This is a genomic window from Caulobacter sp. GW821-FHT10E02 (assembly GCF_059415225.1).
The window spans coordinates 260,745-315,942 of sequence record NZ_JBWKMV010000005.1; the positions used below are offsets into that span (position 1 = coordinate 260,745).

The 55,198-nt window shown below is 68.1% G+C and carries 52 protein-coding genes and 6 pseudogenes (2 of these 58 only partly in view); 27 read left to right on the forward strand and 31 right to left on the reverse strand.

Features of this window, described 5'->3' with window-relative positions; genetic code table 11:
* Positions 1-429, forward strand: partial view of a DUF6311 domain-containing protein gene (locus tag AC07NI_RS23835; protein ID WP_494623771.1) — the 3' end only. Its footprint begins 1,329 nt before the window's first position; 429 of the gene's 1,758 nt are visible here — the last part of the coding sequence; its start codon lies off the left edge, out of view; it ends in the stop codon at positions 427-429.
* 69 nt (positions 430-498) lie between these two features.
* Positions 499-2,424, forward strand: a complete 1,926-nt coding sequence (locus tag AC07NI_RS23840) for a hypothetical protein (protein WP_494623772.1) — start codon at positions 499-501, stop codon at positions 2,422-2,424.
* Positions 2,425-2,663: 239 nt separating this feature from the next.
* On the opposite strand, the gene AC07NI_RS23845 is transcribed toward AC07NI_RS23840, so the two are convergent.
* Genes AC07NI_RS23845 through AC07NI_RS23855 form a run of 3 tightly spaced genes read right to left on the reverse strand, consistent with a single transcriptional unit; the run spans position 2,664 to position 4,848 of the window.
* Positions 2,664-3,389, reverse strand: coding sequence for a class I SAM-dependent methyltransferase (locus AC07NI_RS23845; protein ID WP_494623774.1), 726 nt, complete (start codon positions 3,387-3,389; stop codon positions 2,664-2,666).
* A complete protein-coding gene (locus tag AC07NI_RS23850) occupies positions 3,377-3,829 on the reverse strand; it encodes a GtrA family protein (protein WP_494623775.1) in 453 nt (150 codons plus the stop codon). Before AC07NI_RS23850 ends, AC07NI_RS23845 begins: the two co-directional genes overlap by 13 nt.
* Positions 3,826-4,848 carry a glycosyltransferase family 2 protein gene (locus AC07NI_RS23855; protein WP_494623777.1) on the reverse strand — a complete coding sequence of 341 codons (1,023 nt, stop codon included), beginning with the start codon at positions 4,846-4,848 and terminating at the stop codon, positions 3,826-3,828. The genes AC07NI_RS23850 and AC07NI_RS23855 overlap by 4 nt, the downstream gene beginning before the upstream one ends.
* 57 nt (positions 4,849-4,905) lie before the next feature.
* Here AC07NI_RS23855 and AC07NI_RS23860 point away from each other — a divergent pair.
* Positions 4,906-5,014 (forward strand): annotated as a pseudogene (locus tag AC07NI_RS23860) (hypothetical protein).
* A 43-nt stretch (positions 5,015-5,057) separates the two neighbouring features.
* On the opposite strand, the gene AC07NI_RS23865 reads toward AC07NI_RS23860, so the two are convergent.
* The 3 genes from AC07NI_RS23865 to AC07NI_RS23875 form a co-directional block, all read right to left on the reverse strand.
* Positions 5,058-5,387 carry a hypothetical protein gene (locus tag AC07NI_RS23865; RefSeq protein ID WP_494623779.1) on the reverse strand — a complete coding sequence of 110 codons (330 nt, stop codon included), beginning with the start codon at positions 5,385-5,387 and terminating at the stop codon, positions 5,058-5,060.
* 111 nt (positions 5,388-5,498) lie between these two features.
* Complete coding sequence (rsgA, locus tag AC07NI_RS23870) at positions 5,499-6,575, reverse strand: ribosome small subunit-dependent GTPase A (protein ID WP_494623781.1); 1,077 nt, start codon at positions 6,573-6,575, stop codon at positions 5,499-5,501.
* A 78-nt stretch (positions 6,576-6,653) separates the two neighbouring features.
* Positions 6,654-7,112, reverse strand: coding sequence for an Lrp/AsnC family transcriptional regulator (locus tag AC07NI_RS23875; RefSeq protein ID WP_494623782.1), 459 nt, complete (start codon positions 7,110-7,112; stop codon positions 6,654-6,656).
* A 104-nt stretch (positions 7,113-7,216) separates the two neighbouring features.
* Between AC07NI_RS23875 and AC07NI_RS23880 the strand changes: the two genes are divergently transcribed.
* Together AC07NI_RS23880 and AC07NI_RS23885 are read left to right on the forward strand one after the other, a co-directional pair.
* The gene (locus tag AC07NI_RS23880; protein ID WP_494623784.1) at positions 7,217-8,008 is read left to right on the forward strand and encodes a tryptophan 2,3-dioxygenase; all 792 of its coding nucleotides are present in this window, start codon (positions 7,217-7,219) and stop codon (positions 8,006-8,008) included.
* Positions 7,984-9,165 carry an aminotransferase class V-fold PLP-dependent enzyme gene (locus tag AC07NI_RS23885; protein WP_494623786.1) on the forward strand — a complete coding sequence of 394 codons (1,182 nt, stop codon included), beginning with the start codon at positions 7,984-7,986 and terminating at the stop codon, positions 9,163-9,165. The genes AC07NI_RS23880 and AC07NI_RS23885 overlap by 25 nt, the downstream gene beginning before the upstream one ends.
* Before the next feature lie 179 nt (positions 9,166-9,344).
* Here the strand turns inward: AC07NI_RS23885 and AC07NI_RS23890 are convergent, their stop codons facing one another.
* The 3 genes from AC07NI_RS23890 to AC07NI_RS23900 form a co-directional block, all read right to left on the reverse strand.
* Entirely contained in the window at positions 9,345-9,914 is a 570-nt protein-coding gene (locus tag AC07NI_RS23890) for a sigma-70 family RNA polymerase sigma factor (protein ID WP_494623787.1), read from the reverse strand.
* Positions 9,915-9,986: 72 nt separating this feature from the next.
* Positions 9,987-11,132 carry an energy transducer TonB gene (locus AC07NI_RS23895; RefSeq protein ID WP_494623788.1) on the reverse strand — a complete coding sequence of 382 codons (1,146 nt, stop codon included), beginning with the start codon at positions 11,130-11,132 and terminating at the stop codon, positions 9,987-9,989.
* 90 nt (positions 11,133-11,222) lie between these two features.
* On the reverse strand, positions 11,223-12,104 hold the full coding sequence (locus tag AC07NI_RS23900; protein ID WP_494623790.1) for a restriction endonuclease: 882 nt from the start codon (positions 12,102-12,104) through the stop codon (positions 11,223-11,225).
* A gap of 261 nt (positions 12,105-12,365) precedes the next feature.
* Here AC07NI_RS23900 and AC07NI_RS23905 point away from each other — a divergent pair, with 261 nt between their 5' ends.
* On the forward strand, positions 12,366-15,755 hold the full coding sequence (locus AC07NI_RS23905; protein ID WP_494623792.1) for a class I SAM-dependent DNA methyltransferase: 3,390 nt from the start codon (positions 12,366-12,368) through the stop codon (positions 15,753-15,755).
* A 23-nt stretch (positions 15,756-15,778) separates the two neighbouring features.
* Here AC07NI_RS23905 and uvrC read toward each other — a convergent pair whose 3' ends face one another.
* From uvrC to AC07NI_RS23920, 3 genes are read right to left on the reverse strand one after another with little or no spacing between them, the layout of a single operon-like run.
* On the reverse strand, positions 15,779-17,695 hold the full coding sequence (uvrC, locus tag AC07NI_RS23910; RefSeq protein ID WP_494624080.1) for an excinuclease ABC subunit UvrC: 1,917 nt from the start codon (positions 17,693-17,695) through the stop codon (positions 15,779-15,781).
* Positions 17,696-17,712: 17 nt separating this feature from the next.
* Entirely contained in the window at positions 17,713-17,991 is a 279-nt protein-coding gene (locus AC07NI_RS23915) for a type II toxin-antitoxin system RelE/ParE family toxin (protein WP_494623793.1), read from the reverse strand.
* Positions 17,988-18,188: a hypothetical protein gene (locus AC07NI_RS23920; RefSeq protein ID WP_494623794.1), complete on the reverse strand. Its 201-nt coding sequence runs from the start codon at positions 18,186-18,188 to the stop codon at positions 17,988-17,990. The genes AC07NI_RS23915 and AC07NI_RS23920 overlap by 4 nt, the downstream gene beginning before the upstream one ends.
* Before the next feature lie 61 nt (positions 18,189-18,249).
* Here AC07NI_RS23920 and AC07NI_RS23925 point away from each other — a divergent pair, with 61 nt between their 5' ends.
* The gene (locus tag AC07NI_RS23925) at positions 18,250-18,870 is read left to right on the forward strand and encodes a TIGR02466 family protein (protein WP_494623796.1); all 621 of its coding nucleotides are present in this window, start codon (positions 18,250-18,252) and stop codon (positions 18,868-18,870) included.
* A gap of 6 nt (positions 18,871-18,876) precedes the next feature.
* On the opposite strand, the gene AC07NI_RS23930 is transcribed toward AC07NI_RS23925, so the two are convergent.
* From AC07NI_RS23930 to AC07NI_RS23940, 3 genes are all read right to left on the reverse strand, one after another.
* Positions 18,877-19,449 carry a hypothetical protein gene (locus AC07NI_RS23930; RefSeq protein WP_494623798.1) on the reverse strand — a complete coding sequence of 191 codons (573 nt, stop codon included), beginning with the start codon at positions 19,447-19,449 and terminating at the stop codon, positions 18,877-18,879.
* A 29-nt stretch (positions 19,450-19,478) separates the two neighbouring features.
* Positions 19,479-20,177 (reverse strand): DUF998 domain-containing protein, encoded by a 699-nt coding sequence (locus AC07NI_RS23935; protein ID WP_494623800.1) that lies wholly within the window; start codon positions 20,175-20,177, stop codon positions 19,479-19,481.
* Positions 20,178-20,321: 144 nt separating this feature from the next.
* The gene (locus AC07NI_RS23940) at positions 20,322-22,028 is read right to left on the reverse strand and encodes a M28 family peptidase (protein WP_494623802.1); all 1,707 of its coding nucleotides are present in this window, start codon (positions 22,026-22,028) and stop codon (positions 20,322-20,324) included.
* Positions 22,029-22,279: 251 nt separating this feature from the next.
* Between AC07NI_RS23940 and AC07NI_RS23945 the strand changes: the two genes are divergently transcribed.
* Positions 22,280-22,501 (forward strand): flagellar basal body rod C-terminal domain-containing protein, encoded by a 222-nt coding sequence (locus AC07NI_RS23945; RefSeq protein ID WP_494623804.1) that lies wholly within the window; start codon positions 22,280-22,282, stop codon positions 22,499-22,501.
* Positions 22,501-22,656 (forward strand): annotated as a pseudogene (locus tag AC07NI_RS23950) (hypothetical protein); the annotation flags it as partial. The gene AC07NI_RS23945 and the pseudogene AC07NI_RS23950, both read left to right, overlap by 1 nt.
* 12 nt (positions 22,657-22,668) lie before the next feature.
* Here the strand turns inward: AC07NI_RS23950 and AC07NI_RS23955 are convergent.
* On the reverse strand, positions 22,669-23,709 hold the full coding sequence (locus tag AC07NI_RS23955) for an alcohol dehydrogenase family protein (protein WP_494623805.1): 1,041 nt from the start codon (positions 23,707-23,709) through the stop codon (positions 22,669-22,671).
* A 13-nt stretch (positions 23,710-23,722) separates the two neighbouring features.
* Positions 23,723-24,457 (reverse strand): SDR family NAD(P)-dependent oxidoreductase, encoded by a 735-nt coding sequence (locus AC07NI_RS23960; protein ID WP_494623807.1) that lies wholly within the window; start codon positions 24,455-24,457, stop codon positions 23,723-23,725.
* Between the two features lie 101 nt (positions 24,458-24,558).
* Between AC07NI_RS23960 and AC07NI_RS23965 the strand changes: the two are divergent.
* A pseudogene (locus AC07NI_RS23965) lies at positions 24,559-24,654 on the forward strand (hypothetical protein); the annotation flags it as partial.
* On the opposite strand, the gene AC07NI_RS23970 reads toward AC07NI_RS23965, so the two are convergent.
* Both AC07NI_RS23970 and carA read right to left on the reverse strand, forming a co-directional pair.
* Entirely contained in the window at positions 24,654-25,031 is a 378-nt protein-coding gene (locus tag AC07NI_RS23970) for a DUF6980 family protein (protein WP_494623808.1), read from the reverse strand. The pseudogene AC07NI_RS23965 and the gene AC07NI_RS23970 sit on opposite strands and share 1 nt — an antisense overlap.
* Before the next feature lie 13 nt (positions 25,032-25,044).
* A complete protein-coding gene (gene carA / locus AC07NI_RS23975; RefSeq protein WP_494623810.1) occupies positions 25,045-26,211 on the reverse strand; it encodes a glutamine-hydrolyzing carbamoyl-phosphate synthase small subunit in 1,167 nt (388 codons plus the stop codon).
* Between the two features lie 262 nt (positions 26,212-26,473).
* Here carA and AC07NI_RS23980 point away from each other — a divergent pair, with 262 nt between their 5' ends.
* Complete coding sequence (locus AC07NI_RS23980) at positions 26,474-26,755, forward strand: DUF1272 domain-containing protein (RefSeq protein ID WP_494623812.1); 282 nt, start codon at positions 26,474-26,476, stop codon at positions 26,753-26,755.
* A 28-nt stretch (positions 26,756-26,783) separates the two neighbouring features.
* Positions 26,784-26,861: pseudogene (locus AC07NI_RS23985) on the forward strand (hypothetical protein); the annotation flags it as partial.
* Between the two features lie 22 nt (positions 26,862-26,883).
* On the opposite strand, the gene AC07NI_RS23990 reads toward AC07NI_RS23985, so the two are convergent.
* Complete coding sequence (locus tag AC07NI_RS23990) at positions 26,884-27,255, reverse strand: endonuclease domain-containing protein (protein WP_494623814.1); 372 nt, start codon at positions 27,253-27,255, stop codon at positions 26,884-26,886.
* Between the two features lie 507 nt (positions 27,256-27,762).
* Between AC07NI_RS23990 and AC07NI_RS23995 the strand changes: the two genes are divergently transcribed.
* The 4 genes from AC07NI_RS23995 (at position 27,763) to AC07NI_RS24010 (ending at position 33,407) form a co-directional block, all read left to right on the forward strand.
* The gene (locus AC07NI_RS23995) at positions 27,763-30,792 is read left to right on the forward strand and encodes a TonB-dependent receptor (protein ID WP_494623816.1); all 3,030 of its coding nucleotides are present in this window, start codon (positions 27,763-27,765) and stop codon (positions 30,790-30,792) included.
* Positions 30,793-30,866: 74 nt separating this feature from the next.
* Positions 30,867-32,129: an SGNH/GDSL hydrolase family protein gene (locus AC07NI_RS24000; RefSeq protein ID WP_494623818.1), complete on the forward strand. Its 1,263-nt coding sequence runs from the start codon at positions 30,867-30,869 to the stop codon at positions 32,127-32,129.
* Between the two features lie 41 nt (positions 32,130-32,170).
* Positions 32,171-32,302: a hypothetical protein gene (locus tag AC07NI_RS24005; protein ID WP_494623820.1), complete on the forward strand. Its 132-nt coding sequence runs from the start codon at positions 32,171-32,173 to the stop codon at positions 32,300-32,302.
* A 328-nt stretch (positions 32,303-32,630) separates the two neighbouring features.
* Positions 32,631-33,407, forward strand: a complete 777-nt coding sequence (locus tag AC07NI_RS24010) for an alpha/beta fold hydrolase (protein ID WP_494623822.1) — start codon at positions 32,631-32,633, stop codon at positions 33,405-33,407.
* A gap of 46 nt (positions 33,408-33,453) precedes the next feature.
* Here AC07NI_RS24010 and AC07NI_RS24015 read toward each other — a convergent pair whose 3' ends face one another.
* Both AC07NI_RS24015 and pip read right to left on the reverse strand, forming a co-directional pair.
* A complete protein-coding gene (locus AC07NI_RS24015) occupies positions 33,454-33,711 on the reverse strand; it encodes a hypothetical protein (protein ID WP_494623825.1) in 258 nt (85 codons plus the stop codon).
* Between the two features lie 94 nt (positions 33,712-33,805).
* Positions 33,806-34,894, reverse strand: a complete 1,089-nt coding sequence (pip, locus tag AC07NI_RS24020) for a prolyl aminopeptidase (protein ID WP_494623827.1) — start codon at positions 34,892-34,894, stop codon at positions 33,806-33,808.
* 97 nt (positions 34,895-34,991) lie between these two features.
* Between pip and AC07NI_RS24025 the strand changes: the two genes are divergently transcribed.
* The gene (locus tag AC07NI_RS24025; protein WP_494623829.1) at positions 34,992-35,699 is read left to right on the forward strand and encodes an HAD family hydrolase; all 708 of its coding nucleotides are present in this window, start codon (positions 34,992-34,994) and stop codon (positions 35,697-35,699) included.
* Here AC07NI_RS24025 and AC07NI_RS24030 read toward each other — a convergent pair.
* The 3 genes from AC07NI_RS24030 to manD form a co-directional block, all read right to left on the reverse strand.
* Positions 35,653-36,753 carry an acyltransferase family protein gene (locus AC07NI_RS24030; RefSeq protein ID WP_494623831.1) on the reverse strand — a complete coding sequence of 367 codons (1,101 nt, stop codon included), beginning with the start codon at positions 36,751-36,753 and terminating at the stop codon, positions 35,653-35,655. The genes AC07NI_RS24025 and AC07NI_RS24030 overlap by 47 nt on opposite strands.
* Positions 36,754-36,919: 166 nt before the next feature.
* Complete coding sequence (locus tag AC07NI_RS24035; protein ID WP_494623833.1) at positions 36,920-37,669, reverse strand: FadR/GntR family transcriptional regulator; 750 nt, start codon at positions 37,667-37,669, stop codon at positions 36,920-36,922.
* A gap of 154 nt (positions 37,670-37,823) precedes the next feature.
* Complete coding sequence (manD, locus tag AC07NI_RS24040) at positions 37,824-39,035, reverse strand: D-mannonate dehydratase ManD (RefSeq protein ID WP_494623835.1); 1,212 nt, start codon at positions 39,033-39,035, stop codon at positions 37,824-37,826.
* A gap of 236 nt (positions 39,036-39,271) precedes the next feature.
* Between manD and AC07NI_RS24045 the strand changes: the two genes are divergently transcribed.
* The gene (locus tag AC07NI_RS24045) at positions 39,272-41,383 is read left to right on the forward strand and encodes an alpha-glucuronidase family glycosyl hydrolase (RefSeq protein ID WP_494623837.1); all 2,112 of its coding nucleotides are present in this window, start codon (positions 39,272-39,274) and stop codon (positions 41,381-41,383) included.
* A 9-nt stretch (positions 41,384-41,392) separates the two neighbouring features.
* On the opposite strand, the pseudogene AC07NI_RS24050 reads toward AC07NI_RS24045, so the two are convergent.
* A pseudogene (locus tag AC07NI_RS24050) lies at positions 41,393-41,475 on the reverse strand (hypothetical protein); the annotation flags it as partial.
* 118 nt (positions 41,476-41,593) lie between these two features.
* Between AC07NI_RS24050 and AC07NI_RS24055 the strand changes: the two are divergent.
* From AC07NI_RS24055 to bamJ, 5 genes are all read left to right on the forward strand, one after another.
* Positions 41,594-42,907, forward strand: a complete 1,314-nt coding sequence (locus AC07NI_RS24055) for an amidohydrolase (RefSeq protein ID WP_494623839.1) — start codon at positions 41,594-41,596, stop codon at positions 42,905-42,907.
* A 113-nt stretch (positions 42,908-43,020) separates the two neighbouring features.
* Positions 43,021-45,180 carry a sensor histidine kinase gene (locus AC07NI_RS24060; RefSeq protein ID WP_494623841.1) on the forward strand — a complete coding sequence of 720 codons (2,160 nt, stop codon included), beginning with the start codon at positions 43,021-43,023 and terminating at the stop codon, positions 45,178-45,180.
* On the forward strand, positions 45,177-45,827 hold the full coding sequence (locus AC07NI_RS24065; RefSeq protein WP_494623843.1) for a response regulator: 651 nt from the start codon (positions 45,177-45,179) through the stop codon (positions 45,825-45,827). The genes AC07NI_RS24060 and AC07NI_RS24065 overlap by 4 nt, the downstream gene beginning before the upstream one ends.
* 98 nt (positions 45,828-45,925) lie before the next feature.
* Positions 45,926-46,624 (forward strand): CPBP family intramembrane glutamic endopeptidase, encoded by a 699-nt coding sequence (locus tag AC07NI_RS24070; RefSeq protein WP_494623845.1) that lies wholly within the window; start codon positions 45,926-45,928, stop codon positions 46,622-46,624.
* Between the two features lie 74 nt (positions 46,625-46,698).
* Positions 46,699-47,205 (forward strand): BamJ family beta-barrel-assembly machinery protein, encoded by a 507-nt coding sequence (bamJ, locus tag AC07NI_RS24075; protein WP_494623846.1) that lies wholly within the window; start codon positions 46,699-46,701, stop codon positions 47,203-47,205.
* A 123-nt stretch (positions 47,206-47,328) separates the two neighbouring features.
* Here bamJ and rutA read toward each other — a convergent pair whose 3' ends face one another.
* Genes rutA through rutB form a run of 4 tightly spaced genes read right to left on the reverse strand, consistent with a single transcriptional unit; the run spans position 47,329 to position 50,309 of the window.
* The gene (gene rutA, locus AC07NI_RS24080; protein ID WP_494623848.1) at positions 47,329-48,387 is read right to left on the reverse strand and encodes a pyrimidine utilization protein A; all 1,059 of its coding nucleotides are present in this window, start codon (positions 48,385-48,387) and stop codon (positions 47,329-47,331) included.
* Between the two features lie 4 nt (positions 48,388-48,391).
* Positions 48,392-49,192, reverse strand: coding sequence for a pyrimidine utilization protein D (rutD, locus tag AC07NI_RS24085; protein ID WP_494623850.1), 801 nt, complete (start codon positions 49,190-49,192; stop codon positions 48,392-48,394).
* On the reverse strand, positions 49,189-49,578 hold the full coding sequence (gene rutC / locus AC07NI_RS24090) for a pyrimidine utilization protein C (protein ID WP_494623852.1): 390 nt from the start codon (positions 49,576-49,578) through the stop codon (positions 49,189-49,191). Before rutC ends, rutD begins: the two co-directional genes overlap by 4 nt.
* An 11-nt stretch (positions 49,579-49,589) precedes the next feature.
* A complete protein-coding gene (gene rutB / locus AC07NI_RS24095; RefSeq protein WP_494623854.1) occupies positions 49,590-50,309 on the reverse strand; it encodes a pyrimidine utilization protein B in 720 nt (239 codons plus the stop codon).
* Between the two features lie 109 nt (positions 50,310-50,418).
* On the opposite strand from rutB, the gene rutR reads away from it, so the two are divergent.
* Together rutR and AC07NI_RS24105 are read left to right on the forward strand one after the other, a co-directional pair.
* On the forward strand, positions 50,419-51,165 hold the full coding sequence (gene rutR, locus AC07NI_RS24100; protein WP_494623856.1) for an HTH-type transcriptional regulator RutR: 747 nt from the start codon (positions 50,419-50,421) through the stop codon (positions 51,163-51,165).
* A gap of 117 nt (positions 51,166-51,282) precedes the next feature.
* Positions 51,283-52,908, forward strand: a complete 1,626-nt coding sequence (locus AC07NI_RS24105) for a sensor histidine kinase (protein ID WP_494623857.1) — start codon at positions 51,283-51,285, stop codon at positions 52,906-52,908.
* Positions 52,909-52,938: 30 nt separating this feature from the next.
* Here the strand turns inward: AC07NI_RS24105 and AC07NI_RS24110 are convergent.
* Positions 52,939-53,071 (reverse strand): annotated as a pseudogene (locus AC07NI_RS24110) (hypothetical protein).
* A gap of 151 nt (positions 53,072-53,222) precedes the next feature.
* Between AC07NI_RS24110 and AC07NI_RS24115 the strand changes: the two are divergent.
* The gene (locus AC07NI_RS24115; protein ID WP_494623859.1) at positions 53,223-54,818 is read left to right on the forward strand and encodes a flavin monoamine oxidase family protein; all 1,596 of its coding nucleotides are present in this window, start codon (positions 53,223-53,225) and stop codon (positions 54,816-54,818) included.
* A 4-nt stretch (positions 54,819-54,822) separates the two neighbouring features.
* Positions 54,823-55,198 carry the 5' portion of a c-type cytochrome gene (locus AC07NI_RS24120; RefSeq protein ID WP_494623861.1) on the forward strand. Its footprint extends 26 nt past the window's final position, so the window shows 376 of its 402 coding nt (coding positions 1-376); the start codon lies at positions 54,823-54,825; the stop codon falls past the right edge of the window.

Genomic DNA, 55,198 nt, shown 5'->3' on the forward strand with positions numbered 1-55,198 from the left:
GGCTGGGCCGACCCGCTGGTCTATCCGATCGACCTGACCGCCAGCCCGAAGACGGCCAACCGTCACTGGACCTTCGCGCCGACCTATTACTGCACGCCGAACTACAGCGACCTGACGGTGATGCGGCAGCTGTTCCACGCCATCGTCCGCAACGGGGGCTCGGCCAACACCTATCCGACCGCGCGCAGCAGCGATCCGCCGTGCGTGGTCACGCGTCCGGAGACCTTCGTCGACGCCGCGCCGGGCGATCGCACGATCACCCTCGTCATGGCCAACGGCCAGAAGGCGGGCGGCTTCCTGGATCCGATCGCCAAACGCACCGACTGCTACCGCTTCGGGCCCGGCGTGGCCTGCGGGCGGGACCTGGACGGGATCAAGGGCCTGACGCCGGTGAAGGCCGGCGAACTGGCGGGGACGCCCGCGAACTAGCTATACCGTGAGTGGTCACTGAGCGCGGGGGCGCTTGGCACTGAGACGTGGGAACTGGGAGTAGGGGATATGGGCGGCGTGAACACCAAGTGGCTCTGGGGCGTCGGGGCGGCGCTCTGGTGCCTGCTGCTGGCCGGCGTGCTGTCGGCCGACCGCCTGCTGTCGCTGTCGGTGGACAGCTCCTACCACCTGCAGGTCATGGAGGTCGTGCGCCACGCCTTCCTGATCCCGCAGCAGGGCCATGAGTTCATGGCCGAGATGTTCATCTATCCCAAGCTCAGCCACCGGTTCGCGGGCCTGTTCGCCACCCTGGGCTGGTCGGAGCTGAACGCCCTGCTGATGGCCGGCGTGCTGTCGGCGGCGGTGGTCTGGGTGGTGCTGTTCGACCAGGCGCGGCGGGTGTCGCCGACCTATCTGCTGGCGGCCCTGGGCTTCATGGTCGTCAACGTCTTCGCCGTGCGCGGTGCGTTCGGGGCCGAGCTGGTCGACAACTTCTTCTTCCCGCAGATCGTCGGCGAGGCCGTGGCCATGCTGTGCCTGGCCGGTGGCGCGGCGCTGCTCGGGCGCTCGCGCCCGATCTACGTGGTCTACGCCACGGCGGCGGTGCTGTTCTGCGGCTGCTTCCACCTGGTGCCGACCCTGAAGCTGGCGGGAGCCCTGATGGCCATGCTGGCCCTGGCCTGGCTGCGCGACCTGATCCACGCCCGCCGCTTCGACTGGGTTGGCCTGGTCGGCCTGTTCGCCATCGTCGGCGGGGTCGTGGGCAGCCCCTATTTCTGGCGCATGCGCTGGATGGCGGCCAACAACGGCAGCCTGCACCTGGCCACGCCGATGCCGCTGAACGGCCTGGCCGCCGCCGCCATCGTCCTGGCCCTGCTGTCGGCCTGGGTGCTGCTGGTCGAGCTGCGTCGCGATCCCGGCGCGGTCGAGGACGACGCTAAGCCCACCGCCGCCACCGTGCTGCTGGCCTCGCTGGGCGCGGCCGCGGCCCTGGCCATGCTGGCCCAGTACGCCATGCTGTTCCGGGGCGACGGCTCCGAATACGCCGTGCTGAAGCACAGCTTCGGCGTCTTCAGCATGCTCGCCTTCGTCACCCCGCTGTGGTTCCTGACCGTGCTGGGCGTGCGATCCAAGCCCGCCGAGGAGCAGCCGGCCTGGATCGCGTCGTTGGGCCTGGCCCCGGCCCTGGTCGCCCAGCTGGTGGTGATGCTGTGCCTGTTCCTGCGCCCCAGCGTCGCCGACGTCCACAAGCTTGAAGCCATCCTGCACGACGTGCGTGAGGTGCGCCTGACGCGCGGCCTGCAAGGCGAGCGGGTGATGTTCTCGGCCGCGGACGTGAAGCCGGTCACCACCTACATGGCCACCATCGCCATGCTGAAGTCGCCCCACGGCGGCAATGTGCTGAGCCTGATCGCCGACGGCCGTCCCGACCGTCCTGGTGACGTCGACTACATCGTCACCCTGCCGGGCGACGCCTATGACAAGCCGGGCTGCCGCTCGGGCAAGCCGGTGGGCCTGGTGGTGGTGATGGTCGGTTCGTGCGTCGAGCCGCCGTCGCTGCTGTTCAAGGCCGGCGGCACGGGCGTGCCGTATCTGAAGGACGGATGGTCGGGTCCGGAAGCCGCCGGCGTCTGGTCCGACGCCTATCGGGCCACGGTCGAGATCCCGATCTCGCCGGCCCAGCGCACCCTGACCAACGCCTCGCTGCAGGTCGCCGCCTTCGGCTTCCTGCCGCCGCCGTCGCCGTTCCGCACCGCCACGGTGTCGGCGGCCGGCGCGTCGGAGACCTTCAAGTTCGGCCTGACCACCGGCCTGCGCCACGACTACCTGCTGACCCTGCCGCCCGAAGCGCTGAAGGGCGACAAGCTGGTGGTGACCTTCGACGTGCCGGACGCCAAGAGCCCGCAGGAACTGGGGCTGAGCAAGGACGACACCCGCAAGCTGGGCGTGGGCCTGGAAGCGATCCGGATCATCCCGACGCCGACGTTGCGGTAGGGGGACGGAAGAAGGGCTAAGCGCGAAAGCCCTCTCTCTTAGAGAGAGGGAGGGGCCCGCCGCGCAGCGGTGGGAGGGTGAGTGGTTACACCGCCGGCCGGAAAGGCCCCCGGTGGCCACAACCATCGTTCGTCTTCGTCAGTACCTTGTCCGGAGAGGGTGTACCCACTCACCCTCCCACGCCTGCGGCGTGGGCCCCTCCCTCTCTCCATGAGAGAGGGAAACAGGGTCTGGTCCCCCTAGACCTTCCGCGCGATCACCGCGATCGACAGGCCGAACGGCAGCCCGCCGCCAACCGCCAGCGGCGCCTCCAGCGAGAACACCCCGGCCAGCGTCCGGTTCAGCCACGACGGCGGCATGGTGTCATCCGCGCTGTCGTCTTTCAGCAGCTTCTTGGCCGTGCGCTGCACGGCGGCCAGCGGGAACAGCAGGGTGTTGAAGTAGGTCGCGGTCTCGACCTTCAGGCCGGCGTCCTCGAACAGCTTGCGATAAGCCGGCAGCAGGTAGCGGCGCTTGTGGTGGTGGAGCACGTCGTGGTGGCTCCACATCCACTGATAGGCCGGCACCGTGGTCAGCATCGCGCCGCCCGGCTTGATCAGGCTGGCCAGGGCCTTCACCGAGCCGGCGTCGTCATCGACGTGCTCGACGACGTCGAAGGCGCAGACCAGGTCGAAGGTCTCGGGCTGATAGGGCAGGCCGTCCGGCAGCAGGCCGGTGTCGATGGCCAGGCCCAGGCGGTCCGAGGCGTAGGCGCGCGACTCGTCATCCGGCTCCAGGGCTTTGACGTCGCCGAACTCGCGCAGCAGCGGGACGTTGCCGCCCGCGCCGCAGCCGACCTCCAGGATGCGTGCGCCGGCCGGCGGGGCCAGGCGCTTGAGCAGGCCGCGCAGGATCTTGCGCCGGCCGACGAACCACCAGTGGTCGGACTCCAGCTCGCGGATGCGGTCGTAGATCAGGCGGTCCATGCGGGGTCCCGGTCGGTAGGCGTCGGTTGGTGGGCGAAGACCCAGAAATGGCTCAGCAGGAAGAGCGCGGCGGTGTAGCTGGCCACGGCCGCGCCCTGGGCCGCGATGTCGAACAGCGTCCCGTGCGGCAGGACCATGCGGGCCAGCGTCAGGACGCCCTGGTTCAGGGCGAAGGCGACCGCGACCGCCACGCCGTAGCGCAGCGGGGCCGAGCGCGCCGTCTGGCGGGCCTTGAACACGAAGAGCTTGCTCAGCGCGAAGCTGACGCAGACCCCGACCGCGTAGCCGACGGCGTTGGCGATATGCGGATCGACGTGCAAGCCGACGTCCAGCGCCAGGATGATGGTGAGGCCGATCAGGGTGTTGGCCACGCCCGCCACGCCGTAGCGCAGGGCCGAGACCAGGAACTCGCGCCGGGCCGGGGTCAGCAGGGCGCTCACGCCGCCGGACCTTGGTCGAACCCGTAGCGGTCCATGATCACGTACAGCGGCCGACCTTTCACTTCCTGATAGATGCGGGCGACGTACTCGCCCAGCGAGCCGATGGCCAGCATCTGGATGGCGAAGCCGATCAGGATCACCACCATCAGCGATGGATAGCCGGGGACGTTGTTGCCCTCCAGCAGGGTCCGAGCGACCAGGAACGCCGCCGCCAGGGTCGCCAGCACGCCGGCGATCAGGCCGACATAGCTCCACACCCGGATCGGCGCGGTGCTGAACGAGGTGATGCCGTCCAGGGCGAAGTTCCACAGTTTCCAGTAGCGGAACGAACTGGTCCCGGCCGCGCGCTCGGGGCGCGCATAGGGGATGGGCGTCTGGCGGAAACCGACCCAGGCGAACAGGCCCTTCATGAAGCGGTTGCGCTCGGGCAGCTGGCGCAGGACGTCGACGACGCGCTTGTCCATCAGCCGGTAGTCGCCGGCGTTATAGGGCAGGTCGACGTCCGACATCCGGTTGAAGGCCTTGTAGAAGCCCTGGGCCGTCAGGCGCTTGACGAAGGTGTCGCTGCTGCGGTCGACGCGGACGCCGTAGGCCACGTCGGCCCCGGCCTCCCAGGCCTCGATGAACTGGCCGATCAGCTCGGGCGGGTCCTGCAGGTCGCAATCGATCGGCACCACCATGTCGCCGGTCACCGCGTCCAGGCCGGCCGACAGGGCGACCTCCTTGCCGAAGTTGCGGGCCAGGTTGATGACCTTGATGCGCGGGTCGCGCTGATGGTGCTTGAGCAGCACCGCCAGGGTGTGGTCGCGGCTGCCGTCGTTGACGCAGACGATCTCGTAGTCGACCCCGATCCGGGCCAGCTCGGCGTCGATGCGCTCGAAGAACAGGTCCAGCACCTCCTGCTCGTTGAAGCAGGGGGCGACGATCGACAGGCGCTTGCCGACACGCGAACGCGTGGCGGGAGCGGGCTGGGCTGCGACTTGATGCGCCAATGGGGCGGACGCGGACGACTGAACCATGAGGGAGGGTTTAGCCAAGTTGCGCGCGGAGGGGGAGGGGAAAGCGGCGGCGGAGGTGTGCGCCCCCTCCGTCACGATGCTGCGCATCGCGCCACCTCCCCCGTTTCACGAGGGAGGAGTTTCCTTTCCTGCCCCGCTTGCGGGGGAGGTGGCGCGGCGCCGATAGGCGACGTGACGGAGGGGGCGCTCGTTTCGCGCGGATGGGAGCGTTAGTCGGCGGCTTCTTCTTCCGTCGCCCCGTCCCGGAACTCGTCGGCCGCCAGGAAGGCGATGCCTTCCTCGTCCAGCACCCAGGCGCCCAGGAAGGCGGCGTGGCTGGGATCGACGTCCTCGTCGATCAGGTCGCCCTCGTAGAGGCCGACGTGGCTGTAGTCGAAGTCCAGCGCCAGCTGGCTGGCCATGCTGAGCATCTCGTCGGCCATGCGGCGCGAATAGCCCAGAGCTTCGCTGGCGTCGTTGAACTCGTCGGCCAGCGAGCTGACCTCCGCCGCATCGCTGCCTTGGGTCGCACTGGTCGTGACGATGGTGAAAGCGGGCATGGGGAGGGCCTCTCTTAGATAGGAATATCCACACCTAACCCGTTCGACCGGGCGAAGGGGCCAAATTCTGAGAGAACCGCGTGTTTCGAGCTGGGCGACGAGTCCGGCCCCTCAGCGATCGGCGCCGCCGCGAACGTCCTTCTTGGTGGCGCGATAGACCTTCTGCAGCCCGCCCTGGCGACGGCGCTCGGCGTCGCGGGCCAGGCGCTCGGTCTTCTCTTCCATGGCCGCCAGCTCCTGGCCCAGCTTCTGGAAGTGGGCCCAGCGGTCGGGGTCCAGGGTCCCGTCCTCGATCGCCCCGCGCACGGCGCAGCCGGGCTCGTTGGCGTGGGTGCAGTCGCCGAACTTGCAGGTCTGGGCCAGCTGCTCGATGTCGTCGAACACCACGCTGACGCCCTCGTCGGCGTCGACCAGGCCGATCTCGCGCACCCCGGGGGTGTCGACGATCAGCCCGCCGCCGGGCAGCAGGACGAGCTCGCGGTGGCTGGTGGTGTGGCGGCCCTTGTCGTCGCCTTCGCGGACCTCGGCCGTGGCCATGCGCTGCTCGCCCAGCAGGACGTTGACCAGGGTGGACTTGCCCACGCCGGACGAGCCGATCAGCACGCAGGTCTCGCCCGGCGCCAGATGGGCCAGCAGGGCGTCCAGGCCCACGCCTTGCCGCGCCGAGATGCTGACCACCGGGCAGCCGGCCGCCAGGGCCTCGATCTCGGCGGTCTGGGTTTCCGTCTCGGCGACGAGATCGGCCTTGGTCAGCACGATCACCGGCCGCGCCCCGCTCTGCCAGGCGGCGGCCAGGTAGCGCTCGATCCGGCGCGCATTGAGGTCGCCGTTCATCGAGGTGACGATGAAGGCCAGGTCGACATTGGCCGCGATCACCTGCGGCGTCTGCAGGCTGTCGGCGGCCCGGCGGATGAAGGCGGTGCGGCGCGGCAGCAGGGCGTGGATGGTGGCGGTGCGCTGGGCGCTGTTGACCGACATCGCCACCCAGTCGCCGACGGCGGGGTGGCCGATTTCGCGCGCCTCGTGGCGCAGGCGGCCCGACGGCTTGGCGCGCAGCTCGCCCTGGTCGGTCATCACCAGATAGCCGTTGCGCTGCTGGACGATGACGCGTCCGGGAACATAGCCGGCGCGGGCGTGCGGCTTGAACGCCTGCGCCAGCGCTTCGGACCATCCATATTGCGAGATCAAGTCGAGGCTTTCAAACGCCAGGGCTCCAGGGAGTGCGGTTGGTAGGGTGGGGGTATTCTAAAGGCGCCCGGTCGATCCTCACACCCCCTCCATCACCCCGCCGCCTTCCTTGATCGCCTTCATGCACACCGTGGTGGTGTAGCGCTGCACGCCCGGCAGCCGGCTGAGGTCCTTGCGCAGCAGCTGGTCCAGGTCCTCGACATCGGCGGCGACGATGCGCAGCAGGTAGTCGCCGGCCCCGGCCGTGGAGTGGCAGTCGGTGATGCTGGGGTGGCGCAGGACGGCGGCCTCGAACGCCTCGGCCTTGGCGAACTCGACCGTGGCCCAGGCGAAGACGGTCAGGCCCTTGCCGATGGCCTTGGCGTCGATGCGGGCGCGGTAGCCGGTGATGACGCCCTGCTTCTCCAGCGCCTGGACCCGCGACCAGCACGGCGACTTGGACAGGCCGACCCGCTCGGCCAGGGCCGCGAACGAGATGCGGGCGTCGGCCTCCAGGATGCGGAGAAGCGACAGGTCGATGCGGCTGAGAGCGGCCATTCGTTCTGCTCTGGTCGGAATTACGAGGACGTTGTTCTATCGCGGGTGACGTCCGCCGCGCAAACGAGGACAATGTGCCGGAAAAGCCCGCATAAGGTTCTCCCATGGCGAAAGACATGACCTACGCGCGCTATCTGGCGCTGGACGAGCTGCTCACGGCGCAGAAGCCGCAGAGCGACCGGCACGACGAACTGCTGTTCATCGTCATCCACCAGACCAAGGAGCTGTGGCTCAAGGAGATCATTCACGAGGTCGAGCTGGCCGTCCGGCTGATCGCCTCGGGCGATGTCGAGCCGGCCTACAAGGCCCTGGCGCGGGTGTCGCGGATCCAGACGGTGATGACCCTGTCGTGGGACGTGCTGGCGACCATGACGCCGGCCGACTACCTGAGCTTCCGGGGCGACCTGGGCTCGTCCTCGGGCTTCCAGTCGCACCAGTTCCGCACCCTGGAATATCTACTGGGCCTGAAGGACCAGAGCTTCCTGAAGTTCCACGAGGAGGGCTCGTCGGCGCTGGGCCAGCTGCAGGCGGCGCTGGACGCGCCCAGCCTGTACGACGTCGCCATCGCCCAGCTGCCGCGTCATGGCCTGAGCGTGCCCGACAGCGCCCTGCATCGCGACTTCAGCCAGACCTACGCCCCGTCCGAGGCCGTGGAAGCCGCCTGGCTGGAGGTCTATCGCGACCCGAAGCGCTATTGGGAGCTGTACCAGCTGGCCGAGAAGCTGGTGGACCTGGACGACGCCCTGGTCACCTGGCGCCACAAGCACGTGCTGACGGTCGAGCGGATCATCGGCGGCCGGCCGGGCACGGGCGGCACCGATGGGGTGGGGTATCTGGCCTCGACCCTGCGTCGGCGGGCCTTCCCGGAGCTGTGGTCGCTGAGGACCAAGCTCTGATGACCGCCCGCAAGGATCTCTTTTCTCGGGCGCTGTCCGTCCCCGGACGGCTGCACATGGCCGCCCACAGCCACCACCTCTGGCCCGACGCCACCTTGGCCGGCCAGGTCGAGGCCTGGGAGGACGCCGTCGTCCTGGCCGACCACAAGTGGGACAAGGCGCTGGGCGTGGTCTACCCGGCCGCGCAAGGCCTGGTCGCCCGCGAGCTGAACCTGCCGTCGGCCGACAGCGTGGTCTTCGCGCCCAACACCCACACCCTGCTGGCGGTGCTGAAGTCGGCCATCGAGCGCCGCCCGGTGCGCATCCTGTCCACCGACGGCGAGTTCCACTCGTTCCGCCGCCAGGCCCAGCGCTGGGTCGAGGGCGGCGAGGTCGAGCTGACCCTGGTCGAGACCGATCGCCCCGACTTCGCCGAGCGGTTCCTGTCGGCGGCCCGGACGGGCGTCTACGACCTGATCTTCGTCAGCCACGTGTTCTTCAAGACCGGCGTCGTCTTCGACCGCGTCTGGGAGCTGGCCGAGCTGGCGCGCCCCGAGGGGCCCTGGGTGGTGGTCGACGGCTATCACGGCTTCCGCGCCGTCCCGGCCGACCTGTCGGCGGTGGCGGACCGGGTCTTCTACCTGGCCGGCGGCTACAAATACGCCATGGCCGGAGAGGGCGCGGCCTTCCTGCATGCGCCGGTGGGCTTCGGCCCACGCCCGGTGCTGACCGGCTGGTACGCCGAGTTCGGCGACCTGGAAGGCCCGCCCGGCGGCGTCGGCTATGTCCGCGACGCCAGCCGCTTCATGGGCGCGACGTTCGATCCGTCAGGGATCTATCGGTTCGTCGCGGCGGGGAAGATGCTGGAGGCCGAGGGCCTGAGCACGGCCGCGATCGCCGCGCATGTCGGCGGTTTGCAGCGGACGTTGCTGGAGAAGATCGCGGCCGGTGAAGCCGGGCCGCTGAAGGACGCGATGGTGATGAACCCGCCGGGCGATGGCCCGCAAGCGCGGTTCGTGGCGCTGAAGCACGAGAGCGCCGCCGCTTGGAAACAGGCGCTAGCCGACAAGGGCGTGGTGGTGGACGTCCGTGACGACGTGCTGCGCGTGGGGCTGTCGATCTATCACGACGAGACCGACATCGCGGCGTTCTGCGGGGTCTGTAGCGAACTCACCTAACGCCCCTTCTCCCCTTGCGGGAGAAGGTGTCGACGCAGTCGACGGATGAGGGGTCGCACAAACGCAAACCGCCGCGACAGCGGTGAAGCCGTCGCGGCAGTTCTGGTCTTCAACCCCTCACCCGACCCGCTTCGCGGGCCACCCTCTCCCGCAAGGGGAGAGGGGAAGGGGCTTGGTTCTTAAGCCGCCAGACGCTCCAGCGCCCGCAGCATCGAGCCCATGGCCTCGTGCACCGGCTTGCCGTCACGCTCGTAGCTGCCGGTCTCGAAGATCTGGACCAGGTCGGCGCGGGCGCGGCTGACGCGGCTCTTCACCGTGCCGACGGCGACGCCGATGATCTCGGCCGCTTCTTCGTACGAGAAGCCGCCGGCGCCGATCAGGATCAGCGCTTCACGCTGGTTCTCGGGCAGCATCAGCATCGCCTGGCGCAGGTCGTCCAGGGCGATGGCGCCGTCGAAATTGGTGTTGGCCACCAGGGTGCGTTCGGCGGTTTCCTGATCCAGGCCGACCGAGCGCCAGCTGCGGCGCTTTTCCGAATAGAACTGGTTGCGCAGGATCATGAAGGTCCAGGCCTTCATGTTGGTGCCCATGGCGAAGCTGTTGCGGCTGGCCCAGGCCTTGGCGACCGCTTCCTGCGCCAGATCGTCGGCCGACGAGGCGTTGCCGCACAGCGAGCGGGCGAAAGCGCGCAGGTGCGGGATCAGGGCGACGAGGTCGCGCTCGAAGGTCTTCTGGTCTTGGTGGTCCATGACGGCCCTCGCTTGAAAATACTCAAGCTATCAAACGGGGCCGGAGCGGTTTTGTTCCAGACCGCCGGTCAATCAGTATCCATCGTCGGGAAGGGCCGGGATCGCGTAGGCGATCGGCACGATGCAGCCACGATAGCCGCTGGGCGGCGGGGTGGGCCGTGCGCTCATCACCATCATGCGGGCGGCGTCGCCGAAGGCGGCGGTGGGCTGCGAGGCCAGGACCTCGACCGCGCCCACCTGGCCCCATGGCGCCACGTCGAAGCGCAGGATCGCCCAGCCGCCCACGCGGCGCTGGCCGTAGGCGGGCGGATAGAGCTTGTTCTCCGGCAGGTTCAGCGCCGACTGCGCCACCTCGCAGACGTCGCCCGGACGCTTGAACGTGGCTTCGTCGGGGTGCTTGGCGGCCAGGGTCGCCTTCGGCGTGGCCTTGAAGGTCACGAAGCAGCCCGTGCGCGCCGGACCCGGGAAGAACTTGGCCTCGCCCGTCGCCGCGGCGGCCGCGTCGGCGAAGGCCGGTTCGCCGTGCTGGGCGGCGATGCGCACGTTGCGCACCGCGCCGGTGGTGTCGATGTCGTAGCGCACGGCCGTCCAGGACGGGTCGACGGTCTTGTCGTCGAACGGGCGCAGGTCCGGATAGACGATGACGTTCGGCCGCCGCTGGGCGCCGCCCTCGCAGCCGCTGTCGGCCAGGGCCTTGCGCACGCTGGGCGGCGTGTTGCGTTGCTCGGTGGCCAGTATCTCGAACAGCTTGGCCGGCGAGGCCTGGGCGACCGCCATGTAGCTGAGCGCCACGTCCAGCTTGCAGCCCGTGGCCGCCGCGCCCGGCGCGAACCGCCAGCTGGCGATCGTGGCGATCTGTTCCTCGATCGGCCAGTTGATGGAAACGGGCGTCGCGCTGTCGGTGCGCTTCAGGTCGGTCACCCGGCCCTCGGCGTCGACCGAGAAGGCGTAGCCCTGGCTGGTCGGAGAGGGCGGCTGTTTGTAGGCGGGCGTGCTGATCGGCATCACCGGCGGCGTCCAGGGCTGCCAGACCTTGGACGCCAGCGGCGCGCCCTGGACCAGCCGGACGTCGCGCCCGTCGCATGGGACGCTGGCCGGCGGCGCGGCGAAGCTGACCATCTGGGCGGGCTGCACGGGATTGGCGATCGGCAGGGCGATGCTGGCCTGGGCGGTGAACGGCACGAGAGCGGCCAAGGCCGTAAGCAACAAACGCCGCACTGCGCCGCCTCCATCTGAGATTGTAAGGCGGAGCTTCTCAGGCGGCTACTGAGCGGTCAAGCGACGGGTATGTGACGGTCGGGGGGCGGCCTAGATGGCGGCGAGCGCGGCGGCGTCGACCGTGACGCGCTCGACCATCTCGACTCGTACGCCGAGGCGATGTTGGCGCAGGAGGTCACACAGCATCTCACCGTCCACCAGATCGATCGCCGGCGCGCCATCGCGCACAGCCTCCCGCCGCGCCTCGGCGGTGAAGGTCCCTGTCGTCAGGATCAAGCCCTTATCGGCCCGCCCGACCATCGCACCCCGGAAATCCCGCACCGTCGGCGCCCCGACCGAGCCCTGCCAGCGCTTGCACTGGAAGATCACCTGGAACGACAGCAGATTCATCCGCAGCACGCCCGTCCCGTCAATGCCGCCATCCCCGGTCTTGCCGGTGACCTCGACCTTGGAGAAGCCGGCTTCGCGGAGGAGGCGCTGGCAAAGACGCTCGAACGCGCTGGGGTCGAGGGCGAGGAGGCCGGCCATGAGGGCCGAGCGCCAGGCGTCTTCAGCAGCCTCCTGGGAGGCGTCCTCGATCGCGGACTCGGCCATAGCGCCCACGGGCGTAGGCGCGGGTTTTGGCAAGGCGGCACGCTGGGCGGCGTAGTCTTGCTGCACCTGGCGAGGACCGGCGCGCACATCGGCCTCGGACAGCGCCGCGCCTTTCGGCGTAAGGGTCCAAACGCCCCGGCCGCTATTCTCCAGCGCGCCCATCTTCCTCAAATAGGTCCGCGCCCAAGCCATCCGGTATTCGACCTCGGTCTGGCCTGTAGCGCCGTGTGGAGCGGCGCGAATCTCCTCGGTGAGGCCCATGTGAGCGCTGACGTCATCGAGCATTTCCTCGATCGTCATGGAGCGACCGTGAGCGCGAAGACGCTCGACGATAGGCCACATGTAGGCGTCGTAGGAGGGGACGGCGGGGGTGGTCATGCAATCTCTTTGCCGCGCGATCGATAAGCAAGACGATCCAACTTCTTGTATTAGAAAGGAGCGGCCGTGTACGCCATATGCGAACTTGCGGTGGTTTCAAAGACTCAGCTCTAGCGCGAGCCTGGTCTTGGCGCGGAACGACCCAGTTTCCTTGAAACCCACAGGCTTTGACGAAGTGGGGGCTCCTGAAGCTCGCCATTTTGGCTTCTGGGTTGCAACTTTGCCGGTTTGCAGGCCATGTCGGGCGAGGGGAGATTCAGCTTGAACGTCGAGGCCTTTATCGCTCGCTGGAGCACCGCTCGTGGCGGAGCGGAGCGCGCCAACTACCAGATGTTTTTGTCGGAACTCTGCGAGGCGCTCGCCTTGCCGCGTCCCGACCCGGCGAGCGATGATACTCGCACCAACGACTATGTCTTCGAGCGCGGCGTAAAGCGGCGGGAGTCGGAGGGCATCTCCTCGACCCTTCGTATCGATCTGTACAAGCGCGGTAACTTCATTCTCGAAGCCAAGCAGTCGCGCGCCGCCCAACGCGACGATACGCAGCCTTCCTTGTTCAAGGCCGACGAGACCGCCTCGCTTGCCGCCGCCGAAGGTAAGTGGGACGTGCTGATGCGCAACGCCCGCAAACAGGCCGAGGACTACGTCTTCCGGCTACCCGCGGACCATCCGGCCCCGCCGTTCATCATCGTCTGCGACGTCGGATATGTGTTCGAGGTCTATGCCGACTTCTCGGGTAGCGGCCGGGCCTACTCCCATTTCCCAGACCGCAGGGGCTTCCGCATTCGGCTGGAAGATCTGCGCGATCCCGAGGTCGTCAAGCGGCTGAAGGCGATCTGGACCGATCCGCAGTCGCTCGATCCGACCCGCGAGTCTGCTCGCGTCACCGGTCAGATCGCTGAGCGGCTGGCCGAGGTCTCGAAGCGTCTGGAGAAGAACCACCCGACTGGAGAGGTCGCTCATTTCCTGATGCGCTGCATCTTCACGATGTTCGCCGAGGACACCGACCTGCTGCCCAAGGGCAGGTTCACCGCCCTCCTGCGCGAGCAGCTGGATCACCCCGACAGCTTCGCCCCCATGCTTCAAGCCTTGTGGCGCAGCATGGACGCGCCGGACTACGAGAACCGTTTCTATGCGGGCTTTGGTCTACACCTGAAACACTTCAACGGTAGCCTGTTCAAGGACGCCAAAGCCTTTCCGATGGGCCGCGAGGAGATCGGCGAACTGTTGGCCGCCGCCCAGCACGATTGGCGCTATGTCGAGCCAGCCATCTTCGGCACCTTGGTCGAGCAGGCGCTGCCACCGGGCGAGCGGCGCAAGCTCGGCGCCCACTATACGCCGCGCTCCTATGTCGAACGCCTCGTCGAGGTGACGGTGATGGAGCCGTTGCGCGCCGACTGGAACGCCGCCCTGGTCAAGGCCGGTGATGCGCGCGAGCGCGGGGAGCCGAAGGAAGCCGTCGCCGCCGTCAAGGCCTTCCACCACCAGCTCTGCACCACCCGAGTTCTTGATCCCGCCTGCGGCACCGGCAACTTCCTCTATGTGTCGCTGGAGCTGATGAAACGGCTGGAGGGCGAGGTGCTGGAGGCCCTGGCCGAACTCGGCGAGACCGAAGGCATCGGTTTCGAGACCGTCGACCCGCACCAGTTCCTGGGCATCGAGCTGCACGTGCGCGCTGCCGCCATCGCCGAACTGGTGCTATGGATCGGCTATCTGCAGCAGCACTACCGCAATCGCTCCGAACACCCGGCGGAACCAATCCTCAAAGCCTTCGGCAACATCCAGCAGATGGACGCCGTGCTGATCTGGGACGGCTATCCCGAGCTGCAGTTCGAGATGAAGGACGGGGTGGCGGTGCAGGTCTATCCGAACGCGCGACGGCCGGACTGGCCGGCAGCGGAGTTCATTGTGGGGAACCCGCCGTTTATCGGCAAAGGCGCGATCATGCGTGCTGCGTTGGGTGACGAATACCTAAGGGCGCTGAAAGGGGCCAATGCGCGGGTCGCAGGTTCCGCCGACTTTGTTATGCAGTGGTGGGATCGAGCCGCTGAACTTCTGACTCGCAAGAAGTCGCCGTTGCGCCGCTTCGGACTCGTCACGACCAATTCGATTACCCAGAGCTTCAGCCGGCGCGTGATCGAAAAGCTGTTAGGCGGCAAGAGCCCAATCTCGATTATCTATGCAATCCCCGACCATCCGTGGACAAAAGCAAGTAGGGACGCTGCAGCGGTTCGAATCGCGATGACCGTGGCGGAGGGAGGCAGCAAGTCTGGACGCCTCCTGCGCACGGAGAGTGAGAGCGACATCGACACCGATAGCCCCACGATCGAGCTGATCGAACAGATTGGCAAGGTCAACGCGGATTTGTCGGTAGGGGCGGATGCTACCTCTGTAACCTCATTGGACGCTAACGATGGCCTGTCCTGCAACGGCGTGATGCTCGCGGGTGAAGGTTTTGTAGTTCGGCGCTCTTTCGCGGAACACCTCACGGCACGCGATGAACCACGCGGATTTGGCGTCGCAGTTGTTCCTCACATCGGCGGCAGCGAGTTGACGCAACACCGGCGCGGCGACTTCGTGATCGACTTCTTCGACCTTTCGGAAGCTCAGGCTCGGCAACGCTTCCCTGCAGCCTTTCAGCATGTGCTGGAGGTCGTGAAGCCCGAGCGCGACAAGAACGCAGACAAGGGTTTCAGAGAGAAGTGGTGGCTATTTGGCCGGACCCGCCCCGAGATTCGCAGAGCGAATGCGGGCCTCAATCGCTATATCGCAACGACGAGAACTTCTAAGCACCGGGTGTTCCAATTCCTTGAAGGAGACGTCACTGCGAACCACGAAATCGTTGTGATAAGCAGCGCCGAAGCAGCGCATCTGAGCATGTTGTCATCGCGTATCCACGTTGTTTGGGCGACGCGAGCCGGGGGCTGGATGGGTGTCGGTAACGATCCTCGCTACAACAAGACCAAGACTTTCGACCCCTTCCCCTTCCCCGACCCGTCCGACGCCATCCGCGCCACCCTCCGCGACCTCGGCGAGGAGCTCGACGCCACGCGCAAGACCGTCCAGGCCGAGCATCCCGACCTGACCCTGACCGGCCTCTACAATGTGCTGGAGAAGGTCCGCACCGGCACGCCGCTCGACGCCAAGGACGAGGACGTCAAGGATCGCGGCCGGGTGCTGATCCTGAAAGACCTGCACGACCAGATCGACCGGGCGACCGCCGACGCCTATGGCTGGCCTCACGACCTGACCGACGAACAGATCTTGGAAAAGCTCGTCGCCCTGAACGCGGAGCGGGCGGCCGAAGAGGCCGCCGGCCACGTCCGCTGGCTGCGGCCCGACTATCAGATCCCGCGCTTCGCCAAGGGCGCCGCCGCGCCGAAGTCCGGCGAACTGGACCTTCAGGATACGGTCGCCGCTCTCGACAAGGGTCTGCCCGCCTTCCCGAAGGACAAGGGCGAACAGGTTATGGCCATCCGCGCCGTGATCCAGGCTTCAAGCGCCCCGATGGACGCCGCATCGGTCTCCCGAGCCTTCAAGGGTGGCGGCAAGAAGATCGAACAGCGTGTCACCCAGGCGCTCGGCACCTTGGTGCGATATGCTGAGATCACAGCGCTTCCTAACGGGCGTTTCGCCGCTCGGCGGGCAGCCTGATTGATTGCCGGAAGGGACGAGCCTCACCCCTTCCGGAAGAACCCGTGGATGCGCTCGGCCAGGGCCTGGCTGACGCCTTCCACCTTGATCAGGTCGTCGACGCTGGCCCGGCCGACGCCCTTGGCCGAGCCGAAGGCGTGCAGCAGCGCCTTCTTACGCCCCGGACCCACGCCCTCGATCTCGTCGAGCGGGTTCTTCTTCAGGTCCATGCTGCGGCGGGTGCGGTGGGCGCCGATCGCGAACCGGTGGGCCTCGTCGCGCAGGCGTTGCAGATAGTAGAGCACCGGCGACTTGGGCTCGAGCATGAACGGGGTCTGGCCGGGGATGAAGAAGCGCTCCAGGCCGGCGTCGCGGTCGGGGCCCTTGGCGACGCCGACGACGGCGATGTCGTCGACGCCCAGGTCGGCCATGATCTCCAGGGCCGCGTCCAGCTGGCCCTTGCCGCCGTCGACCAGCACGAGGTCGGGGCGGTTGGCGTCGTCGCCTTCCTCCTCTTCCTTCACCAGGCGGGCGAAGCGGCGCTTCAGCACCTCCTTCATCATGCCGTAGTCGTCGCCGGGGGTGAGCTCGGTGCTCTTGATGTTGAACTTGCGGTACTGGCCCTTCATGAAGCCTTCCGGCCCGGCCACGATCATGCCGCCCACGGCGTTGGTGCCCTGGATGTGGCTGTTGTCGTAGACCTCGATCCGCTCGGGCGGGGCCTCCAGCTTGAAGGCCTCGCAGACGCCGGCCAGGAGCTTGGTCTGGGCGCTGCCCTCGGCCATCTTGCGGCCCAGCGCCTCCTTGGCGTTGGTCAGGGCGTGCTGGACCAGGTCGGCCTTCTCGCCACGCTTGGGCACGGTGATCTCGACCTTGCGGCCGCTCTTCAGGGCGAAGGCCTCGGACAGCAGGCCGGCCTCGGCGGGCTCCAAATTGGCCAGGATCAGGCGCGGGATCGGCTTGTCGTCGTAGAACTGGCCCAGGAACGCGGTGAGGATGCGTTGTTCCTCGGTGGTGGTCTCGTCCTCGGACTCGTCGGCCGACCCGGCCACGCGGGGGAAGTAGGCGCGGTTGCCCCAGTTCTGGCCGGCGCGGAAGAAGAACACCTGCACGCAGGCCTGACCGCCCTCGACGTGCAGGGCGACGACGTCGGCCTCGTCCACGGTCTCGGGGTTGATCTGGGTCTCCTGGGCGACGGACGAGAGGGCGCGGATGCGGTCGCGCAGGCGGGCGGCGCGCTCGAACTCCAGCTCCTCGGCGGCCTCTTCCATCTCCTTGGCCATGGTCGCCATGACCGCGCGGGACTTGCCGCGCAGGAAGGCTTCGGCCTGGTCGACGAGGCCCTGATAGTCCTCCTTGCCGATCAGGCCGGTGCAGGGGGCGGCGCAGCGCTTGATCTGGTGCAGCATGCAGGGCCGGTCGCGGGCGTCGTAGACGCTGTCGCTGCACGAGCGGAGCAGGAAGGCCTTCTGCAGGGTGTTCAGCGTGCGATTCACCGCCCAGGCGCTGGCGAACGGGCCGAAATAGTCGCCCTTGATCGTGTGGGCGCCGCGGTGCTTGCGCAGCTGGGGCGCGTCGTGGTCGCGGCGGATGACGATCTCGGGGAAGCTCTTGTCGTCGCGCAGCAGCACGTTGAAGCGCGGCTTCAGCTGCTTGATCAGGTTGATCTCGAGCAGCAGGGCGTCGGCTTCGGTGCGGGTGGTGATGAACTCCATCGACCGCGTGGCGTCGACCATGTTGGCGATGCGGTTGGTGTGGAAGCGGCCCTGCGCGTACTGGATGACGCGCTTCTTCAGGCTCTTGGCCTTGCCGACGTACAGCACCTCGTCGGCGTCGCCGATCATCCGGTAGACGCCCGGCGCGTCAGGCAGTCGCGTGACCTCGTCCTTGATCAGGGCGGCGCCGATGAGGCGAGGAGATGCGGCGATGTCGTAAGGGGTGTCGGTCACAGGGGGAGATATAGGCGAGTCCGGAGCGTTCAGCGATCTTCCAGGGCGTGGAAGATACGCAGGATGATCACGTGTTGAGGCTGCACGTCGTATTGGATGACATAGCTCGTCGAGCCAAAGGGAACGATGAGTTCGCGAAGGTCCTCCGGGACCGAACGGCCGCGTTCCGGAAATTCGCCTAGGGATCTATAGGCGGTGATGATGGTTTCGACCGCTCGGTGCGTGACATGAGGCGCGCGCTCTTCCAGCCACTGTCTGAGGCGGTTCAGGTCGCGTCTCGCCGTCGGCGAGAATTCCACAGTCCTCATTTGCGGATGCGAGGACGGGGCTCCGGCGGAGGAAGTTCGGCGTCGGTTCCCCAGGACCGCATCCACCGCTCGATGTCCTCAAGGGGAATGCCGCCATTGCGGAGTGTTTCATCCGCCGCGCGCCGAAGCTCCGCCCAATAGGCGTCGTCTTCCTTGCGGGAGTCTAGACGGGTCTGGGGGCGATCACCATCGGCCATGTTCTAACTATGTTCCAATCCCCGTTTGTCGTCAACGCAGTCCAGCGCTATGACGCCCCTCATGACCACGCGCCCGCTCTTCGTCACGCCGCTCTATGAAGCCAGCCTCGCCAGCGAGAAGGACGCCGAGGCGTTCATCGACGAGCTGCACGACGCCTGCATCGCCATCGCCGAGGACGACGAGGCCGGCCAGGCCTGGGCGTATAACAAGGGCTATCTGGGCTACACCTCCTACGCCTCGCTGAACGACCTGCCGCAGCGCGACAGCCTGTTCGAGGCGCTGAAGAAGAAGCTCGACAAGCACGCCGCCGCCTTCGCCAAGGACCTGGCCTTCGACCTGGCCGGCGGCAAGCTGCTCATGGACAGCCTGTGGATCAACATCCTGGAGCCGGGCGGCTCGCACAGCGGCCACATCCACCCGCACAGCGTCATCTCCGGCACGGTCTATGTGACCATCCCGCCGGGCGCCTCGGCCCTGAAGTTCGAGGACCCGCGCCTGCCGATGATGATGGCCGCGCCCACGCGCGCCGACGACGCGCCCGAGACCCTGCGGCCGTTCATCTACGTCAAGCCGTCGGCCGGTACGGTGCTGATGTGGGAAAGCTGGCTGCGCCACGAGGTCACGACCAACCAGGCCGACGAGCAGCGCATCAGCATCAGCTTCAACTACGCCTGGCGTTAGCGAGCGCTACGGACCACAGGTCCAGGCGCCGGCGAACACCCGCTTGGCGCCGTCGGCGCGGTCGTAGGTGAGCGTGGCCGGATAGGCCGGCGACTCGCCGCCGCCCGTGGCCTTGCCGGTGAGGGCGATGGTGACGGTCTTGCCCTGGCCGCTGAAGGCCGTGCCGTTGACCATGGCGTCGTAGCCGCCCGGCGCGACGACCTGCTCGACCGAGGTCAGCACCTTGACCAGGCCGTAGCCGGGTTCCTTGACGCCTGAGAAGCCCGAGGCGACCAGCAGCAGGGCATTGGCCTTGTCGCGGAAGTGGCAGCTGAGCTCGCCCTTCAGCGGATGGGCCTGCTGGTCGGCGAGCGTGATGTCCGCCAGCTGGATCTGCGAGCCGTCGCCGCCGACCGTACCGCCCTCGGCGGGCGTCGCGGCCACGGGCGCGGGGACAGCCGGCGTCACGGCTGGCGTGCGGGTCTCGTCGCCAACGGCCGGAGGCGGCGTGGCGGCGGGCTGGTCCTCGGTCTTCTGCTGGGAACAGGCGGTCAGGGCCAGCGCGGCGAGCCCGAGAACCGCAAAGCGGTGTCCGATCATGGTGATGTCTCCCCCGTTATGGGGAGAGCCTAGACCACCGCCGGCTGCGCCGCCACCGCACTCGCCTTCCAGCCCTTCTCCAGGCTCCAGGCGGCGATGGCCAGCCACAGCAGGCCCAGGAACGCGTGGCCGCGCTGCCAATAGCCGACGTCATAGCCGGTGCGGACATTCCACACCCCGGTCAGCAGGGCGAAGACCAGCAGCAAGCCGAGGAACCAGCCCAGCGAGAAGTGGGCCAGCCGCCGATAGCCCGGCTTGCCCCACAGGGCCCAGGCGGTGAACAGCGGCGCGAACTGCATGGCCAGGCCCACCCCGCAGGCGCGGTGCATGGGGTCTGGCCAATGGAACACTCCGGCGAAGAAGGCCCCCAGGCCCGTCAGCGCCACGAACAGGCCGGCGAAGGCCGAGACGCGGCGACGGCCGCCGGCCTCCTCCAGCGCGTGGGCGAAGCCGGCCCCGGCCAAGAGGCCCGCGATGCCGGCGATCATCATGCCGTAGTTGAAGACCTCGGGCAGGGGGGCCTTGGGGCCGCCCAGCTCGCTGATGAACTGCGCCCCGGCGTCGAAGCCCGGGAACAGGCGCTGAGCCAGCCACACGTCGGCCACCATGATGGCCGGCGCGATCACGCCGATCTTCAGGAAGGCGCCGGTGCGGGCGGTCACGCTTACGATTATCCGTCGGTCAAAGAGAGAGGGCGGCAGAATCCCTTCCGCCGCCCTCCGGGTCAATTCCAAATCCCGTTTTCCCGGCGAATGCCGGGACCCAGATCTCAGGGCGCTGGGAATGATTGGAAGGGCTCTATGTCCTTAGAGTCCACCCCAGCGCCATTCCATCTGGGCCCCGGCGTTCGCCGGGGAGACGGGGTTAGGTGATCACTTCGCCGCCGAAGGATGCCCCTTCGGCGCGAACGTCCCGCCGAAGAAGTCGCCCTTCTTCCACACCGGACGGGCCGGGGTGTTGGCCAGTTCGCGAGCGATCTCGTAGTTGACCAGGGCGAACTTGGCGGCCGCCTGGTAGTCGATCGGCTGGTTCAGGTCGTCGCCCGGGTGGTGGTAATTGCCCTTCAGGAAGGTGGTGAAGGCCTTCTCGCCGCCGTTCTGGAAGCCGGTCATCAGGAACACCGACGGGATCCCCTGCTCGACGAAGCGATAGTGGTCCGAGCGGGTGAACAGGCCTTCCTCCGGCAGCGGATCGCCCGACAGCGCCACGCCGACGCGGCCGGCGGCGTGCCGGACGGCCTCGCCCACGGTCGAGCGGTCGGCGCCGAACGCGATCACGTCGGTGAACGGATACAGCAGCACCGGCATGTCCAGATTGACGTCGGCGGCGATATTGGCCTTCGGCACCGTCGGGTTGTTGGCGAAGTAGTCCGAGCCGACCAGGCCCTTCTCCTCGCCCGTCACCGCCAGCAGGATGATCGAGCGCTTGGGCCGCGACTTGGTGTTCTCGAAGCCGCGCGCCACCTCCAGCAGGGTGGCGATGCCCGAGGCGTTGTCGAGCGCGCCGTTGTTGATGCGGTCCTCGCCGGGCTTGGCGTTTTCCTTGATGCCGATGTGGTCGAGGTGCGCCGACAGGATGATCGTCTGGGCCTTCAGCGTCGGGTCCGAGCCCTCGATCATGCCGACGACGTTGCTGCTCTCGCGCTTCTCGATCTCGGTCTTAAGGGCGATGCTGGCCTTGGTGGCCAGGGCGAAGCCCTTGACCGCGCCTTCCGGCTTCTCGGACTCGGCCAGCACATCGGCCAGGGCCACGGGGGCGCCGGCGAAAAGCTTGGCCGCGCCGGCCTGGCTGATCGACACCAGGGCCGGGGCGCTGGGCGCGCGGATGGCGCCGACGCCGTTGGCGTCACGCCAGATCACCCGCCAGCCGCGCAGCATGCCCGCGCCGGCCGAGAACGGGCGGCGCTTCTCGGCGCTGGGGCCCGACATGGTGACGACGCCGATCGCGCCGCGCTTGGCGGCTTCCTGGCGCTTGGTGTTGGGGTTGCTGAAGTGGGCGCGTTCCTCGGTCTGCAGCGAGGTCGGGGCGCCGTTCAGCATGACGACGATCTTGCCCTTCACGTCCAGGCCCGCGTAGTCGTCGCGGCCCGTGGCCGGATTGACCAGGCCATAGCCGACGAAGACCAGCGGCGCGTCCAGCTTGACCTCGGCGGCCTGGGCCTGGGCGTTGGGCAGGTAGTCCTCGCCGTACTTCAGGGCGGCGGTCTGGCCGTCGGCGCCCGTCAGGCCGAACGAACCTTCGCCGTCGGTGCGGAAGGCCAGCAGCGGCACGTGCTGCTGATACGACACCCCCGTGGCGGTCTTGTCGCCGGCCGGCTTCAGGCCCAGCAGGGCGTATTGGGCGGCGACATAGTTGGCGGCGATATCATAGCCGCGCGTGCCCGCCTCGCGGCCTTCCATGGCGTCGTCGGCCAGGAAGGTCATGTGGGCCTTGATGGCCTCGGGCGACGGCGTGAAGTCCGAGACGGCCTTCTTGGCCGAGGCTGCGGGCTTGGGCTTGGCGGGTGTGGCCGCGAGGACCGGTTGCGCCACCATGAGCAGGGCGGCGCTGGCCAGCGCGATACGACGCGAAAACGACATGTCTGAAAGAAGCTCCCGAGCGACGGGCCGCCCCCCGGCCCGCGAAGGGGCGAACCATGTCGGGACGGTGACAGCTTGTCGATAAGGCCAAGCCTGAACGTTTTGTAATGTTGGGGCCGTTATCGGGGTGCGGCGCGCCAAAAGTTAACGCGCGCTAAAAAAGATGACCAAGGCGTGAATTTTACCATTTTCGGTCGTGAGGGCTTAACCCAACCGGCCGGATAACCATTGGCATACACGGAGAAAACGCCATGCAGGCTCTCTCGATCGCCGCCTCGGGCATGATGGCCGCCGCGGATCGTCTTAACGCTTCGGCCCAGCGCGTGGCCGCGTCGGACGCCCGCGCTAACGATGTCGACTACGTCAAGGAGCGCACCGACCAGATCGGCGCGACCACCAGTTTCAAGGCCAATGCGGCGGTCGTCCGCACGGCCCAGGACATGAGCCAGCAGCTGCTCGACCTCAAGGTCTGATTTTTAGTTTCCGAGTAGGGCTTCTCGTTCCCGCCGGTGCGTCACCCGGCCCGGACGAGTGCGCCCCGCCAGACGCCTGAAAAGCGCCCCCCTTGCCTAGGGCGTCTGGCCGCCGCCTCCCGCTTTGCCCCCTAGTCTTGCGGGAGGCGGCACCCCTTTGTGCGCCTCTACTCCGGCGTCAGCACCATCTTCAGGGCGCCGGCTTCGCGGCTCTCGAACAGCCGATACGCTTCCGCGCCCTCGCTCAACGGCAGGCGGTGGCTGACATATTTCTCTGGCCGTAGCCGTCCGGAGCGGACCAGCGGGAACAGGGCCGGCAGTTCCTCTGGCACCGAGCACGTGCCCACCCGGAAGGTCAGGCCCGCCGCGAAGGCGCGCTCCAGGGGAAAGGGGAAGCGCCTCGCTTGCTGGACGCCGATCACCGATACCACGCCGCGCGCGCGGACCAGGCGCAGGGCGGCGTCGACCGTGGCCTCGCTGCCGACCGCCTCGATCACGCAGTCCAGGCCTTTGTCCTTGGTGTCCTCGCGGATGCGGTCCCTGGCCTCGTCGGGCGAGAGCGCGATGGCGCCGGCTTCCTCGGCCAGCGCCCGGCGGCCGGGGACGGGATCTATGGCGTAGACCACGTGCGCGCCCATGACATAGGCGCTCTCGACCGCCATCAGGCCGATGGGGCCCAGACCGATCACCGCCACGCTGGACCCTGGCCGGACCTCGGCGTTGCGGGCTCCGAACCAGGCGGTGGCCAGGGCGTCGGTCATCATCAGCGCCTGCTCCATCGAGACGCCTTCGGGCACCGGCACGGCGTTCATGTCGGCGGCCGGCACACGCACGGCCTCGGCCTGCGAGCCCTGCAGTCGCGCCGAGAGGCCATAGCAGCCGAACTCGCCATATTCGCAGGTCTGGACCACGCCGGAGAGGCACGAGCGGCAGCGGCCGCAGCCCACGGCGGCCGGCAGCATGACCTTGTCGCCGACCTTCAGCTGCTGGACGCCGCGCCCGATCTCGACCACCTCGCCGACCGCCTCGTGGCCGACGCAGAAGCCCAGGTCCTCGGAGAAGCCGTGGCCGTGATAGATGTGCAGGTCCGAGCCGCAGATCGAGCAGGCGCTGATCTGGACGATGGCGTCGCGGTCCGACTGGAGCGCCGGGTCGTCCATGCTCTCGTACCGGACGTCGCGGGCGCCGTGATATCGCAGGGCCTTCATCGGTTCACTCCACTCAGAGGGACAGGCCGCCGTCGACCACAAGCGTGTGGCCGGTGACGTAGGACGCAAGCGGCGAGGCCAGGAACAGCGCCGCCCCAGCCATGTCGGCCGGCGTGCCGACGCGGCGCTGCGGGATGGCGGCCAGCGCCCCGGCCAGGCGCTCGGGGTTGGCGGTGGTGACCTTGGTCAGCTTGGTCTCCACGAGGCCCGGGGCCAGACCGTTGACCCGCACGCCCTCGGGCGCCCAGGCCTGGCCCAGGGTCTTGGTCAGGCTGATCGCGCCGGCCTTGGAGGCGGCATAGGCCGGGTTGCCGATATTGGCCTTCAGGCCCGAGATCGAGCTGACGATGATCACGCTGCCCTGGCTGGCGACGAGGGCCGGTTTGAAGCGGCGGGCGCAGTGCATCAGGCTATCGAGATTGACCGCCATCACCCGGTCCCAGCCGGCCCGCTCGAACTCGCCGCGCTTGTAGACGACCGTGCCCTGGCACAGGACCAGGACGTCGAGGGTGTCGAACGGGGCTGGGGCGGTGTCGATGGCGTCGGGGTCGCCGACATCGACCTGGGCGTAGGCGAGGCCGGTGAGGTCGCAGCCGTCGGCGGGGTCGTAGTCGGCGGCTGTGGGGCGCGTGCCCCAGATGGCGACGTCTGCGCCGCGCGCCTTGAAGGCGTGGGCGATGCCATTGCCGATGCCGCTGGAGCCGCCGACGACCAGCACGTGGCGGCCGGTGAAGTCGGTGTCGTTCATCCCTGGGCTCCTCCGTTTTCGAAGGATAGGCGCAGGTGACGTAGGGGCGGTCAAAGGGTGTGCGCTGAGCGAGCTCCCTCTCCCATAGGGAGAGGGTTGGGGTGAGGGGTTACGAGGTTCGACGGCGTGCCGGCACTCCGGTTGACGCTGTAACCCCTCACCCTCCCACCGCTTCGCGGCGGGCCCCTCCCTCTCCCTAAAGGAGAGGGGTTTTGTCATCGAGCCTTGCCAGCTCCGTATCCCGCCACCACGCATCCGCGCGGTACGCCGGCGGGGCCAGGAAGTCCACGGGCGGCATCTCGTCCACCGGGAACGCCCCCACAGCCTCCAGCGCGTCGAACCATTCGTCGCGCAGGGATGGCGGCAGAGCGCGCCCCGTCAGCGGGCAATAGTTCAGCACATAGGCCGAGACCCCATCGGCGTTGGGGATCGTGAACTCGCGCAGGGCCGGCTCGTAATAGACGATCGCGCCGTCGGCGATGGCGTCGAACAGCTCGGGGAACAGCGCGTAGTCGTGGAGCGCGCGCAGGCGCTCGAGGGCGGTGTTGGGTTCGATGCTTTCGATACCGAACACCGCCGTCAGCGTCCTACTTCGCCTGGTCCATCAGGCCGGCGAAGCGCTCGAACAGATAGAGGCTGTCGGTCGGGCCCGGCGAGGCTTCCGGGTGGTGCTGCACCGAGAACACCGGCTTGTCGGCCAGCTGGATGCCGGCGTTGGTGCCGTCGAACAGGGAGACGTGGGTCTCCTGCACCGGGGCGGGCAGGCTCTCGCTGTCCACGGTGAAGCCGTGGTTCATCGAGACGATCTCGACCTTGCCGGTGGTCAGGTCCTTCACGGGGTGGTTCGCCCCATGGTGGCCCTGTTCCATCTTCACGGTCTTGGCGCCCAGCGCCAGGGCCAGCATCTGGTGGCCCAGGCAGATGCCGAACACCGGCTTGCCGCTCTGCACCAGCTTCTGGATCTCGGGCACTGCATAGGCGCCGGTCGCGGCCGGGTCGCCGGGGCCGTTGCTCAGCAGCACGCCGTCGGGGTTGCGGGCCAGGATGTCCTCGGCCTTGGTGTCGGCGGGGACGACCGTGGCGCGGGCACCGACATGGGCCAGGGCGCGCAGGATGTTGCGCTTCACGCCGTAGTCGATGACGACCACTTCGTACTTGGGCTTGTCCAGCTTGGCGTAGCCTTCCGGCCACGACCACAGGCCCTCGTCCCAGGTGAAGGTCTGGGTGGTCGAGGCGTCCTTGGCCAGGTCCAGGCCTTCCAGGCCGGCCCAGGCCTTGGCCTTGGCGACCAGGGCGTCGAGGTCGAACTTGCCCTCGGGCGAGTGGGCGATGACGCCGTGCGGCATGCCGGTCTCGCGGATCTTGCGGGTCAGGGCGCGGGTGTCGATCCCGGCCAGGCCGATGACGCCGCGGGTCTTCATCCAGGCGTCGAAGTCGCTGTTGGCGCGCCAGTTGGCCTGCTCGGTCGGGACTTCGCGGAACAGGGCGCCGCGGGCGGCGGTCTCGGCCACGCCGGTGATCTGCTCGACGTCCTCGACGTTCGTGCCGACATTGCCGATGTGCGGGAAGGTGAAGGCGACGATCTGGGCCATGTAGGACGGGTCGGTCAGGATCTCCTGATAGCCCGTCATGGCGGTGTTGAAGCACACCTCGCCGACCGCGTCGCCGACCGCGCCGCAGCCCACGCCTTGCAGGATGGTGCCGTCGGCCAGGGCCAGAACGCCGGTGACGCCGGGGAGAAGGTCTTGGGACATTCTTGGAAGCGCTCCTGGACGCGTGCTGGTGGGGCTCATTTTTGCAAAAAAGCGGGCTGGGTGTAACCCCGGCCCGCCGCGCAAACGGCGCGGTGTCTAGGGGGTATGGGGGAGGGGGTCAACCCCTTCCGATCACGCGAATTTCGCTTGCTTCCACATTCCCGTGATCGGTGAACGGACGCCCTCGCGCGGAGGGGCGAAAAGCCCTTATGGTGCAAGGCTTACCGGCATCAAAACCAGACGAACACGGGAGGACGGCCCCATGCTCGAACTGCGCCCCAATTGCGAGTGCTGCGACGCGGACCTCCCGCCCGCCAGCGACGCGGCCCGAATCTGCACCTTCGAACACACCTTCTGCGCCGATTGCTCGGACGTGCGGTTCGAGGAGACGTGCCCGGACTGTGGTGGTGGGCTGGTGGCCAGGCCGATACGGCCGGATGCGCAGCTGCATCGGTATCCGGCGTCGCTGCGACGGGTGAACAAAGGGCACCGGTACGCGCCGACGCCGAGGCGCGAGCAGGACCGGCCGGCGGGCTGGGCTTAGGGCGGAGCCCCCTCCGGCCCTTGGGGCCACCTCTCCCGTTGCACGGGGGAGGAGAAGGCGACTTTTTCCTTCCCCGCTTGCGGGGGAGGTGGCGCGGCGCCGATAGGCGGCGTGACGGAGGGGGCGCTCTAACCGCGCCGCTTCCGAGACAACTCCACGCAAGTATCCCAAATCCCATCCGCGACACCCGTCGGATCGGCCATCACCTCCGACGCCGGATACCTCACCACCACATACCCTTCCGCCGCCATCCACGCGTCCCGTCGCACGTCCCGCTCCGGTTGGTCGCCTATGTTGTGGCCCCAGCCGTCGATCTCGATCACCAGCCTGGCGGCTGCGCAGTAGAAGTCGGCGATGTACGGGCCGATCGGGTGTTGACGGCGGAGGCGGGGACCGTCGGGTTGGCGTGCGCGCAGGCGGGTCCAGAGGATGACCTCGGGCGGCGTCAGCGCTCGGCGGAGGGCCTTGGCCTGGGTGTGGGCTTTTGAAGGTGACCTCATAGGTTGAGCTTAGCGTTCTGCGCCCCCTCCGTCACGTCGCCTATCGGCGCCGTGCCACCTCCCCCGCAAGCGGGGCAGGAGGAAGTGTCCTTTCCTGCCCCGTAAAACGGGGGGGTGGCGCGATGCGGATACGCATCGTGACGGAGGGGGCGCTCCACCGCCGCTCTTGTCAGACCTTCCCCCACACCCCGCCTCGCGACCGTGGCCTTTCCGCCGCACTGGTCAATCAAAAGGTCCGACGGCCTGCCCCAGGTAAGGTCTGACCACATTGACTTGGGAGGACTTACCTCGTAACCGTGTCTTGTGTGACCGCTACCACACCGCGTCGGACCCACTCAGGCCCAGGGAAGGGGCTGGGGCCACGTGGCGACAATGAACAAGTGCGCAGAGCACAGAGACTCTTAGGGGAGAAACATGCCGTCCACTCAACATCACGGTTCCGCCCATTCTTCGTCTTCGGTGAAGTGGCGCCTCGCCCTCATCGGCGCGACGTGTCTGACCACTCTCATGATGGGCTTCGCCGCCCAGGCTCAATCGACCCCCGCGCCGGCCCAGGCCGACGACTCGGCCGTCGAGGAAGTGGTCGTCACCGGCTACCGCTCCAGCCTCGCGGCCTCGACCAACGCCAAGCGCGACGCGGTCGGCTTCCAGGACTCGATCTTCGCCGAGGACATCGGCAAGTTCCCGGACACCAACATCGCCGAGTCCTTCAACCGCGTCCCCGGCATCACCATCAGCCGCGAAGTGACCGGTGAAGGCCTGAACATCGCCATCCGTGGCCTGGGCAGCAACTTCACCCGCGTGCTGCTGAACGGCGCGCCGGTGGCCGTGGCCTCGACGGGCCGCACCGACGCCCAGAGCACCGGCCGCGACGTCGACCTCGACATGTTCCCGACCGAACTGTTCAGCCAGCTGAGCGTCAACAAGTCGCCGCTGGCCAGCCTGGTCGAAGGCGGCGCCGCCGGCACCGTCAACATGCGCAGCGCCCGTCCGTTCGACGGCAATGGCCGCCGCGTCAGCTATTCGGCGCAGGCTACCCGCGGCCAGCACGCCGACAAGTGGGGCGGCCGCGGCTCGTTCATCGCCAGCGACACCTGGGGCGACTTCGGCGCCCTGGTCGGCGTCACCGCCGTGCGCAACTACGTCAACACCCCCGGCTTCGAGACCATCGGCTGGACCAACGCCAACCTGTCGGCCGCCCAGTGCGGCGCGGCCACGGGCTGTAACAACACCGGCGGCGGCAACTGGACGATCCCGGCCACGGTGCCGGCCAACGCCGGCAACAGCCTGGTCACCGGCGCGACGCTCGACAAGGCCGCCCTGCTGGCGCTGAACCCCGGCCTGTCGATCCAGCAGATCGACAACGCCCTGATCCCGCGCCTGGGCCGTCAGGCCGAGAACTTCGGCCGTCGCGATCGCGTCAACGCCATCGCCTCGTTCGAGTGGAAGCCGACCGACGACCTGCACTTCTACCTGGACAGCATGTACGGGAAGAAGAAGAACAACCTGGAACGGATCGACATGGACTGGGTCGGCCGCAACGGCGCGGCGATCCCGATCAACATGAAGGTCGACCGCAGCGACTGCTCGAACGGTTGCGTCGTCACCGAGGGCACGTTCGCCAACGCCCAGATGTTCATGACCTATCGGCCGTTCATCGAGAACACCAACTTCTACGGCGTCAATCCGGGCTTCGACTGGCAGCTGACCGACAAGCTGAAGTTCGAGGGCCAGGCCAACTACACCAAGAGCAAGTTCCACCGGGAATCGCCCAGCGTCCTGCTGATCACCCCGGCCAGCTCGGGCCTGACCGTCACCTACAAGAACGACGGCGGCATCCCCAGCATCAAGTCCAGCGTCGACGTCAACGATCCCAAGAACTTCGGCTGGCCGGGCGGCCGCGTGAACATCCAGGACGAGCGTCGCGAGACCGAGACCAAGGGCGTTCGCGGCAACTTCACCTGGGGCGACGACCACCTGAACCTGAAGTTCGGCGGCGCCTATGACGACGTCTCGCGTCGCATCACCGCCTATGACAACAGCCAGGCCTGGCAGAACGCGATCTGCGGCAACAACCCCAGCGTCTTCCTGCCCTCGCCCAACAGCCAACCGGCCTGTAACGGCGACAACCTGCCCGGCACGCCGGCCGGCTATCCGACCTATCCGGGCTACGGCACGGGCTTCACCGCCGGCAAGACCGGCCCGGTGACCTATGCCGGCTCGCTGATCCCCAACAGCGTGATCAGCAGCTACATGAAGCCCGGCTCGTACGGCTTCGTGAACCTCGACTGGGACCGCCTGGCCAAGGACGGCCAGTACGCGAAGTTCCACGACAACGCCCCGGCGGCCGGCTCGTCCAACACCGGCGCGGCGGGCGGCTTCATCGGCGAAAAGACCTACGGCCTGTTCGCCGAGATCAACGGCGTGGCCACCCTGGCCGACAACGATCTGCACTATAACGCCGGCATGCGCTGGGTGCGGACCGAGCAGACGATCGGCGGCACGATCTCGATCCCCGATCCGCGCAACACTCCGGCGGGCCTGCCGGCCGGCCAGACGCAGATCGCCGACGGCGCGCGCTATCCGAACATCAGCAACCAGACCTATATCGACAACGAGTACGACAACTGGCTGCCTTCGGCCTCGGCCTCGTACAACGTGTCGGAGCACGCGGTGGTCCGGGCCTCGCTGTCGCGCACCATGACGCGCCCCGACCCGAACGCCCAGCTGCCGGGCCTGAACTTCTCCACTCCGTCGGCGGACGTCGGTTCGGTCGGTAACTCGGCCCTGGAGCCGTACATCTCCGACAACATCGACCTGGGCTTCGAGTACTACACCGGCGGTGAAGGCTATATCGGCTTCGCCACCTTCCGGAAGTCGGTCACGGGCTTCACCCAGAACCAGAACGTCACGACCCCGTTCTCGGCCCTGGCCGCCTACGGCGTGACCTATGACGCCCTGACCCCGACCCAGCAGGCGGCCATCAACGCCCGCGGCGGTCCGACGGTGGCCACGGTCGTGCTGACCCAGCAGGTCAACGCCTCGGGCAAGCTGACGGTCAACGGCCTGGAAGCCAACTGGGTCCAGCCGCTGGACTTCGTGCTGGAAGACATCGGCCTGAAGGGCTTCGGCTTCCTGGCCAACGCCACGATCATCGACCAGAAGGGCGAGGGCGCCGCCCCCGCCACCGCCCTGGGCGTGGCCAAGTACACCTACAACGTCACCGGCTACTACGAGCGGGGCGGGGTCTCGGCCCGCGTCTCGACCACCTTCACCAAGGGCTCGCAGTCCAGCGGCCTGAACCAGAACGGCATCCCGAACGCCGCGATCTTCAGCGACGACTATCGCCAGTACGACTTCTCCTCGAGCTTCGATCTGGACCAGATCCTGAAGCGCAAGGGTCTGCCGCAACTGACGTTCGACGTGATCAACTTCACGGGCGCCAAGCAGCGCAGCTACTTCCAGTTCGAGAACGCCACCTTCACTTCGTACGACCCGGGTCGGACCGTCATGATCGGTCTCCGCGGCCGCTTCTAAGTCTATCCCTCCCCCCAACCCGGGATTACTGGGGCGGCGCTTGCGCCGCCCCTTTTCTTTGGTGAGATGGCGCCATGGCTTTTCGACCCTTCCTGACCCTCCTGGCTTGCGTGACGCTGGCCGCTCCCGCTCAAGCCACTCCGCGCTGGGTGGGTGTCTGGGCGACGGCGGTGATGCCCGCCGACGCCAGCAGCGCCTTGCCGGACGAGGCCCTGCGCGACGCCACCCTGCGCCAGCGGGTTAGGGTCACCGCCGACGGCCGCCGCATCCGCCTGAGGCTGACCAACGACCACGGGACGGCACCGTTGGTGCTGGGCGGGGTCCACGTGGCTCTGGCCGCCGACAAGGCCGGGACGAACACGCCGGGAACCGACCGCACGGTGACCTTCGCCGGACGAGCGCAGGCCGAGATCGCGGCCGGGGCCTACATGCTGTCCGACCCGGTCGAACTGCCGGTGAAGGCCGGGCAGTCGCTGGCGATCTCGATCCACTTCACGGGCGCGCCGGCCGGCCAGACCCTGCACCACATGAGCCAGACCACCGGCTGGCTGGCCCCTGGCGACCAGACGGCGGCCGCAACGATGTCAGACGCCAAGCCGGTTGCGCACTGGTGGCAGATCGCCGGCATTGAGGCGGAAGGCGAGGGCGCGGCCGTGGCGATCCTGGGCGACTCCCTGACCGACGGCCACGGCGCGACGCTGGACGCCGACGACCGCTGGCCCGACGTGCTGGCCGACCGGCTGAAGACCGCCGGCGTCAAGCTGTCGGTGCTGAACCTGGGCATCTCCGGCAACCGCCTGACCCGCGAGAACAGCGGCCCCAGCGGCCTCTCGCGCCTGGACCGCGACATCCTCTCGCAGGCGGGCCTCTCGACCGTCATCCTGTTCGAGGGGACCAACGACCTGGGCAAGATCTCCCGCGAAGGCCCAGTGACGCCCGAGGTGCGGGCCCGCACCGTGCGAGCGGTGATCGAGGGCTATCAGCAGGTGATCCTGCGGGCCCATGCGCGCGGTGTGCGGGTGCTGGGCGCGACCCTGATGCCGTTCGGCGGCACCAACTTCTACCGCTCGGACGCCGACGCCGAGGCCGACCGCCAGGCGGTCAACAAATGGATCCGGACGTCCGGCCAGTTCGACGGGGTGATCGACTTCGACGCCGTGGTCCGCGATCCCGCTGCGCCCGATCGCCTGTCCGCGCGCTATGACCTGGGCGACCGCCTGCACCTGTCGCCAGGGGGCTATCGCGCCCTCGCCGAGGCGGTGCCCCTGGCGCTTTTGAACAGGCCTGACGGACAACATGCCGCAGCGGCGCATCCGTCCAAGATTCAGGTCCGTTAACGCTTCAGGGTGCAAGCTCCAGCGTGCAAGGAGCACCGTCCATGACCCCCGCCGCCGCCCCGCTGAAGCAACCCTCGTTCTCGGCCGTCAAGCTGACCGAGACCCTTCTGCACGTGGCCCTCTCGGCGGCGATCCCGATCAGCGCGGTCGTGTTCGTGGTGCTGAGCTTTTAAGGACGCGGGAGCGTTCGAGGCCGCCCAAGCTCAATCCTAACATCCGTCATTCCCGCCCTTGTGGCGGGAACCCCTCTGTCCGCCGCAAGGGCAGTTGAGGCGGACTGCTGAGCAGTCCGCTTGCGGCTCACGTGTCAGCTGAACCAGGGGTTCCCGCCACAAGGGCGGGAATGACGGGAGTTGGGGTGGCTGCGGTCGTTCTCGTTCGTCTCTCGCAAAAAACATTATCGCGATAATAAAAATGCTTGACGCTCCGATCCCCCCGGGTTTATCCATCTCGTTATCGCGATAAACATTATCGCAAACGCATCCAGAGGGAGTTACCGACATGACCGCCATCCGCACCCTGATCGCTTCCGCCGCCGCCCTGACCCTGGCCGCCGGCTTCGTCCCCGCCCACGCCCAGACGGCCAAGGCGCCGGTCAAGAACATCGTCCTGGTCCACGGCGCCTTCCTCGACGGTTCGGGCTGGCAGGGCGTCTACAAGATCCTGAAGAAGGACGGCTACAAGGTCACCATCGTCCAGAACCCGACCACCTCGCTGGCCGACGACGTCGCGGCGACCAAGCGCGTGCTGGCCGAGAGCGACGGCCCGGCCATCCTGGTCGGCCACTCGTATGGCGGCCTGGTGATCTCGCAGGCCGGCGTCGACCCCAAGGTCGCGGGCCTGGTCTATGTCGCCGCTTTCGTGCCGGAGAAGGGCGAGTCGATCTCGTCGCTGAACGCCAACCCGCCGGCCGGCGCCCCGGTCCCGCCGATCGTCGCCAGCGCCGACGGCTATCTGCAGCTGGATCGCGCCAAGTTCGCCCAGGCCTTCGCGGCCGACGTCGATCCGGCCGAGGCCGCGTTCATGGCTGACTCCCAGCAGCCCTGGAAGGCCACGACCCTGGGCGAAGCCGTCACCGAAACCGCCTGGAAGACCAAGCCCAGCTGGTACCTGGTCGCGGCCCAGGACCGCATGATCCCGCCGTCGGCCCAGCGCGCCATGGCCGCGCGCGGCAAGCTGCACACGGTGGAGTCGGACGGCAGCCACGCCATCTTCGCCTCGAAGCCGGAAGTGGTCGCCAAGGTGATCGAGGAGGCGGCCCAAAACGCTTCGAAGTAAGCGTCAGGTGAAATCCCCGGAGTGCTCAGCACTCCGGGGCGCCTTTCTAGAGATCGCCTCGACCTCGCAGCCGCGCCCAGTTCTGGGTCGCGGCCTCGCCTGGTTGGCCCAGCGCCTCGTCCAGGTGGACCAGGATCCGCGCGGCGCCGAAGACCAGCAGCCACACGATGGCGAAGAACCGGATGAGATCGGCCTGCGGATGGACGGTGTGGGCGGCCCAGGCCATGAGGCCAAGGAAGCCGCCGAGGCCGGCGACCAGCAGGATCATCAACAGGCGGCGGTGAGCGGGGGAGGGCATGTACATGGCGGTCTGTCCACTTGACCCGCCTTCAGTACCCCCGCCCCGCATAAGCGCGCTGTATGGCCTAAGCCCCTGTCGCGTAAGGGCCGCGTAAAGCTCAGCCGATCGCGTCCAGCCCGTCCATGATCGCCGTCAGGGCCAGCACCGTCTGGGCCTCCATGGCGCTATGCCCCGCATTGGTGGCGACATAGCTGGCCGGCGTCGCGCCCACCTCCGCCATCGCCGCGATCAGCCGCGAGGCCTGGGTCAGCGGGCAGACCTGGTCGAAGCGGCCGTGGACGATGTGGGTCGGGATGGCGGCGATCTTGCCGACATTGCCGACGATGTAGTCCGGCTCCAGGAACAGGCCGTTGGCGAAGAAGTGGGCCTCGATCTGGGCGAAGCACAGGGCGAAGTCCGCCTCGCCGAACTTCCCCGGATCGCTGTCCTGCGGGATCATGTTCGAGATCGTGCCTTCCCAGACCGACCAGGCCACGGCGGCGCGCAGCTGGCGCTCGCGGTCGGCGTCATTGGCCGGCACCATGTCGAAGATCGCCTTGTAGGCGGCCATGATGTCGCCGCGCTGCTCGGCCGGGATCTCCTCGACGAAGGCCTTCCACTCGGTGGGATAGGTGACGTAGCTGCCCGGCTCGGTCAGGGCGTAGGGCGCTTGCGTGAACGTCGCCGCATTGCCCTGGTACATGTAGAGCAGGTCCTCGGTCGCGCCGAGGAAGATGCCGCGCAGGATCAGCGAGGCGACCTTGTCGGGATGGCGGATGCCGTAGACGAGGGCCAGGGTGCTGCCCCAGCTGCCGCCGAACACGTGCATCTTGCCGGTGATGCCCAGGGCGTCGCGGAGCTTGTTGATGTCGTCGACCAGGTGGTCGGTGTCGTTGCGCACCAGGGCCACCTGGGGGCCATGCGTCGCCACGGTCGGCTCGCTCTTGCCGCAGCCGCGCTGGTCGAACAGGATCACCCGATAGCGCTGAGGATCGAAGAACCGCGACATCACCGGCGCGCACGCCCCGCCCGGACCGCCGTGCAGGTACATGACCGGCTCGCCGTCCGGATTGCCGTATTCTTCCCAATAGAGCTTGTGGTCGGGCCCCTGGTCGACCTGCAGCAGGCCGGAGCGGTTGGCCGGCTTCAGCGGATACTTCCACTCGGTGGTGACGGTGGAAACGGCCTGCAGCTTCGAGAAATCCATGGGGGCTCACCTTCGTTCGAGGCTGAAGGCCTAGCGCGCCGGCGGGCGAAGGTCACGACCCCTTTTCCGGCGCGGGGCGGGCCGCTATCTGTCGCCCATGAGCACGATCACCACCGTCGGCGTCGACGCCGACGACACCCTCTGGCATTGCGAAAGCAAGTTCCGGCTGTCGCACGCGCGGTTCCTGGACCTGCTGTCCGATCACGGCGATCCCGAGAAGATCGAGAGCCAGCTCTTGGCCGTCGAGAAGCGCAATTTGCGGGTCTATGGCTACGGGGCCAAGGGCTTCACCCTGTCGATGATCGAGACGGCGCTGGAGGTCACCGACGGGGCCGTCGACACCCGGGTGATCCGCGAGATCCTGGCCGTGGGCCGCGAGATGCTGACCGAGCCGATCGAGCCGCTGTCGGGCGTCGACAAGGCGCTGGCCGAGCTGTCGGACCGCTACCGCCTGATCCTGATCACCAAGGGCGACCTCCTGCACCAGGAGCAGAAGCTGGCCTCGTCGGGGCTGGGCGACTACTTCGTGGCGGTCGAGATCGTGTCGGAGAAGGACGCCGGCACCTATCGCCGGGTGTTCGAGCGCTATGGCACTGGCGCGGAGCAGGCGGTGATGGCCGGCAACTCGATGAAGTCCGACATCCTGCCGGCGCTGGAGGCCGGCTGCTGGAGCGCCCTGATCCCGTACCCGCTGGTCTGGTCGCACGAGGCGGCCGAGGCCCCGGTCGGGCATGAGCGGTATGCGGAGCTTGGCAGTATCAGCGAGCTGCCGGGGTGGGTGGATCGGATCGCTTCCCAAGCCTAGCGATCCAGTCGCGGGCAGGGCGCTCGAAGCTGATCAGCGACAGGTAGGCGATCGGGATCAGCAGGATCACCCACGCCAGGCACCACAGCCGCATGGCGTCGCCGTTCAGGCCCCACATCCCCAGCCCGACCCAGTTCAGCGCGATCTTCAGCGCGATCGGGTGCAGCAGGTAGAGGCTGAAGCTGAGCTGCGCCCACGGGGCGAGGCGCGCGCTCACCCCGCCCTGGACGCCCTGCGCGTCGGCCGCGACGCCGGCCAGGCCGACGGCGTAGATCACCAGGAGCAGGGTGGTGCGCGAGGCGCCGGCGAAGGACGCCGCGAAGAACGCCGCCAGCAGGGCCCACATCACGAAGCGGGCGAACGGCAGCTTGGCCAGGGCGCCCCGCAGCTGGAACGCCAGCATCCCCAGCATGAAACCGGGCACGGCGCGGGCGACGCCGAAGTCGTAGGTCCACTGCGAGAAGGTCTCGCCGGTGCGGGAGACCCACAGCAGCAGCGCCAGGCTGCCGAACGCTGCGAGGGCGGTGGCCCACCAGCCCCGGGCGGTGATCCAAAACAGCAGCGGCAGGGCGATGTACATGCCCATCTCGGCGCTGATCGCCCAGCTGACGAAGTTCCAGGTCTGGGCGTGGCAGGTTCCCCAGGCGTGGATGAAGAGGAGGTTCTGGGCGATGCAGGAGGCGTCGTAGCGGGATGGATCGCGCTCGTTCAGCACCCCCGCCCAGCCGAGGGCGGCGATGGCGACGAACACCAGCATGGTGGCCCAGTGCAGCGGCCCCAGGCGCGCGACGCGCTTCTGCAGGAAGTCGCGGTACTTGGCGACGGTGGTCAGGCGGCCGGTGTAGATCGCGGCCATGACGTAGCCGGAGATCAGGAAGAACAGGTCGACGATCAGGCTGAAGGCCTTGATCGTGTCGTCGGCCGGCTGCCAGTGGCCGTCGAGGTTGATGAAGCGGTTGAAGTGGAAGGCCACGATCATGACGGCCCCAACGATGCGCAGGGCGTCGAGGTGCAGCATCTGGTCGGAGTCGGGTTTCAGGGGCGGGAGCTTCATGGGGAAGCTGTGGCATGGGACGCGTGCGGCGCCCAGATAGATGCTCCCCCGCGATGCGGGGGAGCTGTCGCGAAGCGACTGAGGGGGCTAACTGGAGCGAGGCCGTGCTGGCCCCCTCCGGCCCTCTGGGCCACCTCCCCCGCATCGCGGGGGAGGATCTATAAAGTTAAATCGCCACCCGCTTGGCGATCGCGCTCCGCCGCGCCTTCGTCTCCTGCTGGGCCTTCTGCACGGCCTCGGTCTCGGTCGCATGCAGCAGGTGGTCGATCACCCGCTCCAGGTGATCACGCATCGCTTGCCGCGCCGACGCCGGATCGCGGGCCTTCAACGCATCCACCACCCGGCGGTGCTCGACGATCCGAGGCTCCAGGCCCATGCCCCGCGCGCGCGTCAGGATGTTCCGCGCCAGCGGCGAGCGATTACGCCAGTCCCAGAGGTTCTCGATCGTCGCGATGATCGCGCCGTTGCCGGTGGCCCTCGCGATGATCATGTGGAAGTCGCGGTCGGCGTCCTCGCCCCGGATCTCCTCCTCGACATGCATGCGCTCCAGCAGGCCTTCCAGCTCGCCGATCTGCTCGTCGCTGATCGAGGTGGCGGCCAGGGCCGCGGCCTCGCCCTCGAACAGGCGGCGGGCCTCGATCAGCTCGAAGGCGCCGATCTCGAAGTCGATGTCGGCCGACGGGGCCACGGGGCGGACATTGCCGGTGACATAGATGCCCAGGCCGTGGCGGGCCTCGATCATGCCCAGCATTTCCAGGGCGATCATCGCCTCGCGCAGGGTGGGGCGGCTGACCCCGAACTGCTCGGCCAGCTCCCGCTCGGTCGGCAGGCGGTCGCCCAGCTTGTACTGCCCCGCCTCGATGGCGTCGGCCACGGAGTCGGCGATCTTGCGGTAGAGCTTGACGTTGTCTGACATGGGTCGAGGAGGCTCGGAAAGGACGCTTGTGCCCATGCGGGCGTTGTCGGGACCCTGATTCACTAACACGGGGACCGGCGCGAATTGTCCTACTTTTTCTCCCTCTACGACCACGAGGTCAGGTTTTGCCCCGCCTCATGGCCTGACCAAGGCGTCACCAGTCGTGCATCGAGCCGTCCAGGCGGCGGGCGACGGGCAGATAAGCGCGCTGATAGGGGTATTTCGCCGCCAGCGCTTCGTCGATGTCGACGCCCAGGCCGGGCGCCTCGCCCGGGTGCAGCATGCCGTCGTTGAAGGTGTAGCTGTGCGGGAACACTGCGTCCGTCTCCGGCGTGTGCCGCATATATTCCTGGATGCCGAAGTTGGGGATCGACAGGTCGAAGTGCAGGGCCGCGCCCATGCAGACCGGCGACAGGTCGGTGGCCCCGTGGCAGCCGGTCCGCACGTGGTGCAGGTCGGCGAAGCTGGCCAGCTTCTTCAGGTGGGTGATGCCGCCGGCGTGCACGACCGTGGCGCGGATGTAGTCGATCAGCTGTTCCTCGATCAGCTGCTTGCAGTCCCAGACCGAGTTGAAGATCTCGCCCACGGCCAGCGGCGTCGTGGTGTGCTGGCGGATGATCCGGAAGCTGGACTGGTTCTCGGCGGGGACAGCGTCCTCCATCCAGAACAGGCGGTAGGGCTCCAGGTCCTTGCCCAGGCGGGCGGCCTCGATCGGGGTCAGGCGGTGGTGGACGTCGTGCAGCAGGTGCAGGTCCCAGCCCAGGCGCTCGCGGGCGGCGGCGAACAGGTCCGGCGCGCTGCGCAGATAGCGCTCGGTCGACCAGATGGTCTCCTTGGGCAGGTCGCTGTCGGCCGGCTCGTAGAAGAAGCGGTCCTTGGAGACGCCATAGGCCCCCGGCATGCCCGGCACGCCGGTCTGCAGGCGGATGGCTTTGTAGCCCTGGGCGGCATAGTGGGCGGCGTTGTCGAGGGTTTCCTCGATCGTCTCGCCATTGGCGTGGCCGTAGACCATGACCCCCGTGCGGCAGGCGCCGCCCAGCAGCTGGTAGACCGGCAGGCCGGCGATCTTGCCCTTGATGTCCCACAGCGCCATGTCGACCGCGGCGATAGCCGCCATGGTCACGGGGCCCCGACGCCAGTAGGCGCCCTTGTACAGGTACTGCCAGATGTCCTCGATCTGGTGGGCGTCGCGGCCGATCAGGCAGGGGATGACGTGCTGGGTCAGATAGGCCTCGACCGCCAGCTCGCGGCCGTTCAGGGTCGCGTCGCCGATGCCGTAGACGCCTTCGTCGGTCACGATCTTCAGGGTCACGAAGTTGCGACCCGGGCACGTGACGATGGTCTTGGCGGCAATGATCTTGGGCATGGTGGCCTTGGAGGACGCTTTTTCTGCAATCGTTTGGCGGGACCGAAAGACCGATGACGCGCCTGATGCGAGGCGCGGGGCGTCCATCTTCCTCCCTGCCTACCGGTTTACCGCTACCATGAGGGTTGTCAACCCAGTGGTCTGACCACTATGACAGGGTGACCCGACCTTTTTTGTCGGTGCAAGTTTCAAATAAGCCGTTCTTTCCAACGAACGGAATAAACGGGAGTGGAACGATGCGGCTTCTGGCCTTGGCGCTGGGTCTCATGCTCGTGGCGACGACCGCCCGGGCGGAGGACGGCTACGACCTCTGGCTCCGCTATCGGCCCGTCGAGGCCTCGGCGAAAGCGGCCTATGCCGCCCGCGCCGCGGCCATCGCGCCGGTCAAGGACACCCCGACGCTGAAGGTCGCCCGCGCCGAGCTTGAGCGCGGTCTCACCGGCCTCGTCGGCAAGCCCGCGACCGCCGCCGCCGGCGCCCGTGACGGCGTCATCCAGCTGACCGTCGCGCCGTCGAAGGACCTCGGCGACGAGGGCTTCCGCATCCGCACCCAGCTGGTCGGCGGCAAGAAGACCACGGTGATCTCGGCCAGCCAGGACGTCGGCGTCCTCTATGGCGTCTACCGCTATCTGGAACTGATCCAGACCCGCCAGCCGGTGGAGACCCTGGACCTGACCTCGGTCCCGAAGGTCAAGCTGCGCATGCTGAACCACTGGGACAACCTCAACGGCCACGTCGAGCGCGGCTATGCCGGCCGCTCGATCTTCGACTGGTGGAAGCTGCCCGGCCATGTCGATCCACGCATGGTCGACTACGCCCGCGCCAACGCCTCGATCGGCATCAACGGCACGGTGGTCAACAACGTCAACGCCAAGGCCGACAGCCTGACCCCGGCCTATATCGCCAAGCTGGCCGCGCTCGCTGACACGTTCCGGCCTCACGGCATCAAGGTCTATCTGTCGGCCCGCTGGTCGGCCCCGATCGAGATCGGCGGCCTGAAGACCGCCGACCCGACCGACCCCGCCGTCGCCGCCTTCTGGAAGGCCAAGTCCGACGAGATCTACAAGGCCGTCCCCGACTTCGGCGGCTTTCTCGTAAAGGCCAATTCCGAGGGCCAGCCGGGTCCGCAGGACTATGGCCGTACCCATGTCGACGGGGCCAACATGCTGGCCGACGCAGTGGGACCGCACGGCGGCGTCGTGATTTGGCGCGCCTTCGTCTACTCGCACGAACAGCCCGACGACCGCGCCAAGCAGGGCTATACCGAGTTCAAGGACTTCGACGGCAAGTTCCGCGACAACGTCGCCATCCAGGTCAAGAACGGCGCCATCGACTTCCAGCCGCGCGAGCCGTTCCACCCGCTGTTCGGGGCCATGCCGAAGTCCAACCTCGGCATGGAGTTCCAGATCACCAAGGAATATCTCGGGTTCTCGACCCATCTGGTCTACCTCGGCCCGCTGTTCGAGGAGACCCTGAAGTCGGACACCATGACCGAGGGCAAGGGCTCGACCGTAGCCAAGGTGGTCGACGGCTCGCTGGACCATCACAAGCTGACCGTCATAGCCGGCGTGGCCAATATCGGCAGCGACCGCAACTGGAGCGGCTCGAACTTCGACCAGGCCAACTGGTACGTCTTTGGCCGTCTGGCCTGGGATCCGGAAGCCTCGGCCAAGGACATCGCCACCGACTGGACGAAGATGACCTTCGGCAATGACCCGCGCCTGGTGAAGCCGGTGGTCGACATGATGATGGGCTCGCGCGAGGCGGCGGTGGACTACATGACCCCGCTGGGCCTGCACCACCAGATGGGCCGCAGCCACCACTACGGCCCGGGGCCGTGGGTCTCCGGCGGCGAGCGCGCCGACTGGACCAGCGTCTACTACGCCAAGGCCGGGGCTGACGGCGTCGGCTTCGACCGCACGCCCTCGGGGAGCAACGCCACGGCCCAGTACGCGCCGGAGGTGGCCAAGTGCTTCGCCGACGTGAAGTGCGTCGACGAAAAGGACCTGCTGTGGTTCCACCACCTGCCCTGGGACTACCGCCTGAAGTCCGGCGACACCCTGTGGGACGGCATGGTCAAGCACTATGGCCGGGGCGTGGCTTATGTGGACGGCATGGAGAAGACGTGGGCGGGGTTGACCCCGTACGTCGACGCCGAGCGCCACAAGGAAGTCGCCGACTATCTGAAGATCCAGCGGGATGAGGCGCAGTGGTGGCGGGATGCCTCGGTGGCGTGGTTCGGCAGCTTCTCGAAGAAGCCGCTGCCGGCCGGAGAAAAGCCGCCAGCCAAGTCCCTGGAATACTACGAAAGCCTGCAATTCCCCTGGGCCCCGGGCAACGGGCAGTAACGCTAACCCGTCATCCCGCGCTTTATGCGCGGGACCCATCCGTCCGCCGCAGTGCGGAGCGGAATGAAGCTCTCACGTGGAAGCTGAACCATGGGTCCCGCGCATAAAGCGCGGGATGACGACGAGGGGGTACGGGAGAGGGAAGAAGGGGTGGCGGTTAGGTGCGGTTCATGCGTCGATCCCCATGACTCAACACCCTCGAGACCCCGCATGAAACTCCTCGCTGCCACGGCCGTCGCCGCGTTCCTGGCCACCGCCGCCCACGCCGCGCCCCTCAATGTCCCCGCCACGCTGAAGACCGTCGACGCCCAGCTGGACCGCGACTACCCGCAGCTGGACGCGCTCTACAAGGACATCCACGCCCATCCGGAGCTGGGCTTCCAGGAGGTCGAGACCGCCAAGAAGCTGGCCGCCCAGATGCGCAGCCTCGGCTTCACCGTCACCGAGGGCGTCGGCAAGACCGGCCTCATCGCGGTGTTAAAGAACGGCGACGGACCCAAGGTGCTGATCCGCACCGAGCTGGACGGCCTGCCGATGCAGGAGAAGTCGGGCCTGCCCTATGCCAGCCAGGCCACCGCCACCTATCGCGACGAGAAGACCTTCACCGCCCATTCGTGCGGCCACGACATCCACATGGCCGCCTGGGTCGGCACGGCCAAACAGCTGGTGGCCATGAAGGCCAAGTGGAAGGGCACCCTCGTCTTCATCGCCCAGCCCTCGGAGGAGACCACCGGCGGCGCGCGGGCCATGCTGGCGGATGGCTTGTTCGACAAAATCGGCGGCAAGCCGGACTACGGTTTCGCCCTGCACGTCGGTAACGGCCCGGCCGGGGAAGTGGCCTGGAAGGCGGGGGTGCTGACCTCGACCTCGGACGGGCTGGACATCACCTTCAACGGTCGCGGCGGCCACGGCTCGATGCCGGCCACGACGATCGATCCGGTGCTTATGGCCGCGCGCTTCACCGTCGACGTCCAGAGCGTGATCAGTCGCGAGAAGGACCCCTCGGCGTTCGGCGTCGTCACGGTCGGCTCGATCCAGGCGGGCAGCGCCGGCAACATCATCCCCGACAAGGCCCGGGTGCGCGGCACCGTCCGCACCCAGGACGCCGCCGTGCGCGACAAGGTGCTGGACGGCGTCCAGCGCACCATCAAGGCGGTGGTCGACATGGCCGGCGCCCCGCCCGCCGACATCAAGATCACCCCGGGCGGCAAGATGGTCGTCAACGACCAGGCCCTGACCGATCGCACGGCGGTGGTGTTCAAGGCCGCCTTCGGCAAGAACGCCGTGGTTCAGGAGAAGCCCGGCTCGGCCTCCGAGGACTATTCGGAGTTCGTGCTGGCCGGTGTGCCGTCGGTCTATTTCGGCATCGGCGGCTACGACCCGGCCGAGATCGCCAAGGCCAAGGCGGAGGGCCGCCAGATCCCGTCCAACCACTCGCCGTTCTTCGCCCCCACGCCCGAGCCGACCATCCGCACCGGCGTCGAGGCCATGACCCTGGCGGTGCTGAACGTCACGGCGAAGTAGGGGAGGGCAACCCCCAGAACTGGGGGTGTCCCCGTAACGGCGTTCTGTGATGGTTGCGGTCGCGCTTGTCCTGTCTCAAGGTCGGGCGATCAGCAATCGTTTCCAAAGGCCGGATGCGCGCCTCTTCACCCACTACACTGCTGCTTGGCGTCGTCCTGCTGTGCGTGGCGACGGCGCTGATCGGCGTGTGGATGGCGCTGAGCCCGCCGTGGCTGGGGGCGGGCTTCGACGCCAAGCCGGACGGGGCGGTGGTGATTACGCGTTTGACCGCTGGCGGTCCGCTGGACCGCGTCGGGGCCAAGGTCGGCGACCGCCTGGCCGGGGTCGGCGGCGACCGCGCCTCGCCCACCTTGCAGGCCTCCGAGATCGGCGGGCTCGAGACCCCCGCCACCCAGACCGCCGCCCGCGAGAAGGACCGTCTGGAGGGCGCCTTCGCCAAGGCCCTGAGCGCCGATCCGCTGGTGCTGCGGCTGGCCGGACCGGACGGAAGCCAGCGCGTCGTCACCCTGGACGACCGCATCCGGCCGCTGTCGAAGCTGGGGGCCGAGTTCTGGGCCAATCTGACGTTCGGCCTGATCGCCACCTTGATCGTCGGCTGGGTCTGGGCCCTGCGGCCGCGCGAGCTGTCCACCCAGCTGTTCGGCGTCACCGGGCTGTCGATGCTGGCCTTCACCTTCGGCTGGGCGGTCAATTCCAGCGTCGAGCTGGTGATGGACCAGACCCTGACGGTGATCGCCCAGCGGCTGAACATGATCGGGGCCGTGGCGTTCGGCGGGGCGATGATCGCCTTCTTCCTGGCCTATCCCAAGCGGGTGACCAAGCTGCCGCTGATGCTGCTGTCGCCGCTGTGGGTGCTGGCCTGGGCGCTGACGCCGCTGCTGCCGGGCAATCCGTCCACGGAGAGCATGGGCCAGGCGATCACCTCGATCGAGATGGCCCTGATCATCGTCGCCATCGCCGTCCAGGCCTTCGCCAGCCGCAAGGACCCCGCCGCCATGGCCGCCACCCGGTGGCTCGGCCTGTCGGTGATCGTGGGAGCGGGCGCCTTCATCGGCAATGTCGCCGTGCCGATCGCCTTAGGGATGCGGCCATTCCTGGACCCGCGCTTCTCGCTGGGCTTCTTCGTGATCATCTATGTCGGCATGGCCGTGGGCCTGCGCCGTCACCGCCTGTTCGAGCTGGACCAGTGGGCGTTCCGCATCCTGTTCTACATCAGCGCCGGCGCGGCCCTGCTGGCCCTGGACGGCATGCTGATCACCGCCCTGGGGACCAGCCCGCAGGCGGCGCTGGGCGTGTCGCTGCTGATCGTCGCCTTCGCCTACCTGCCGTTCCGCGACATGCTGTGGCGGCGGACCCTCGGCCGCAAGACCATGAAGGACCACGAGATGTTCGCCGCCGTGGCCCAGGTCGCCCTGATCCACGACGCCGAGGCCCGCGCGGAGGCGTGGAAGGCGCTGTTGTCCAAGGTCTACGAGCCGCTGGAGATCGGGCCGGGTCAGGCCACGACCGCCAAGGCCGAGATCCTCGATGAGGGCGTGGCCCTGGGCCTGCCCGCCGCCGCTGGGACCACGGCCCTGACCCTTCGTTTCCCCTTCCGGGGCCGGGGCCTGTTCGGCGTTCCGCAAGCCCAGCTGGCCGACCAATTGGTCGGCCTCCTGAGCCAAATCGAGGAAGGCCGCGACGCCTATGCCCGTGGGGTCGTGGAGGAGCGCCTGCGCATCGCCCGCGACCTGCACGACGATGTCGGCGCGCGGCTGCTGTCGGGCCTGCACCGCCAGGACCTGTCCCAGACCCGCGAGGCCATGCGTGGGGCGATCGGCGACCTGCGCTCGATCGTCTCGGGCCTGTCGGGCCACGACCTGCCGCTGGAGGCGGTGCTGGCCGACCTGCGCCACGAGACGTCCGAGCGGCTGGAGGCGGCGGGCCTGGCCCTCGACTGGCCGCCGGTCGAGCTCAGCGATCCGGGTCGCACCGCGCCCTACCGCGTCTACAAGAACCTGACCTCGGCCGTGCGCGAGGTGGTCTCCAACGCCATCCGCCACGCCGGGGCGACCAGCGTGGCGGTGACCGTGCACGAGCACGGCGGGCGGCTGGAGCTGACCCTCAGCGACGACGGCGTCGGCCTGCCGCGCGAGCCGGGCGGACGGCGCAGCGGCCTGGCCAATCTGGAGCGCCGCCTGGGCGAGATCGGCGGGGCGGTCGAGATCCCCGAGACGACGCGAGGCACGGTGATCCGCCTGTTCGCGCCCATCGATGCGAGCGCCTCGGCATGACCCTTCCCTCAACCGCCCTCGTCCTTGAGGACCAGACCGAGACCCGCGAGCACCTGCTGGCGGCGCTGTCCGAGGCCTTCCCCGGCGTGGTGGCGCGCGGCGCGGCGGACCTGGCCGAGGCCCGCTCGTTCCTGTGCGAGGGCGCGCCGGACCTGGCCCTGGTCGACCTGGCCTTGCCGGACGGACGCGGCGTCGACTTCCTGCGTGACCTGGCCGAGCGCTCGGGCGGGGCGACGCGGTCGGTGGTGGTGACCATCTACGCCGATGACGCCCACCTGTTCGACGCCATCGCGGCGGGGGCGGGCGGCTACCTGCTCAAGGACATGGGCCGCGACGAACTGGTGCGGTACCTGCGCCGGCTGGAGGCGGGCGAGACCCCGCTGTCGCCGGCCGTGGCGAGGCGGATGCTGGACTATTTCCGCGCCCGTCCTGCCCCGATGGCGATTGAGCCCGAGGCGGCCCTGACCCCGCGCGAGACCGAGGTGCTGCGCCTGATCGGCCGAGGCCTCCGCTCGGGCGAGGCGGCCAAGGTCATGGGCGTCACCGAACTGACCGTGGCGGGCTACGTCAAGGCCATCTACCGCAAGCTCAACATCTGCTCCCGCGCCGAGGCGGCGCTGGAGGCGCAGAAGCGGGGGCTGGTCTAGGCTCCACCATTGCGCGAGGCGGGCGAGGCTCTAAGGTCGCGACCAGTATCGCGTCGGAGGGGTGAGTGGAGCAGGGTAAGCTTGGGGTCTGGCCGCGCGTGAGCGCGCTGTTGCAGATCGTGATGGTGATCGCCGCGCTGTTCATCGCCGCGATCCTGCTGGCCTGGCCCGCCTTCCTGCTTTTGCCCGAGCCGGTGCGCATGCCGGCCATGACCGTGGCGACCCTGTTCGCCGTGGCGATCGGCGGGCTGTTCCTGCGGCGAGACGGCCTATCGTATCGCGATCTTGGCCTGCGCAAGCCCGCGCGGTGGCGGGTCACCGTGGGCTGGGCGGCGGCGGGGTTCGTGGTCGCCGAGGTCGGGGCCAGCGTGCTGGGGGTCGTGTTCGGCAAGGTCTTCAAATGGTCGCCGCCGGACGTCGACAGCGTCCGCGACGCGATCATCAACGATCCGGTTGCCTATGTCGCCTGGCTCGCGGCGGCCTGGATCTGCGCCGCGTTCGGCGAGGAGCTGGCGGCCAGGGGCTTCTTCATGAACCGTCTGGGCCGCGTGTTCGGCGCTGACCGGCGAGGGAGGGTCTGGGCGGCGGTCGGTCAGGCGCTGATCTTCGGCCTGCTGCACGCGCCTCAGGGGCCGGCCGGGGTGCTGGTCACCACCTATGCCGGCCTGGTCTTTGCCTGGATCTACTATGCCTCGGGCCGCAACTTCTGGGCGCCGATCCTGGCCCATGGCGTCATGGACACCTTCGCCCTGACCCTGCTGTTCCTGGGCTATTGGCCGCCTGGTCTTCCGGGCTAGCCAAATTTCGCCGCGAAGTTCCGCTCAAGGATGGCTACGGTGATGTCCACCGTTCTTTCGAGTCACGAGACCCCATGCGCCTTCTCGCTCCTCTGGCCCTCGCGGCCGCTCTCGCCGCCGCCGGTGCGGCTCACGCCCAGGTCACGCCGAGCGCGCCGCCGCAGCTGAACGCCGGCCCGTCGGCCAATGCCCTGGCCGGCAAGGCTTTCCTGGAGAAGAACGCCAAGGCGCCGGGCGTCGTGACCCTGCCGTCGGGCCTGCAATACAAGGTCGTGACCTCGGGCCCGAAGACCGGCCCGTCGCCCAAGGTCGGCGACATCGTCAAGGTCCACTACGAAGGCAAGCTGCTGGACGGCACGGTGTTCGATAGCAGCTTCGCGCGCGGCAAGCCGGCGATCATGCCGGCCGATGGCCTGATCCAGGGCTGGCTGCAGGCCCTGCCGCTGATGAAGGTCGGGGATGAGTGGACGCTGTATATCCCGTCGGAGCTGGGCTACGGCCCGCGGGATATGGGGGAGATTCCGCCGGATAGCGTGCTGGTGTTCCGGCTGCAGCTGATCGGGATGCTGGCGGTCGATTAAAGAAGATGCTCCCCCGCGATGCGGGGGAGCTGTCACGAAGTGACTGAGGGGGCTAATGCGGCCTAGGCCGAGCTGGCCCCCTCCGGCCCTCTGGGCCACCTCCCCCGCATCGCGGGGGAGGATCTAGTTCCGCGACTTCATCAGCGGCTGGATCTTCTCCCCGAAGTCCTCGACCCCCTTCACGAAGTCGTCGAACGTCAGCAGCACCCCCGCCGTGCCCGGCACCGCGGCGATCTCGTCCATCATCCGGGCGATGCTCTCATAGCTCCCCACCAGGGTGCCCATGTTCAGGTTCACCGCCGACTCCGGCGCGGCCAGCTGGGTGGTGTTCGTGGTCGCGCCAGCCTTGGCGTTCGGCGCCGCCTGGGTGGTCAGCCACGCCAGGGCCTCTTGGTCCGCGCCGTCGCGGTAGGACTGCCACTTGGCCATCGCCTTCTCGTCGGTCTCGTCGGCGATGATCATGAACAGCAGGAACGACTGCACGTCGCGGCCGGTCTTTTCCGCCGCCGCCTCCAGCCGCTTGTTGACGCTCGCGAAGGCCGTCGGGGTGTTGGTCCCCTTGCCGAGGGCGAAGCTGTAGTCGGCATATTGCGCCGTGAAGGCCAGGCCCTCGTCGGACGAGCCGGCGCAGATCAGCTTGGTCTCCTTCGGGTGCGGACTGACCCGGCAGTCGTCCATGGTGAAGTACTTGCCCTTGAAGTCCGAGACGCCGGTCTCCAGCAGCTCCTTCAGCACGGTCGTGTATTCGGCCAGGTAGTTGTAGCGGTCGGTGTAGTGCGCCTCGCCCGGCCACAGGCCCATCTGGCTGTACTCGGCCTTCTGCCAGCCGGTCACCAGGTTGATGCCGAACCGCCCCGGGGCGATCGAGTCGATGGTCGAGGCCATGCGCGCGACGATGGCCGGCGGGATGGTCAGGGTGGCGACGGTGGCGAAGATCTTGATCTTCGACGTCACGGCCGCCAGGCCCGACATCAGGGTGAAGCTCTCGAGATTGTGCTCCCAGAACTCCGTCTTCCCCCCGAACCCGCGCAGCTTGATCATCGAGAGCGCGAAGTCGAAGCCGTACTTCTCGGCCTTCTGGGTGATCTCTTTATTGAGCTCGAAGCTGGGCATGTACTGCGGAGAATTCTCCGAGATCAGCCAGCCGTTGTTGCCGATGGGGATGAAGACGCCGACCTGCATTGGATTATTCCCCCGCTAGAAATTTGATGAGACCTTCGTTGAAGGTCTCGGGATCGGTGACGGTGAAGCCGTGGCCGCCCCAGGCGACCTGCTGGAAGTCCGCGTTCGGAAGATGCGCGGCCATGCGCTGTGAGCAGAGCGGCGGCACCAGCATGTCGTCGGCGCTGGCGCTGACCAGCACCCGGTGGGTGATCTCCTCCAGCCGCGCGTCGATGTCGAAGGCCAGGAGGGCGTTGATCCGCGCCAGCATCACCTCGCGCGGCGGGAAGCCGGCCACGTGGTGGGCTTCCTCGGCCTGGAGGCGGGCGTGGTTCCGCGAGATCCAGTCGGCCGGATAGAGGAAGATCGGCTGGGCGTGGACATAGGCCTGCGGGCCCGTGTCGTTCAGCAGGTGGATACGGGTGTCGAAGCAGCGGCGGATGTGCGGATCGGGCCGGCTCCAACCGTTGACGACGACCAGCTTGCCCAGGCGATCGGGGTGGTCGAGGGCCAGTTGGAGGCCGGCATTGCCGCCGGCCGCGTGGCCGACCACGTGGGCCTTGGCCAGGCCCAGCGCGTCCATGACCTTGACCATGTCTTCGGCCATGTGGGCGACGGTGTAGTCGGCGGGCAGCTCGCGGACGCTGCGGCCCGTGCCGCGGTGGTCGTAGAGCACGACCGGCCAGCGCTCGAGCAGTGCCTGCATCTGCGGCCCCCAGAACGCGCCGGACCCGCCCAGGCCCGACGACATCAGCACGACCTCGCGGCCGGCGACGGAGCCACCGTGGAGTTCGTAGAACAGGCCGTCGACGACGCCGCTGGTCATCGCTTGCCGATGTGGGCGACCGAGGCGATCTCGACCACGAAGCCGGGCTTCACCAGGCCGCACTGGATGCAGTAGCGGGCCGGTTTGTCGCCGGGGAAGTACTCGGCATAGACCTTGTTCATCGGCGCGTAGTGCGACCAGTCGGTCAGGAAGATGTGGTTCATGGTCACGTCCTCCATGGTCCCGCCGGCGGTCTCGATGACCGACTTGATGGTCTCCAGCACCTGCCGGGTCTGGGCCTCGGCGTCGTCGGGGAAGGCGACGTTGTTGTCCTTGTCGAAGGCCAGGGTGCCCGAGACATAGACGATCCCGTCGGCCAGGGTGCCGGGCGAGAACGGGGCGATCGGGACGCCCGTGCCGGGCGGGGTGATGACGGTCTTGGGCATTTCAAATCTCCCTAGGTGGTCGGCGCCAGCTGCCCGAACGCCCCCTTGAAATCGGCCGTCGTCGAGACCCAGCCGAAGAAGGTCTCGATGTTGAATAGCGCCGCCTTCTGGAGGAATTCCGGCCCCGCCTGGTGGGTGGCGTCCTCCAGCACGGTGCCGAAATATTCCAGCATGAAGCCGTCGCGCAGGGTCGACTCCACGCAGACGTTGGTGGCGATGCCGACGAACACCAGGTGCCGGATGCCGCGCGCCCGCAGCACGCTGTCCAGCTGGCTGTTGAAGAAGCCGCTATAGCGCGTCTTGTGCAGCTGGATGTCGCCCGGCTCGGGCTTGAGGTCGTCGACCAGTTCGTAGTCCCACTGGCCGCGCGCCAGCAGCTTGCCTTGCAGCTCGGGCTTGGCGCGCATGGTCTTCAGGGCGTTGGACTTCCACCAGTTGGGCGAGCCCGGGCCGCCGGCCTCGACGTACTGGTCGTCCCAGCCATTCTGGAAATAGACCACCTGCATGCCGGCCGAGCGGGCCACGGCCAGCACGCCCTTGATCTCCTGGATAACCTTGGCCGCGCCCGAGATGTCGAAGCCGGCCAGGTCCAGATAGCCGCCCGGCGAGGCGTAGGCGTTCTGCATGTCGATGACGATCACCGCGGTGGTCTTCGGGTCCACCGGGATCGGTTCGGGCCGCGCCGGCAGCATGATGGCGTCCGGCGACAACGGCGTGATTTGAGAGCTCATCGACGCGGCTCCTTGTGATTTCCAGACGGCATGGAATACCATCCGGGAGAACGTTGCAATCCGAACCGTTCGGTCCATGTTTGACCAAATGGTCCAAGTTCGAGATCGCATGACCGACCCCGCCGCCAAGACCGTCAAGCCGCCGCGCAAGGCCGCGACCAAACCGGCCGCCGGCGCCCGCAAGCTGGTCAAGGCCGCTCAAAGCCTGGGCGATACGGGGGCTGTGGATAACTTTCCAAAGGGCCGTCGCGCCAAGGCCGGCGAGGCCCGCAAGGCCGCGATCCTGAAAGCCGCCCTCGGCGTCTTCGCCCGTCTGGGCCTGGACGGGGCCAGCGTCGAGGCCATCGCCCAGGCGGCCGGGATCTCCAAGGCCAACCTCCTCTACTACCACCCGACGAAAGAGGCCCTGTACGTAGCGGTGCTGGAGCAGGGCCTGTCGCTGTGGCTGGCGCCGCTCTCCCGCTTCACCGAGGACGACGACCCCGCGCAGGCCATCGCGGCCCTGATCGACGCCAAGCTCGTCCTCAGCCGCGATCACCCGGAGGTCTCGCGGCTGTTCGCCCTGGAGATGCTGCGCGGCGCGCCCTTGCTCAAGCCGGTCCTGGCCGGTCCGCTGAAGGCGGTGTTCGACGCCAAGGTCGCGGTGATCCAGGGCTGGATCGACGCCGAGAAGCTATACCGGGTCGATCCGTCGCACCTGATCTTCGCGGTCTGGGCCCTGACCCAGCACTATGCCGATTTCGCCGTCCAGGTGCGGGCCCTGACCGGCGGCAAGACCTTGTCCGACAAGGGGTTCATGGACGAGACCCGCGCCGCCCTGACCGCCCTGATCCTTGATGGGGTAAGGATTCGTTAGCCAAGCGCTGCGGCGCCGCGTCACCTGTCGGGGAACGGTGTTCGCCTCCAGGGTGAATCCATGGTCCGGCTCCCGTCCCTCTTTCGCACCCCCTCCGCCGACCCCGATGCGCGGCCCTTGCGGCTGATCCTCGGGATCGTCGGCGCGGCCGCCGTGCTGATGGTCGTCTCGATCCTGGGCAGCGTGGCCCTGATGCTGCTGGCCGCCCGCCAGCTTGACCGCATGGAAGCGGTCGACGAGATCGAGATCACCCAGCGCACCATCGTCCGGACCCTGGAGCGCACGGAGCGCGAGCTGACCTCGGCCACGGTCTGGAACGCCGCCTACAAGGCGATGGGCTGGAAGATCGACGCGGACTGGGCCGACGCCGACTTCGCCAAATATTACCGCGACCAGTTCAAGCACGACCTGACCTTCGTCATGCGCTCGGGCCAGGTGGCCTATGCGTCGAAGGATGGCAGGCGGACCTCGACCGAGGCGCTGGGCGCCTTTCCGGCCGAGGTGGCCCCGATCGTCGCCGGCCTGGCCATCGACGCCCGCGCCGCCCGCCGGGCCGGCCGGGTCAGCACCGCTGGCGAGGTGGCGCGTACGGGCCTGATGCAGGTCGACGGCGTGGTCTATCTGGTCGCGCTCGCCGCCGTCACGCCGGAAACCCTGGCCGGCGCCGAGGTCTATGACGGTCCGCCCACCATCGTCGTCAGCGCCCGCCGGATGGACGACGCCTATGTGCGCCAGCTGTCGGATGACCTGGGGCTGAACGATCTGGTCCTGCTGCGCCATCCGGGCGCCGAGCCGCCGAAGGTCGCGCTGCGCGACATCCATGGTCGCGCGTTCGGGGCCCTGGCCTGGAAGGCCGAGAACCCCGGCGTGAAGCTGCTGAAGAGCATCGCGCCGTGGCTGCTGGCCGGCTTTCTCGTCCTGGCCGCCGCCGGCGCCGTGCTGACCCACCGGGTGCTGGAGGCCCTGCGCAAGCTGGAAGCCGGGCGCCTGGACCTGATCGCCGCCAAGGAAGAGGCCGAGGCCGCCAACGCCGCCAAGACCCGCTTCCTGGCCAATATGAGCCACGAGGTCCGCACCCCGCTGAACGGCGTGCTGGGCATGGCCCAGGTCATGGCGGTCGACACTCTCAGCGAGACCCAAGGCCGCCGCCTGAAGATCCTGCAGGAGTCCGGCCAGTCTCTGCTTGCGCTGCTGAACAGCATCCTCGACATCGCCCGGCTCGAGACCGGCGCGGTGCGCCTGCGGGCCGAGCCCTTCGACCTGGCCGGCCTGGTCGAGGCCTCGTGCGCCGCCTTCTCCGGCGCGGCCATGGCCAAGGACCTGGAGCTGACCGCCGACATCGCCCCCGAGCTGCGCGGCCGCTGGGTCGGCGACCCGATGCGCCTGCGCCAGGTGCTGGGCAACCTCGTGGCCAACGCCGTCAAGTTCACCGACGAAGGCGGGATCACCGTCCGTGTGCGTCCCACCGCCAAGGGCCTGCGTTTCGAGGTCGAGGACACCGGCATGGGCATCGCCGCCGAGCACCTGCCCGAGCTGTTCAAGACCTTCTCCCAGGTCGACACCTCCCTGACCCGGGCGCATGACGGGGCCGGCCTGGGCCTGTCGATCTGCCGCGAGCTGGTCGAGCTGATGGGCGGGTCGATCGGGGTCCACTCGACGCCGGGGCAGGGGTCGAGCTTCCACTTCGTGGTGCCGTTGACGCAGGTGGTGGCCGAACGGCCGGCGTTGCGGGTGGTGCGGTAGGGGCCGTTAGCGCCCCCTCCGTCACGTCGCCTATCGGCGCCGCGCCACCTCCCCCGCAAGCGGGGCAGGAGAAGAGAAGCTGAACCCTCCTGCCCCGTGAAACGGGGGAGGTGGCGCGATGCGGATACGCATCGTGACGGAGGGGGCGCTCCCGCCTGCACACTTCCCGCGCAGCCACATCGTCAGGGCGCCGATAAATCGGGGTCTTTGACGCCACGTCGCGCCCAACCGCCCCGCCAACCCTCGCCGCCTCCCCAACCCCTGCTAGCCCTAACGCACACCGTCCCTCGCGACGGTTCTGTCGGGGCTTTCCAATGGAATCCGGGGTTCGAGTACCAACGCGGCGTCAGCTTCTGTCAGCCATCGCCAAGGTCGGCGGCACGGCGGCGCTGTACCAGGCCATGACCACGCTGGGCCATGCGGCCGAGACCCAGTTCCACGGGCCGCCGAACCTGCAAGGGGCGCGGCCCGGGGCCAGCGTCATCGTGCTGGGCGCGGGCCTGGCCGGGATGCTGGCGGCGTTCGAGCTGACCAAGGCCGGCTACAAGGTCAAGATCCTGGAGTTCCAGAACCGCGCCGGCGGCCGCAACTGGTCGCTGCGGGGCGGGGACACCTATACGGAACTGGGCGGCGCGACCCAGAAGGTGGGCTTCTCGGCCGGCAACTACCTGAACCCAGGCCCCTGGCGGATCCCGCACCATCACCGGACCTTGCTGCACTACTGCAAGCAGTTCGGCGTGGCGCTGGAGCCGTTCACCCAGTTCAACCACTCCGGCTGGGTCCACTCGTCCCAGGCCTTCGGCGGCAAGCCGGTGCGCTTCAACGCCGCCGCCGCCGACTTCGAGGGCAATATCGCCGAGCTGCTGGCCAAGTCGGTCAACGCCAAGGCGCTGGACGACACGGTCACGCAAGAGGACCGCGACAAGCTGCTGGAGGCCCTGAAGGGCTGGGGCATGTTGGACAACGACTACAAGTATTCGGCGTCCCTGCGCGCGTCCTCGCATCGGGGTTTCGAGCGGCCGGGCGGCGGCGGGGTGAACGGCGCGCCGATCCCGTCCAAGGACCTCTACAGCCTGCACGACGTGCTGGACCCGCAGGTCTGGACCTCGATGGCCTTCTTCATGGGCTCGGAGATGCAGACCACCATGTTCCAGCCGGTGGGCGGCATGGACATGATCGGCAAGGCCTTCGCCAAGCAGGTCGAGAGCCTGATCACCTACGGCGCCAAGGTCAGCAAGATCGCCCAGGACGACAAGGGCGTGGTGGTCAGCTGGACCGACATCGCCACGGGCAAGACCGCCGACGCCAAGGCCGACTGGTGCGTCTGTACGATCCCGCTGGGCATCCTCGGCCAGATGGACCTGCAGGTCACCGACGAGATGATGGCCGCCATCAAGGCCGTGCCGTACTCGGGCCAGGTCAAGATCGGCCTGGAGATGAAGCGCCGCTTCTGGGAGGAGGACGACTACATCTACGGCGGCCACAGCTTCACCGACCAGGAGATCGCCCTGATCTCCTATCCGAACAACAACATGTTCAAGGACGGGCCGGCGGTGCTGCTGGGGGCCTTCGCCCGCGAGATGGGGGCCTATCGCCTGGCCGGCATGACGCCCGAGCAGCGGATCGAGGTGGCCTTGGCGCAGGGCTCGGTGATCCATCCGGGCTCGTACCGCAAGGAGTTCGCCTCCGGCGCCTCGGTGGCCTGGAGCCGGGTGCCCTGGACGCTGGGCTGCTGCGCTCGCTGGAACGAGGACACCCGCAAGGAGCACTACCAGACCCTGGTCGGCATGGACCGCCGGATCGTGCTGGCCGGCGAGCACGCCTCCTATGTCGGCTGCTGGATGGAGGGGGCGCTGCTCTCGTCCATCGACGCCATCACCCGTCTGCACAAGCGCGCGCTGGAGGCCTGAGGTCATGCGGAAGATCGTACTTGCGGCCGCCGTGCTGGCGGCTTTCCCGGCCATGGCCCAGGACACGGCCGGCGGCATCGTCCGCGCGCCCAAGCCCGTGACCGGCGAGCAGGTCTACGGCGCGGTCTGCCAGGCCTGCCACATGGCCGACGCCAAGGGCGCGAGCGGGGCGGGGACCATCCCGGCCCTGGCGAGCAATCCGAGGCTGGCCGGCGCGGCCTATCCGATCATGATCGTGACGGGCGGCAAGGGGGCCATGCCGGGGTTCAGCGGGACCTTGAGCAACGCCCAGATGGCCGAGGCGGTGACCTATATCCGCACCCACTTCGGCAACGCCTACGCCAAGCCGGTGACGGAGGCGGACGTGGCCAAGATCGCCA

Coding starts and splice junctions, on each gene's coding strand:
- AC07NI_RS24015 (WP_494623825.1), bottom strand. CDS start 33,711: ATGTACATGCCCTCCCCCGCTCACCGCCGCCTGTTGATGATCCTGCTG.
- AC07NI_RS23900 (WP_494623790.1), bottom strand. CDS start 12,104: ATGACCACCCCCGCCGTCCCCTCCTACGACGCCTACATGTGGCCTATC.
- AC07NI_RS23960 (WP_494623807.1), bottom strand. CDS start 24,457: ATGAACGACACCGACTTCACCGGCCGCCACGTGCTGGTCGTCGGCGGC.
- AC07NI_RS24115 (WP_494623859.1), top strand. CDS start 53,223: ATGGAATCCGGGGTTCGAGTACCAACGCGGCGTCAGCTTCTGTCAGCC.
- AC07NI_RS23855 (WP_494623777.1), bottom strand. CDS start 4,848: ATGGTTCAGTCGTCCGCGTCCGCCCCATTGGCGCATCAAGTCGCAGCC.
- AC07NI_RS23945 (WP_494623804.1), top strand. CDS start 22,280: ATGCAGGCTCTCTCGATCGCCGCCTCGGGCATGATGGCCGCCGCGGAT.
- AC07NI_RS23990 (WP_494623814.1), bottom strand. CDS start 27,255: ATGAGGTCACCTTCAAAAGCCCACACCCAGGCCAAGGCCCTCCGCCGA.
- AC07NI_RS24045 (WP_494623837.1), top strand. CDS start 39,272: ATGCGGCTTCTGGCCTTGGCGCTGGGTCTCATGCTCGTGGCGACGACC.
- rutR (WP_494623856.1), top strand. CDS start 50,419: ATGACCGACCCCGCCGCCAAGACCGTCAAGCCGCCGCGCAAGGCCGCG.
- AC07NI_RS23890 (WP_494623787.1), bottom strand. CDS start 9,914: ATGGACCACCAAGACCAGAAGACCTTCGAGCGCGACCTCGTCGCCCTG.
- rutC (WP_494623852.1), bottom strand. CDS start 49,578: ATGCCCAAGACCGTCATCACCCCGCCCGGCACGGGCGTCCCGATCGCC.
- AC07NI_RS23930 (WP_494623798.1), bottom strand. CDS start 19,449: ATGATCGGACACCGCTTTGCGGTTCTCGGGCTCGCCGCGCTGGCCCTG.
- AC07NI_RS23925 (WP_494623796.1), top strand. CDS start 18,250: ATGACCACGCGCCCGCTCTTCGTCACGCCGCTCTATGAAGCCAGCCTC.
- carA (WP_494623810.1), bottom strand. CDS start 26,211: ATGTCCCAAGACCTTCTCCCCGGCGTCACCGGCGTTCTGGCCCTGGCC.
- AC07NI_RS23995 (WP_494623816.1), top strand. CDS start 27,763: ATGATGGGCTTCGCCGCCCAGGCTCAATCGACCCCCGCGCCGGCCCAG.
- AC07NI_RS23875 (WP_494623782.1), bottom strand. CDS start 7,112: ATGGCCGCTCTCAGCCGCATCGACCTGTCGCTTCTCCGCATCCTGGAG.
- pip (WP_494623827.1), bottom strand. CDS start 34,894: ATGGATTTCTCGAAGCTGCAGGCCGTTTCCACCGTCACCACCGAGTGG.
- bamJ (WP_494623846.1), top strand. CDS start 46,699: ATGCGCCTTCTCGCTCCTCTGGCCCTCGCGGCCGCTCTCGCCGCCGCC.
- AC07NI_RS23980 (WP_494623812.1), top strand. CDS start 26,474: ATGCTCGAACTGCGCCCCAATTGCGAGTGCTGCGACGCGGACCTCCCG.
- AC07NI_RS23920 (WP_494623794.1), bottom strand. CDS start 18,188: ATGGCCGATGGTGATCGCCCCCAGACCCGTCTAGACTCCCGCAAGGAA.
- AC07NI_RS23940 (WP_494623802.1), bottom strand. CDS start 22,028: ATGTCGTTTTCGCGTCGTATCGCGCTGGCCAGCGCCGCCCTGCTCATG.
- AC07NI_RS24025 (WP_494623829.1), top strand. CDS start 34,992: ATGAGCACGATCACCACCGTCGGCGTCGACGCCGACGACACCCTCTGG.
- rutD (WP_494623850.1), bottom strand. CDS start 49,192: ATGACCAGCGGCGTCGTCGACGGCCTGTTCTACGAACTCCACGGTGGC.
- rutB (WP_494623854.1), bottom strand. CDS start 50,309: ATGAGCTCTCAAATCACGCCGTTGTCGCCGGACGCCATCATGCTGCCG.
- AC07NI_RS23865 (WP_494623779.1), bottom strand. CDS start 5,387: ATGCCCGCTTTCACCATCGTCACGACCAGTGCGACCCAAGGCAGCGAT.
- AC07NI_RS23845 (WP_494623774.1), bottom strand. CDS start 3,389: ATGGACCGCCTGATCTACGACCGCATCCGCGAGCTGGAGTCCGACCAC.
- AC07NI_RS24005 (WP_494623820.1), top strand. CDS start 32,171: ATGACCCCCGCCGCCGCCCCGCTGAAGCAACCCTCGTTCTCGGCCGTC.
- rutA (WP_494623848.1), bottom strand. CDS start 48,387: ATGCAGGTCGGCGTCTTCATCCCCATCGGCAACAACGGCTGGCTGATC.
- AC07NI_RS24010 (WP_494623822.1), top strand. CDS start 32,631: ATGACCGCCATCCGCACCCTGATCGCTTCCGCCGCCGCCCTGACCCTG.
- AC07NI_RS23915 (WP_494623793.1), bottom strand. CDS start 17,991: ATGAGGACTGTGGAATTCTCGCCGACGGCGAGACGCGACCTGAACCGC.
- AC07NI_RS24000 (WP_494623818.1), top strand. CDS start 30,867: ATGGCTTTTCGACCCTTCCTGACCCTCCTGGCTTGCGTGACGCTGGCC.
- AC07NI_RS23955 (WP_494623805.1), bottom strand. CDS start 23,709: ATGAAGGCCCTGCGATATCACGGCGCCCGCGACGTCCGGTACGAGAGC.
- AC07NI_RS24035 (WP_494623833.1), bottom strand. CDS start 37,669: ATGTCAGACAACGTCAAGCTCTACCGCAAGATCGCCGACTCCGTGGCC.
- AC07NI_RS24030 (WP_494623831.1), bottom strand. CDS start 36,753: ATGAAGCTCCCGCCCCTGAAACCCGACTCCGACCAGATGCTGCACCTC.
- AC07NI_RS24055 (WP_494623839.1), top strand. CDS start 41,594: ATGAAACTCCTCGCTGCCACGGCCGTCGCCGCGTTCCTGGCCACCGCC.
- AC07NI_RS23880 (WP_494623784.1), top strand. CDS start 7,217: ATGGCGAAAGACATGACCTACGCGCGCTATCTGGCGCTGGACGAGCTG.
- manD (WP_494623835.1), bottom strand. CDS start 39,035: ATGCCCAAGATCATTGCCGCCAAGACCATCGTCACGTGCCCGGGTCGC.
- AC07NI_RS23840 (WP_494623772.1), top strand. CDS start 499: ATGGGCGGCGTGAACACCAAGTGGCTCTGGGGCGTCGGGGCGGCGCTC.
- AC07NI_RS24065 (WP_494623843.1), top strand. CDS start 45,177: ATGACCCTTCCCTCAACCGCCCTCGTCCTTGAGGACCAGACCGAGACC.
- AC07NI_RS24060 (WP_494623841.1), top strand. CDS start 43,021: ATGCGCGCCTCTTCACCCACTACACTGCTGCTTGGCGTCGTCCTGCTG.